We start from the raw sequence: 54,149 nt of genomic DNA, 5'->3' as shown, positions 1-54,149 counted from the left end.
CGAGCTCGCCCACGGAGCGCTCACCCCCGCGAACGAGGTCGAGTATCCGGCGGCGGCGCGGCTCGGCGAGTACTTCGAATACGGACGTCACCCTTCCGAGTATGCCGTCATGGTTATATGCCGGTCAAGGCATACACCGCGCCCGCAGCCGCCGCAGGCCGCTGACCTGCGCGTCAATCAGACATTGATTCGACTCTGATGGGCTGTCACCACCCTGGAGACCCGGGCCGGAGCGCTGCCACTGCGGCGCCGGAAGCCGGCCCAGTCTCAGCGATTCGTGAAGAGAGTGCGATGCCCAGCCACCTGCTGCCCGTCGAGTCCCCGAAGGTTCCGGCCCAGGCGGGCGTGGAGCGGGACGTACGGCCTGCCGTCGAGCCGATCCCGTTCGCTGGCCTGCGGCTGGTGCACGCCGCCCTCCGCCGCGACCTGACCCGGCTGCCCAACGCGCTGCGCCTGCTCCAGCCGGGGGACACCGCGGCCGGCGAGGCGCTGCAGCGGCACTGGGACTTCATCACCGCGATGCTCACCTGCCACCACGAGCAGCAGGACACCCGGCTCTGGCCGCTGCTGCGCCGCTTCGCACCCGAGCTGCGGCTGCTGCTCAACTGGCTGGAGTCCGACCACCACAACCTCGACCACTCCTTCACCAGGGTCACCACCCTGGTCCGGATCGCCACCCGGGACCCGGCGAGCAGCTGGCCGGTCGCGTACGCCGTCGAGGAGCTCGGCGCCCGGCTGGAGACCCACCTGCGGATCGAGGAGCGCCAGCTGCTGCCCCGGATGGCCGGGGTCTTCCCGGCGGGCTCGCGGATCGGCACCCTGCCCGAGCTGCTCGACCTGCTCCGGGCCGCCGAGGGCCCCAGTACCTCCGACGCCCTGGTCTGGCTGCTGGAGGGTGTCGACGAGCAGCAGGTCGACCGGCTGCTCGCGGACTGCGACGACGCGACGGCCCGTCAGTGGCCGCACTGGCGCGACACCTACGCGCGCTGCACCGACGAGCTGTGGGGCACGCAGGTCTGACCTTCCCGGCCCGGGCGATCCCGAGCCTTTCCTGGTCCTCGGTCTACGCGCGGAGCGCACCGCTCCGGATACCCATCGCGGCGAGGTGGTCCACCAGGTCGGCCGGGTCGTCGGTGGCCAGCCCGACGTAACCGTCCGGCCTGATCAGGAACAGCCCCGCGCCGTACGCGTCCACCCGCGCGGTCCGTAGGCCCGCAGGGACGGCCGGAGGCTCGCAGCCCGCCGCGACCAGCGTGAAGTGCGGCCCGCGCAGCATGTCGAAGAGCCTCTGCGACGTGCCGTCGGCCGCGATGCACTCGGCGTCGGGCGCACGGTCACCGGCCTGGAGGGCGTCCTCCGGTACGTTCCCGCGGACCTCGGTGCTGAGCGGGCCGCCGCGGTAGCCCACGTCCAACTGGTCGGTGGAGGTGCCGCGTTGTGCGCCCCGGCCGCCGCCGGCCGAGGTGGTCCGGCCCGCCCGGTGCAGGTGGGTGCTGATCTGGAGCACCTCCGCGGCGATCGGCATGCGCTCCTGTTCGTAGCTGTCCAGCAGCTGTGGCGGTGCACCGTGCCGGAGCACCTGGCCGAGCTTCCATCCCAGGTTGTAGGCGTCCTGCACGCTGGTGTTCAGCCCCTGCCCGCCCGCCGGGGAGTGGATGTGCGCGGCATCGCCGGCCAGGAAGACCCGCCCGGCCCGGAAGCGCTCGGCCAGCGCGGCGCGTGGGCGGAAGTCGGAGGCCCAGCGCACCTCCCGCACGGCGCTCGCCGGAAGATGGGTGCGGGCCGCGAGGGCCGTCCGGACGCCGTCGGGGGAGGTGTCCGGCTCGCCCTCCTCGAACTGCGCGAAGAGCTGGAAGTCGTCGGTGCCCGGCAGCGGGCAGAGCAGCAGCGCGCCGCCCGGGGCCTTCGGCCAGATGTGCCAGTTGTCGCGGTCCAGCCCGTCGAGCCGGACGTCGGCCACCAGTGCCGGGCGCGGGTCGACGCTCTCGCCGGCCATCGGGATCCCGACCGCCCGCCGTACCGCGCTGCGCCCGCCGTCGGCGGCGACCAGGTAGTCGGCGGTGACGGCGCGCGTGGTGCCGTCCGGGTGCTCCAGGACGGCCTCGACGCGTTCGGCGTTCTGGCTCAGGCCGGTCAGCGCCGTCCCGAACTCGATGCTGCCGCCCAGCTCCTGCAGCCGGGCGAGCAGGATCTGCTGGGTCCGCCACTGCGGGATCATCCAGACGTCCGGGCACGGCACGCCGGGCGTGACCGGCCGCCGCTCGATCAGGTCCCACTCGCCGCGCCGCTCGCCGTCCTCCCAGGTCATCATCAGCGGGTAGCGGGCACCCGAGGCCTGGATCGCGTCGATCACCCCGAGGTCGTCGAAGACCTCCTGGGTGCGGGGCTGCAGCCCCTTGCCGCGCGATCCGGGGAAGAGGCGGTCGGCCTTCTCGACCAGCAGGGTGCGTACGCCGCGCCGGGCGAGGTCGCAGGCGAGGGTGAGGCCGGTCGGGCCGGCGCCGACGATCAGGACGTCCGTGTGCATGGAGGCTCTCCTTAACGCTGTTAAGTGGCTGCCTTCCGAGAATCGCCTTAACGGTGTTAAATTGTCAAGGGGGTCGGACCGAACGCAGGAGAATCTCCGACGTGGCACAGAAACTGGACCGCACACAGGTGGTCGACACCGCCCTGCGGCTGCTCAACGAGACCGGCCTCGACGGGCTGACGCTGCGTCGCATCGCCGCCGAGCTCGACTGCAAGGCGCCCGCCCTGTACTGGCACTTCGCCAACAAGCAGGCCCTGCTCGACGAGCTGGCCACCGAGATGCTCCGCCGTATGCTGGCCGCCGACGAGCCGCCCGCCGCCGACGCGCCCTGGCAGGAGTGGGCCACCACCACCTGCCGGGTCCTGCGCCGCACCCTGCTCAGCTATCGCGACGGCGCCAAGGTCTTCAGCGGCACGCGCCTCACCGAGACCGTCCACGCCGAGCGTCTCGACGCCCAGCTGCGCTCCTTCGTCCGGGCCGGCTTCACACCGGCGGACGCCGTCCAGGCCTACTTCACCGCGTACGCCTTCACCATCGGCTTCGTGATCGAGGAGCAGGCCGTCCACCCGCTCCCGGGCGAGCACGCCGACGGGTACGACACGGCCGAGCGGGCCGAACGCATCGGCCCGGACCACCCGCTGGCGGCCGATGCGGGGGCCGGGCTCTTCTCCGACTACGAGCGGCGCTTCGAACGCGGCCTGGCCATCGTGGTGGCGGGCATCGAGGCGACGCGTGGCTGATGGCCGGCGTTCCCCGTCAGGGGTCAGCTCATCCGCTCGTGAGCTGGACCGTGACGAGGAACCGGCCGGGAGGGGCTACCGGTTCACTCGGGGAGGCGGTTCTGCCAGTTCAGCGGGGTGACCGCGATCGCCTCGTCCGTCGAGCCGTTCCACTCGGTACGCAGCCCGGCCTCGGCCAGCGCCGCCAGCACCTCCTGGGCGATCTCCTCGGTCTCCTCGCCGGAGCCCTGGAAGGCGCCGTAACGGAGCATCAGACCATGGCCGGCCGCCGCCCGCTCGGTGTCCTGCTCGTGAAAGAAGACGAAGCCGCGCGAGTCCTCGTCCGCCTCGGCGCCGATCTCGGCGAAACCGCAGCGGCTGCAGCAGGTGAAGTCCATCTCCGCGACGATGCCCTGCGCCTCCAGGGCGTCGAAGGCGTCGGCCAACCGGTCCACATCGGTGACCTTGGGCCAGCTCTCCTGCTCCGCGAGCCGTGCCTCCCACAGCGGAGTGACTATCTCGTCGGCGTGTCCGAAGTCCAGCCCCTCGTCGTCGAACGAGTCCACCAGCGCCTCGGCCAGCTCGTCCCGCTCCAGGAACCCACAGCGGATCAACTCCCGTGCCCGCTCCTCGGCATCGCGCAGCAGATCGGGGTCGAGGTCGAGCACGCTCTCAGTCATGGGCTGATCATCCCACCCACCGCCGACACGCCGTGCCACCGGTACGTACCCCGGAAGCCCTCGCCCTTCGCGCCGTTGACGTACAGGCGTGACTTGCATCGATAAATCCCTGAACCGCCGCCATCCCTGAAGCGGCGTTCACATAGGGTGCAACGCGGTTCGGTGCCGGCTCGTTCCGCACCTCGCCGGTGATCAACCTGATTGGATGAGCGACATGAATGGCACTCAGTACATAGACGCCCCATGGGGTGTCTCGGTGTTCGGCGCGGCAAGCGTGGATGCCGCACCGGACGTGGCCCGACTTCGTGTGGCGATCAAGCAGACGAGGCAGAAGCCGGGCGAGGCGTTCGAGGTCACCCGAGGCGCCGTCAACCAGATCCGGGAGGTCGTGCGCGGTCATGGGATCCCTGACACCGCCGTGTCGACTTCACGACTGAACCTGGAATCCTCGTGGAGCTATGGCGGTGAGCGCAAGTTCCTCGGCTATGAGTGCACCGCGTCGTTCGTGATCGAGCTGCGTGAGCTCGACATCCTGGAGACCGTACTGGTGGACGTCGTCGAGGCCGGCGCGAACCAGGTCGACGGCGTCGAGTTCGATGTGAGTACGAAGAAGGAATTGCGAGCCCAGGCACGTACGGCGGCCGTGGCCGCTGCACGCGAGAAGGCGGCGCTCTACGCAGAGGCCGCCGGTGTCCGGCTCGGCCCCGTCATCCACATCAAGGACGTGGACTCCGATCAGCTGCAGAACTCCTACCGCGGGCACGCCCGGGGCGGTGGGTCCGGCGGCGAGGGCGACCTGGCCCCGGGCAAGATCAGTGTCACGGCGGGCGTGGTCCTCGGGTTCTCGCTCATCAGCGGTTGACAACCCGCGACAGGCGCCCGGTGCCCGGCCGGGCACCGGGCCCCTGTCGCGCAGCGAGTACCGGAGCCGACTCCGTGGACACCTCCCTCGGCATCAGCCCTTCTTCGCCGCCGCGAGGATCTTCACGGTGGTGTGGAAGAAGCGGGACGTTCCCTGGCCGCCGTAGGACTTGGGGAAGGCGGTGGCCGGGTTGGATCCGAGCCGGCCGTTCTGGAGGTGCATCACCACGAAGGCGGCGCCCGGGGTCGCCCCGAGGATGTCCCAGTCGCCCTTGGGGGAGTGGACCGGGAACTGGTAGTCGTCCGGCAGCGGCTCGGAGAGGAAGACCAGGCAGAGGCGGACCTCGGGCGTCACCTCGACGTCCGCGAACGGGTCGGCCTCGACGATCTCCTCGACCTCCTCCACCGTGCGCAGCATGACGGGCACCGGGTAGCCGAGGGCCGCCTCCAGGTGCTTCTCGATCCGACGGGTCAGAGCGGCTCGGTCGGTCGGGTCGGCGGTGAAGAAGACGTTGCCGCTCTGGATGTACGAGCGGACGTTCCCCAGCCCCAGCTCGGCGAAGAGCGCTCGCAACTGCTCCATCTTCACGGTGCGCCCGCCGACGTTGATCGCACGCAGGAAGGCGATGTAGGTGGTCTCTGCCATCGGGCCAGTCTGGCGTACCGACCGCCGGGCCGCCCAGGATTGTCGGTGCCCGCTGCGACACTGGCGCCATGGCTACCTGGCAGGACTTCGAGCACGAGGCCCCCGACCTGGCCCCCGCAGTGCGGGCCCGTTTCGAGGCCAACCGGCACCATGTGCTGGCCACCCTGCGCAAGAGCGGCGCGCCCAGGGTGAGCGGCACGGAGGTGCAGTTCGTCGGCGCCGATCTGACCATCGGGTCGATGTACGGCGCGGTCAAGGCCCTCGATCTGCGGCGGGACGGGCGCTTCGCGCTGCACAGCAATCCGGGCGACGAGACCATGGCGGGCGGCGATGCCAAGATCTCCGGCACCGCCGCCGAGATCACCGACGAGGTCGAGCTCTCCGCGTACCTGTCGGACCTCCCGCAGCCGCCGCCCGGCCCGTTCCACGCCTTCCGGCTGGAGCTCGCCGAGGTGGTGCTGACCACCGTGGAGGGAGATCACCTGCTGATCCGCTCCTGGCGTCCGGGCGAACCCGAGAGGTCCGTCACCCGCAGCTGACGGCGGCGCAGCGGGCTGCTTCAGCCCGGCAGGACGGAGCGCAGCGCCTCCGGTGTCCGCGCCACGACCGCGTGCCCGTCGTCCGCCGTGATGATCGGGCGCTGGATCAGGATCGGGTGCTCGGCCAGCGCGGCGATCCAGCGTGCCCGGTCGGCGGGCTGCCGCGTCCACTTCTTGAGCCCGAGGTCCTTGGCGACCTGCTCGTCCACCCGGGCGATGTCCCAGGGCTCCAGCGAGAGGCGCTTCAGCACCTGCTCGATCTCGTCGGCGGTCGGCGGGTCCTCCAGGTAACGGCGAACGGTGTACTCGGCCCCGACGGCGTCGAGCTCGCTGAGGGCGCTGCGGCACTTCCCGCAGCGCGGGTTGATCCAGATCTCCATGCGGTCAGGGTACGCATGGCCTGCCCGGGCGGCGTACGCGAACTGCGGGCGTACGCAGAAGGGCCGAAGGTCTTCCCGTACGGGAACTCGGGGGTGGGCCCCGGAGGTTGACCGGTCAGTAACCGAGTCGAGGGGAGTGGTCATGGACGGCGCGGCGATTGTCGAGCAGCTGATGACGGAGGACGGGCGGAACGACCCCTACCCGCTCTACGAGCTCGCCCGCGGGCTCGGCCCCGTCTCACGCTGCGGGGAGGACATGATCATGGCCGTCGGCCACCGGGAGGTGAACCAGGCGCTCCGCAACGCCGCCTTCGTGGTCGCCGACTCCGACCTGCGCGAGCGCTGGGAGCCCGGGTTCGCCGACCACTCCTCGAAGTTGATGCTCAGTCGCTCGATCCTGGAGAGCAACGCCCCGCACCACGCCCGGATGCGCTCGCTGATCGCCTCCGTCTTCACGGCCCGCCGGGTCGCCGCGCTGGAGCCGGCCGTCGTCGCCGCCGTGCACCGCCTGCTCGACGAGATGGCCGAGCAGGGCGCGGACGGCTCGCCGGTCGACTTCATGGACTCCTTCGCCTTCCGGCTGCCCGTCGGCGTGATCTGCGAGCTGCTCGGCGTGCCCGAGGCCGACCGCTACCGCTTCCGCTCGCTCGCCTCCGACCTGACCGCCGCGCTGGAGATCATCGCCGACGACTCCGAGCTGGTCGCCGCGGACGAAGCCGCCGACGAGCTCAGCAGCTACTTCGCCGAGCTCGCCGCCCAGCGCCGTGCCCACCCCCAGGACGACCTGGTCAGCGCCCTCGTCCAGGTCGCCGCCACGGACGAGGCCCGCCTCTCCGAGCCGGAACTGCTGGCCAACCTCGTACTGCTGCTGGTGGCCGGCTTCGAGACCACCACCAACCTGCTCGGCAACGGCCTCGCCCTGCTCTTCGACCACCCCGAGGCGCTGGCCGGCCTGCGCGGCGGCACCCTCACCCCGGCCGGCTTCACCGAGGAGGTGCTGCGCTTCGACTCACCCGTCCAGCTCACCTCCCGCATCTCGCTCACCGACGGACTGCGCATCGGCGAGGTCGAGGCCCCCTACGGCACCGGCGCCTTCCTGCTGATCGGCGCGGCCAACCGCGACCCGGTCCGCTACGAGCACCCCGAACGCTTCGACCCCTCCCGCCGGGACAGCCAGCCGCTGAGCTTCGGCGGCGGCCCGCACTACTGCCTGGGCGCACAGCTCGCCCGGCTGGAGTCCAATGTCGCGATGCCCGCCCTGCTGGCCCGCTTCCCCGCGCTGGCCCCGGGCGGCGAGCCCGTCCGGCGGGACAGGCTCGTGCTGCGCGGGTACCAGACCCTGCCGGTGGTCGTGCAGCCGTGAACCCGTGACGGGGCTTGATCTGGCTCGGATTCAACTGTCGTCGGTTCTCGGTGGGGTCCAGCCGGCTGGTGACCGTAGGTGATCCCCTGCGACGTACCGACCCCGGTGCCCCCGCTCACCGGTAAAGGGCGAGGTGGTGGCGCAGCCCCTTGCAGCCGTGGCGCATCGCCAGGGCATGGTTGAGACGGAACGCGGGCTTGGCGGGGATGGCGAGTCGGCGGAGCAGGGGCGTACGGGTTTCGACGTGCTCGACGAATTGGGCTGTCACCGTGCCGTCGCCGTGACTGGTGACGGTCCAGCGGGTGATACCCGCAAGATCGCCCTCGAGGCGGGCTTCCAGGGCTCCATCGACTGGGTCATTTCGGGTTTCGTGGGCCACGACGGTCAGTTCGTAGGGCAGTAGCGAGCGGATCGTCATCACTGCGGTGTGGTCGTCGCTCAGCTGTACCTCACGGATCTGGGGCCACCACGTGGGGTACGAGCGCAGGTCCGCCAGTGCCTCGTACACGCGTTCTGCAGGCGCGGACAGATGCCAGGCACTGCGGAAACGGTAGTGGTGAAGGCCGGACGCCTCGGACAGGGAATCCTGGAAGGGCATGCGCCAAGCCTGGTGGCTACCTGGACTCCTTGGTGCCTCCAGCAGAGCGTTCACTCCCATTCCATTGCAACGAGTCTGGTGGCTGACGTTGCGTTACTTCATCAACCATTGCAACAATTTCCCGCCTCTCACCTGCGGTGATGGCAATTTCGCGCAACGAAGCCGTTGAAGGATTCTTGAACGCAACGTAGCGTTTCCTGCATCGCAAACGACGAGTCGCAGGAGAGCACGATGCAGAAGTTCGACACCCCCGCCCCGATCACCGCCGTCCTGGACATCCCCGCCGGACGCATCCGGTTCATCGCCGCCGACCGGACCGACACCACCGTCGAGGTCCTGCCCGCCGACGCCTCCAAGGGCCGCGACGTGAAAACCGCCGAGCAGACCACCGTCGAATACGCCGACGGCGTCCTGCGGATCGGGACCGCACCGGCCAAGAACCGGATCCTCGGCCACTGGGGATCCATCGAGGTGACCGTCCAGCTGCCCGCCGGCTCCCGCCTCGAGGGCAAGGCGGCCAGCGCCGAACTCCGGGCCGTCGGACGGCTCGGCGACGTCACCTTCGAGGGCGCGCAGGGCGTGGTCAAGCTCGACGAGACCGCGAGCGCCCGCCTCACCGTCCACGCCGGCGACGTCACGGTCGGCCGCCTGGGCGGCCCCGCCGAGATCACCACCCACAAGGGCGACATCAACATCGCCGAGGCCCAGCGCGGCACGGTCGTGCTGCGCACCGAGTCCGGCGACATCTCGGTCGGCGCCGCCCCCGCAGTCTCCGCCTCCCTGGACGCCGGCACCGGCTACGGCCGGATCCACAACACGCTCCTGAACACCGACGGCGCCGCCGCCGGCCTCAACATCCGCGCGACCACCTCCCACGGCGACATCACCGCCCGCAGCCTCTAAAAGGAGCACCCCTCATGACCAACCTGGCCATCGCGGCGAACGGGCTGCGCAAGTCCTACGGCGACAAGACCGTCCTCGACGGCGTCGACCTGACCGTCTCCACCGGCACCATCTTCGCCCTGCTCGGCCCGAACGGCGCCGGCAAGACCACCGCCGTCAAGATCCTCTCCACCCTCATCACCGCCGACTCCGGCTCCGGCGAGATCCGCGTCGGCGGCCACGACCTCGCCGCCGACCCCCAGGCGGTCCGCGCCACGATCGGCGTCACCGGGCAGTTCTCCGCCGTCGACGGCCTGATCACCGGCGAGGAGAACATGCTCCTCATGGCGGACCTGCACCACCTCTCGCGCGGCGAGGGCCGGCGCACCGCCGCCGAACTGCTGGAGCGCTTCGACCTCACCGAGGCCGCGAAGAAGCCCGCCTCCACCTACTCCGGCGGCATGAAACGCCGCCTGGACATCGCCATGACCCTGGTCGGCAACCCGCGGATCATCTTCCTCGACGAGCCCACCACCGGCCTCGACCCGCGCTCCCGCCACACCATGTGGCAGATCATCCGCGAACTCGTCACGGGCGGCGTCACCGTCTTCCTCACCACCCAGTACCTGGAGGAGGCCGACCAGCTCGCCGACCGCATCGCCGTACTCAACGACGGCAGGATCGCCGCCCAGGGCACCGCCGAGGAGCTCAAGCGGCTCATCCCCGGCGGCCACGTCCGGCTCCGCTTCACCGACCCGTCCGCGTACCACAGCGCCGCCTCCGTGCTGCGCGAGGTCACCCGCGACGACGAAGCCCTCGCGCTGCAGATCCCCTCGGGCGGCAGCCAACGCGAGCTGCGCTCCATCCTCGACCGCCTGGACTCCGCCGGCATCGAGGCCGACGAGCTGACCGTGCACACCCCCGACCTCGACGACGTGTTCTTCGCCCTGACCGGCACCGACCCGCAGCCCACCCAGGCCAACCTGCCCACCCAGCCCAGCCAGCCCAAGGAGACCGTCCGATGAGCTCCCTCTCCCTCGCCCTGCGCGACTCGTCCACGATGCTGCGCCGCAACCTCCTGCACGCCCGGCGCTACCCCTCCCTCACCCTGAACCTGCTGCTCACCCCGGTCATGCTCCTGCTGCTCTTCGTCTACATCTTCGGAGACGTGATGAGCGCGGGCATCGGCGGCGGTGGCGCCGACCGCTCCGACTACATCGCCTACCTCGTCCCGGGCATCCTGATGATGACCGTCGGCGGCACTGTGATCGGCACCGCCGTGTCGGTCGCCACCGACATGACCGAGGGCATCATCGCCCGCTTCCGCACAATGGCGATCCACCGCGGCTCCGTGCTCATCGGACACGTCGTCGGCAGCGTGCTGCAGTGCATCACCAGCGTGGTCCTCGTCGGCGCCGTCGCCGTGGCCATCGGCTTCCGCTCCACCGACGCCACGCCCCTGGAGTGGATCGCGGCGTTCGGGCTGCTCACACTGTTCGCCCTGGCGCTCACCTGGATCGCGGTCGGCATGGGCATGGCCAGCCCGAACGCCGAGGCCGCCGGCAACAGCGCGCAGCCGCTGATCCTGCTGCCGCTCATCTCCAGCGCCTTCATCCCGGCCGACACGATGCCGGGCTGGTTCCAGCCCATCGCCGAGTACCAGCCGTTCACGCCCGCCATCGAGACCCTGCGCGGCCTGCTGCTCGGCACCGAGATCGGCCACAACGGGTGGCTCGCCATCGCCTGGTGCCTGGCACTGACCGTCCTCGGCTACTTCTGGTCGAAGTCGGTGTTCAACCGCGACCCGAAGTAACCGCCATGACAGCGCGGGCCGCCTCCCGCAACTCGTCCCACCCCAGGGCGGCGTACACCGACACCGCGTCGGCGCACGCCGCCCTGTCGGCGTTCTCGGCTCCAGGCGCCCGGCCCGGGCGTGCGCGGCCACCGCAATTCTGAGGACTGCAGTGCCCAGGGATCCCTGCACGGATCGGGACCGTGCAGCGACCGGTCCTCGCGCAGCCGCGCGTACGCCGTGGCGACGTCGAAGCGCCGCTCGAGGGGCCGCAGTTCTTCGTGCTCAACCAGACACCCGACTTCCGCTTCGACGGGCCGTCCCTGGACAAGTACGGACCGACCGGACACCCCGGTGGCCCGACCTCTGGAATTCGCCCGAACGGGGGCCGGGCCGCCGGTCGTTGGTCCTGGCCGCTGAGCGGTCTCGAGGAAGTGGCCGGTGCGGTTCCCCGTGCTCCAAGGGGCGCGGGGCCGTGACATGGTGCGGCTTCGCCACGTGGGCGCGACAAGTCACGGCACACCCGCAGGCGGGCTGGTGGTCCATGACGAGGAGAGCGGTGTGCGCGGGTCGAGCGCGGGGGCAGCGCTCACGCGAGTGTTCTCCTTGCCGGTGGTGTCCAGTCGGCGCGGAAGCGCATCGGCGGACCAGCTGCGACCTGTGGGCCTCAGTGGCGAGTTGCGGTGTGTCATGTGTGGCTACGGGCCAGTTCCGGCTCGTGCTGTGGCGTGTGGTCGAGTCGGGGGTCCTGAGCCCGTGAGCCGGTCGTGGAAAACCGGGCCTTTGGTCCCGACCAGGCGGGACGAAGGTCGGCGTACCTCGGCCAGGCATCTCGGCGACCATGGAGAGGAGGTACGCGCTGTCTCGACCGACCGGCAGGCGAGGCGGCTTCCCGGCCGGAGGAGGTCCAGCTTGTCCGCGCCCGTCCAGACGCGGCCCACCGCCGACAATCGCAGCCACGGCCGAACCCAGAGCCACAGCCGAACCCAGAGCCACAACCACAGCGCGCCCACCGTCGCCGCCCGCTGGAACCTCGCCGTGGCCGAGGCCGTCAGGGCGCCGCGATGGGTGCTCGCGCTGCCCCTTCTGCTGATCGCGGTCGACCTCCTCCTGGAGTTCGCGCTGCCCGACACCGTGGCCGCGGGCTTCCTGCTCACGGTGCTTCCGGTGATCGTCGCCTTCGGCCTGCGACCGGCCGTCGTCGGACTCTCCACCGTGGGCGCGATCGCCCTGCAGGCCGCTCTGGCCGAGCGGGCCGGACACCTCACCGAGCAGCACCACATCTGGGTCTACGTCTCCACCGCGCTGGCCGGCGTGCTGGGCGCGGCCCTGTCCTGGCAGCGCACCCGGCAGGAGAGCGACCTGGTCAGGATCCGCACGGTCGCCGAGACACTGCAGCGCACCGTACTGCGACCCGTCCCCGCCCGGCCCGGCGGCCTGAGGGCGGCCGGGCTGTACCGCCCGGCCCAGGCCGACGTGGCGATCGGCGGTGACCTCTACGAGGTCTGCGAGACCCGCTTCGGCACCCGCATCCTGCTCGGCGACGTCCGGGGCAAGGGCCTGGACGCGGTCCGTACGGTCGCCGACGTCCTCGGCGCCTTCCGGGCCACCGCACACGAGACGGCGAGCCTGGCGGAGCTGGCCGAACTCCTCGACCGCCAGGTCGACCGCGAGGCCGCCGAACGCGGCGACGAGGAGCTCTTCGTCACCGCCGTCCTGCTCCAGCACGGCCCCGACTCCGACCGGTGCGATCTGGTCAACCGCGGCCATCTCGCCCCGATGCTGCTCACCCCCACCGCCGTACACGCCGTCAGCTGCCCCGAGTACCTGCCCCTCGGCCTCGGCCACCTCGCGGCCGACCGCCCGACCCTGGTCACCAGCGTCCTGCTGCCGCCCGGCCACACCCTCCTGCTGCACACCGACGGCGTCAGCGAGGCCCGCGACACCACGGGCGCCTTCTACCCCCTCGCCGACCGCCTCACCGCCCTGGGCAGCACCGACCCCGAAGCCGTCGTCACCTTCCTCGACGAGGACGTCCGCCGCCACTCCGGCCCGCTCACCGACGACCTCGCCGTGCTGGCCCTCACCCCCGAAACCCGCTAGCCGGGCGGGCGTCTCGTCCGTCAGGCTGTGCGGATGCTGCTGCCTGCCACTGCCGACGAGATCGTGCTGCTCGAAGCCGTCCGGATCACCGACTCGCGTGACCGCCACCTGTGGACGGACACCGTCCCGGGCGAGAGGGTCGGGCTCTGGGACGACGCCCAGGAGGTGCTCGCCCTCATCCGCGACATCCCGGCGAGCGAGCCGATGCGGTGCTTCAGTCCGGGCTACGCCATCCGGGCTCACGCCGCGGACGGAAAGCGGTTGTTCGACATCGCGTTCTGCTTCCGTTGCCACCGGGCGGTGTTCTACGGTCCGGACGCTCCTGCGGAGGCGAGCCAGACCATGGACCCCACCAGCGCCCCGGCCCTCGAACTCCTGCGGCGCTTCCGCGAGAGTGCGGCCTAACCCGCCCGCCACTCCATCAGATTGGCGAACAGCACCGCCTGCTCGCGGGCGTCGTCCAGCCCATGGTGGGTGTGCGGCAGGTCGGGCAGCAGCTCGGCGGGCATCGAGCGCTTGCCGATCCCCGCGAACGGGACTCCGGCGCGGGCGGCGTACAGCGTCTTGACGTCCAGGCAGCCGGAGTGCCCGAACGGACTCGTGCCGGTGAAGTTGACCAGGTACCAGTAGAGGAACAGCCAGTCGTACGGGGCGGGGTAGCCGACCATCACCGGCCGGTACCGCCGACCGGCCTCGTCGACGCGGATCTCCTCCAGCCAGTCGCAGAACTCCCGCATGGCGACGGCCGGTTCGGCGCCGTCACGCAACAGCGCGGCCCGGTCCAGCCCGGACACGGCCAGCGCCTCGGGGTCGTACCGCTCGCTGATCGGCCGCAACTCCTGGTAGAAGCCGAGTGGTTCGGCCCGCCGGAAGCCCGCCGAGTCGTGCCGGCCCGCAACGGCCGCACCGAAGCTGACCATGGAGTACGGCCCCGGAATCGGCCCGTCGGCCTCGATGTCGACCGAGACGTAGACGGTCGGTGTGATGCGGCTCCTGGAGGACATGCCGGAATTCTCCCGCCCGGCCCGCGCTCGCGGCGAGCGGGATATCCCAAGGGGCGCGGGGAACGTCGTCCAGCGGGGCGCCTTGAAGGCGCGGCGCTGCTTGTGGGGAAAGGTCCGCATTGGCTCCGGGAACCAGTCGTTGCCGCTGGCCGGAGTCTACAATCCTGCCGCGGAGCCATCGCAGGTCGCGCACCAGGAGACGCCGTGGCCGGAGAGCTTGTCCTCTTTCGGCAGGCCGAGCTTGCGGTACTGCGAGGCGGTGATGATGATCACGGCGCGGGCGCGGTGCCCGCCGCCTTCGGAGTCGGTGACGGCCTTCACGTCACCGGTCAGGTCGACAGCTACGATGTCGTCCGGCACTAGCTCGGCGCCGAAGCGTTCGGCCTGGGCGCGCATGTTGTCCATCAACTCAAGGCTCACGATGCCGTCTAGGAGCCCGGGAAGTTCTCGCCCTGGAGACTAGTTCTCCTGCTCAGCGGCGGCCTTGGCGCCGATCTTGGCGATCAGACGTTCGATGAGGGTCTTGATCTCGTCGCGGATCGGGCGCACGGCCTCAACACCCTGCCCAGCCGGGTCCTCCAGCTTCCAGCCACGAACGTCGTGTCGTGCTCAGGGTCGTCCGGGACCCGATCCTTGCCGGGCGTGGGGGCCCGCGCGAGGGCTACTCCAAACGGTTGTCATCTTGGTTGTTGTTTGAGTTTTTTAGCGCTAGGTTGCTGGCATGGGGAACCGCGAAATCTACACCAACCCACCGTTGGCGCTGACCGTCGTCGAACTACGCCACCCGGCGTCCGCGCCGCTCCAGGACGCCGACCAAGCCGCGCTAAAGACCCTCCTGAACAGCGACTTTCCGCTCTTCAAGCCCGTCCGCCAGTTGACCTTGACCGTGAACATGCCCTCGCAGGGCCAGGAGCAGAGCCAGACGATCATCCCGCGGTACATGAATCGCGACCGCACGGCCGCCATCACCTTCCGGCCCGACGCAATCGCGATCGAGACCACCGCCTACAAGCGGCGCAGCGCACTGCGAGAGATTCTGCAGCAGGCCGTCCAGGCTCGCCAGAAGGTCGCCGCCGTGGACGGCGTCGAACGCCTGGGTATCCGCTACATCAACGAGGTGCGCGCCCCGGTCGACAGCCCGGCCGACTGGGCCCAGTGGATCACCCCGGCGCTGGCCGGAATGACCAGCCTCGGCGACAGCCGCGGAGGCCTGCAGAGCTGGCAGGGCATGGCCACCTTTGGCACACCCCTGACCGGCATCGTAGTGCGGTACGGCAACTTCGAGGGCCACGCGGTCGACCCCTCTGGCGACCTACGCCGCGCCGTCACTCCGCCGCCCGGCCCGTTCTTCCTCGCGGACCTCGACACCTACTGGACGCCGGAGGACAACACTCCGCCTCTGGAATGGGACCTCATCGAACCTCGCTTCGACGAGGCGGCACTCTCCGCCTACGACCTGTTCCAAGACCTGATCACCGACCGGTACCGACAGGAGGTCCTGGACCGTGCCCAGTGACATTCGGCCCATCCCCTACTCGCCGACCGCACCCACGGCCCTTCTGATCGAGCAGCCCGAGCCGATCGCCACCACCGCCTCGCAGATGTCCGACCTCGCTGAAGCCGCCGGCTCGCTCCGCACCCGGGTCAAGTACATGCAGGAGGATATCGGCGAGCTCCACCAGCGGACCCTGTTCATCGCATGGGAGAAGCGCACCACGCGTCGTGGGAAGGAAGCCCCCGCGAACCTGCTGGAAGCACTCGGCGACCTCGGCTTCGCCTGGCGCGACATCGCCCGCATGCTCCACGTCAGCGTGCCAGCCGTCCAGAAGTGGCGGCGCGCCGGCGGCGTCACCGGCGAGAACCGCCGCAGGATCGCCGCCCTGCTCGCGCTGTGCGACGAAATCGCCGACCGCTACCACATCCAGGAGATCGCCTCCTGGTTCGAGATGCCCATCACCTCGACCGCCCCCATCACCCCGATCGACTTGTACAGCGTGGGCAAGACCGACCTCGTCTTCGACCACGCCAGCGGCCACGTCGACAGCGAACAGATCCTCACCGCTTACGATCCGCAGTGGCGCGAGCACTTCCGCTCGGACTTCGAGGTCTACCTCGAAGTCGACGGGCAAATGTCCATCCGCCCGAAGGGCGCGTGACGCGTGGCCCACGAGATGGAGAAGCCCAGCCGCCCGAGTGAGCTCTACCGTGCACTCGGCGAAGACATCCCCTCGGTACGTCCTATCATCACCGGCGACGTCTTCGCCGACGCCGAGATCACCGAGCCGGACGGAACCTGCACTAAGCGGATGGTCATAATCCTCGACCACCCATGCTCACTGCGCACGGACGGCGTCACCCTGGCACCCCGACTGACGGTGGCAGAGGTGATCAGTGGGGCTCCCAACGCCTGGCGCGGCAACTACAGCAAGATGTTCCTGCCGAAACTCCAGCCCGAGGCACAGGAGGAGGCGCAGAACTTCATTGCCCTCCTTGACCAGTGCTACCACGTCAGCCCCGCCCAGATCACCGCCGCCCACCGTATCGCCTGCCTGAGCACGGTCGGCATCAACCTCTTGCTCCAGCGACGTGTCCACCACTTCAGCCGCGTCGTCGTGCCCACCTTCGAGTTCCAGAAGGCCAACGCCGGCGTCTACGACGAGGTCGACCTCGTAGAGGACTGGTGCTTGGAGCGCGAGGACCACGGCATAAAGCCCGAGGAAGCCGCAGCGGAATGCATGGCCTGGCTCCGCGACGAGAGTGACGGCGTCCGCAAACAAGAACTCCTGAAGGACGAGCAAAGGCGTAGCACCGTCCGACAGCAGATGCGTGAGCACCTCAAGACGCTACGGACATCAGCCTGAACCACCTCCCGCACCGCTGCGGCGGACCACTAGCGCGGAGATCGCGAGCGGAGCGTCGAGGCGTCGGCCGACTCGCGTGGACGTCTGGCTGTGCGAGGATGATGCCGGGCGCGAGGATCGGCGCTCCCGGGGTCGAATGTGCGAGGCCCGTTGGACCTTTTGGGTCCAACGGGCCTCTCGGCTGTTCGATGACCGGTGGTGTGGGCCAGAAGTTGGAAACGAGGTTGAGCCGGATCCTCGAACTCCACCACCGCGCCCACCTGGCGCACCGGCAAATCCGTCGCCGCCAGTAGCCGCTTCACCGCCCGCCAACGCCGCCCGCCCGGACATGCCACCAACCGCTGCTGCACAATGAGTGCAAATGAACCTAATTCCGCGTAGCCCCTGCCGAGTCGTAAGTTACGGGCGAGGTGAGCCGATCCAATTGGACCCTCTCCTCCCGATCCCGGCTCCTTAGTGTGACGGAATGATGTCTGGTGTTCGGAGATGGCTGCGGCTCGGGTTGCTCGCTGGAGTGGAAGTTGGGAGTTCGATCAGCGTGCACTCCCATTTCACATCGCGATCGGGAGGGGCGCTGAATGCTGCAGCAGATTCGACGTTCCCTCAGGTCAGCGGTTTGCTGACCTGAGGGAACGAGAAGAGATCGAACCGTTTCTCCGCAGGTCAGAGGCGCCTTTACAGGTCGAAGTTCTGATCGAACATACCTCTGGCCTGCGGAAACATGGGTCTCACGGAAGATCATTTCACAACCAGTGCACACGCGGGGCCCTTGACGATGAGACGCAGCGAGAAGCGCTGAACGGTGCTGAGTAGGCCGCCTGCGCCGTCCAGGTCGGTTGCTACACAGCGCCACCGACCTGGGCAGCGCGAGGACAGCGCTGGGCCCCGGATCGGAGGCTAGGCGGCCAGGCGGTAGCGCCGACCGAGTGCCTTACGGGCCTTCTCGAAGACCGGGCCACGCGGTGGACTTACCTGCGGAGGGTGAAGGCCGGGTCTTCGTGGCCGAGGAGATCGGCGAGCGTGTAGATGTCGACTCCCTCGTTCAGCGCCTCAGACGCAAACAGGTGCCTGAGTGAATGCATCATCTTGTCCCGGCATCTTTCCCGCAGTCGGCCACGGCCAGGGTGATGTCCCGCCTCGTGGTGTATCCGATCAATCGGCGGGCGCGTTGGTGGTGTTGGGTAGCGCGGGGGCGCTTTTGCGTGTCAGCGCCGTAGATCTTCTGCGCTGACCGGGGCCGTACTGGCGAGGTTGGTTCGGTCACGGCGGTCAGAACTCGTTCACCCACTCCGGTGACGGCGGTGGCAGCAGGGCGGGCGAGTCGTCGATGGCATGCCGAGAGACGTTGAATTCGTCGACCGGACAGTCCAGACGGACGCCGAAATGCGTCAGATGCTCGCTGCACGGTCAAGTGAGGCAGACAACGACTTCGCCGCATCTCGACCGCAGAGTGGCAGCCGCGGCGACCGCACCTGACGGGCTCGCCGCACAGCAACGGGCCTTTCGCGAGCGCATCCGGATGCAGGTCGCCGAGCTGTTCGCCCTGAGAACAACATGCAGCGGCCGCGAACCCCTTGACGGCATCTGGTCACTGCTTGATGCGGCATCACGCCGGCAAGTTCGTTCGACGAGGGTTAGTCGAACAGGTTCTCCAGGGTGCCGTCCCTGTCCGAAAGGTTCTGCTCCGCCCAGATGATTTTGCCGGTCGTTGTGTAACGGGTGCCCCAGCGGCGGGTGAACTGAGCGACGAGGAACAGACCACGGCCGCCTTCGTCGGTGGTGCGGGCGTGCCGCAGGCGGGGTGAGGTGCTGCTGCCGTCCGAGACCTCGCAGATCACGACGTCCTGCCGGATCAGGCGGAGGCGGATGGGCTCCGCCCCGTAGCGGATGGCGTTGGTGACCAGCTCGCTCACGATGAGTTCAGTGGTGAATGCCAGGTCGTCGAGTCCCCACGCCGCGAGTTGTGTGGTGGCCAGCTTGCGCGCGTTCGCGACCGCTGACGGTTCGGGGGGCAGGTCCCAGGAGGCCACCTGGTCCTGGCCGAGAGCGTGGGTGCGGGCGAGGAGCAGAACGACGTCGTCGGACACGGGCCCGTTGAGCAAGGTCTCGATCGCGGCACCGCAGACCGCGTCCAGCGTCGGACCGGGACGGGTGAGGGCGGTGCGCAGCCGGGAGACTTCCTCGTCGATGTCCCGGTCGCCGCATTCGACGAGACCGTCGGTGTACAGGGCGATCACCGTGCCTTCGGGCAGTTCCAGCTCGGCGGATTCGAACGGCAGCGTCCCGAGTCCTAGGGGAGGTCCCGGCGGCAACTCAGGCAGGGTGGCGGTGCCGTCCGGCCGGACGAGGACCGGCGGGAGGTGACCTGCGCGGGCCAGCGTGCACCGGCGGCTCACCGGGTCGTAGACGGCGTACAGGCACCTGGCTCCCATGGCAGCGGCGGCCTCCTCCTCCTCGTCCCGGCTGTCCTGTTCCACGAGGCTGATGACGAGGTCGTCCAGATGGGCCAGGAGTTCGTCGGGCGGCAGGTCGAGGTCGGCGAGTGTGCGCACGGCCGTACGCAGCCGTCCCATGGTGGCGGCCGCGTGGATGCCATGACCGACTACGTCTCCGACGACCAGGGCGACCCGGGCGCCGGACAACGGGATGATGTCGAACCAGTCACCACCCGCACCGAGTGAGGCGCCCGCCGGAACGTAGCGTGCCGCCACGTCCACTGCGGTTCCTCCGGTCAGCCCGTGGGGCAGCAGGCTGCGCTGCAACGCGAGGGAGGCCGTGCGCTGCGCCAGTTCCATGGACAGGACGGTGGCGCCGTGCTCCAGCGCGATCTGCGCCCGGTCCCCGGCCGTCCCGGCGGGATCCATCAGTACCAGTACGCCGAGTACGTCGGCGCCCGGGCTGGCGACGGCTATGAGTCTGTCGCCCTCTCTGACCGGTCGGCCCTCCTGTAGGGCCCGGCGGAGAATCCGGTCGCGCCGACTGCGGGGATCCCTCCGGTAGGGCTCTGGGCGGTCCGGTCCCGCCCAGGCCCGCAGATTTCCGTGACGGTCCTCGACCGCGACCGGGTGGCCGGTGAGCTCGTGTACGGCGCGGGCGATCCCTTCCTGGCCCTCACCGGCCACGGCGACCTGGGTCAGCCGTTCATGAATGCCGATAGTCCGTTCCAGCGCTTCGACCGCGTCGGCCAGTGCGGCGTTCACGCCCCGCAACTCCTCGGCCGCAGCCCGCTCCCTGGCATGCAGCCGGACGTTCGCCAGGGCCACCCCGATGTGCTGGACGAGAACACGAAGCAGGAACTGAACGGCCTCCGACGGCGCCTCCTGTGCGTCCACAACGCAGTAGCCCATGTGCTCCCGAAGACAACGCAGCGGCAGTCCCCAGCCCCACGCCCGGCCCGGAACGTCGACCGCCCCGCCGACAGGCCCGAGTCCGCGCAGCTGCTCCTCGACGCGGAGCCGTGCCTGTTTCGAGGGAAGGCGTGTGAAGCGATCCTGCCACCTCCCGTCCAGGTACACGCCCACCATCCGGCAGGAGCTGATCGAGGGAACCGATGTCGTCGCGAGGTCGAGGATCTTCTTCTCGCTGTCACTCTCGGTCATCACCATCGAGAGCATGAGCAGCCCGCGCAGGTTCGACAGCTGATCGCGCAGCTGCACGTCCCGGGCCGCTGCATCAGCGGGGCCGCCCACGGTCACTGCCTGAGGGTGTGCAACTCGTCGGGCTGGAGGTAGTAGGGGTTGTCCAACACCGTGCCCCCGATGAGCATCTTGGGATGGGTCTTAAGTACGTCCACGAGGACATCGCCGCCGAACTGGTCAAGTTCGTACAGGCATAGACCCACCATCGGGCTGCGCTGCACCACCTGGTTCAAGGCGGCCTCGTATCCCACCAACGCCTCGACGCCGGGCATCTGGCGCAGGGCCCACTCCATCTCTCCGACCATGCGGGTGAAGCCGAAGCCTGCCTGCTGGGCCTTGTCGATGTTGCGCTCCCAGAAGTCCAGCACGGTCTGCGCGGAGAACGGGGCGCCGCGCAGGATGCTCTCCGCCGACGTGTACATCTCCAGTTGGTGCCGGTCCAGTGCCGAGGGGACGTCGACCTGGCTCCGCAACGTGTCGAGAAGTCCTTCGGCGTCGGCGCTGTCCATCGTGCCGACGCACATGTGGCCGGCGTCGAGCCCCTGCCGCAGGTACGGGAGCACGACCGCGTCGCGATCCGCCCGGGTCGGGTAGAACACGCATATGTGGTCGCCTGGGAAGATCCGAAGGCCGGAGAGGCCGAGGGCTATGGATTCGGAAGCCATCTGCATCGTCCCTTCACTGGTCAGCATAATCGCCGGGTCCTGCTACCGCTCGTGCCGGAGAGCGGCACCGGCGGAGGGGCTCGGATACCGGCGATCCTGCCAAGGTGCGGGTGACGGACGCGGACGCAGAGCAGGGTGGCCTTCCTCGACACCCTCCTCGTCTCCGCCGACCCGGACGCCGCTGAACCCCACGAGGTCGAGATCTCGAACCGCAGCGGCCGTGCCGGCGTCCGCACCTCGAACGCCACCGAGCTCGTGGCGCGCGGCCGCTGATGGGCTGGGCCCCCGAGAGGGATTGCGCGACCTCGCAAAGGCCCGGCGGGTCGGCATCCACGCCGCGCTCGGTGGCGCCCAAGGCTGTCGCGTGCGGCTCAGTCTCTATGCTGCGATTGGTGGCATCCGGCCGCAGTCTGTACGACCACCCACCCCTCCGGCTGAGAGCTGGACAGGCTGGCTCTGTGCATGGTGACTATTGGTGACGGTAAGAAAACGACATGACAGCCCGCGCGAGATCGCGGACGTCGCCTTTGCCCCGCCGGTCGGCATACCGACCGGCGTCGAGGTAATGTCCCTGGCGGAACTGCGTGAGCGGGCCGCCGTCCGCATGGCCAGGGTGGGGCTGCGGACACCGCAGCGGCCGACGTTCCACCACCTGATCACTATCTCCAGCGGCTCCTTGTGGCACATGGTGGATTTCACCAGCTACGCCCTCAAACCGGGCTCCTGGCTGTGGGTCCGGCCCGGTCAGGTGCAGCAGTGGGGTGATCTGCACGAGGCCGAGGGCACTCTGGTTCTCTTCGAGCGCGATGTCCTTGATCCGGGCACCGTGGCAGCCGCGCGTGTGGACGATCCGCACGCACCCGTGCTCCTGGTTCCCGACCCGGAGGACGGCCACGCCTTGGAGATGGCCGTGCATCATCTGGCACTCGAGTTCCAGGCGCTGCGCGGCATTGCGCTGGAAGCTCATGTGGCGGTGCTGCGCCACCTGCTGGCGGTTCTGGTGCTGCGCCTTTCGCAGGGCACGGCGGCGGTCGGCAGCCCGGCCCCGGAGCCGGGGGAGACCTTCGTCCACTTTCGTGACGCGGTCGAACGCGACTTCGCCCGGACGCGCCGCCTGGAGGACTACGCCCGGGCGCTGGGCTACTCGCCCCGTACCCTCTCCCGGGCCACACTCGCCGGCGCAGGGGTGGGAGCCAAGGAATTCATCGACCGACGGGTGGTCCTGGAAGCCAAACGCCTCCTCGCGCACGGCGACCAGTCGGCCTCCCGTATCGCGGCACAGCTCGGCTTCACCAGCGCCACCAACTTCAGCAAGTACTTCCATCAGCGCACAGGTCAGTCTCCGATCGCCTTCCGCGCAACCGTGCGGGGTCACTCCTCGGAGAGTGGGGAGAGCGGCGGGGGCGATGGGATCGGTACCGGATGACCAGGGCGGGGAGGGCCGCTCCTGCGAGCGGTGCCACCAGGTAGATCCACAGATGTGACCAGTAGACGGGCTGGTGGGCCCAGACGGCGGGGCCGAACTGGCGGGCGGGGTTGGCGGACCCGCCGGTGAGGGTGCCGAGGATGACGATGACCACGGCCGTGGCGAAGGGCAGGGCGGCCGGGATCCAGCGTGTCCACGCGGGGCGGGACATCGCCAGCAGGGCGACAGTGAGGATCGCCGCGGTGGCGGCGGCTTCGGCGGTGAACAAGGCGGCGGCCGACAGGGAGGGAGCGGGCCGGACCGCAGTGTAGGCCATACGATCGCCGACAACCGGGCCCCAGACGAGGCGGGCCAGGCCGGTGCCGGCCAGGGAACCTGTGAGCTGGGCGGTCATGTACGGCAGGACGCGGCGGCCGGGGAAGGCGCCGGCCACCCACAGGGCGAGGGTGGCGGCCGGGTTGAGGTGGCCGCCGGACCGACGGCCCCACGGTGAGGACAGCGCCCATGCGAGCGCCGCCCCGACGATCACGGCCACGGCCGCGAGCTGGAGGTGCGGGCCGGGCAGGGCCAGGCCGGGCGGGGAGGCCATCACCCATCGGACGGCGGTGACCAGGACGAACAGCACGCCGCCGGTGAGGGCGAACTCAACGGTGGCCGCGGCCCGGGCGGTCGTGCCGCCCGAGGGCGCGGGGCGTCCGGCGGCCCCGGCTCTGCCGGTGCCGCCGGACGTCGTCCCGGTGGCCCGCCGCGCGGGCACACGGGCGGAGGTGAGCATCGCTCAGCCCCACGTCATCTCGCCGGTGGCGACCTTGGCGCCCAGGTCCAGGGCCACCAGCAGGCCCAGGTCCGGGTGGCGCTCCAAGAGCGCGGCCTTCAGCGCCTCGGAGTCGTTGCCGCTCGCGGCCAGCTCCTTCTCGAACTCGGCGAGGTAGTTGCGCGTGTACGCGATCACGGAGGCGTCGGTGGCGGAGTCGGCGGAGCGGTGGCCGGCCACAACGAAGCGCGGGGCGAGCCGCTCCATCTCGTCAAGCGTCTCCGCCCAGGCGGACCGCTCGCGCGGCTTGGCAGTGTCAGCGGTCCACACGTGGAGGCCGGCGAAGAGCAATACCCCGCCCACCACCGCGCGGTCCTCGGGCTGCCACAGGTACTCCGTGCGCCAGACCAGGTCCGGGTGGCCGCCGCGGAGCTCGAAGTCGTGGCCCTCGATGCTGACGCGGTCCCCGTCCAGCACCTCCGGAACGATCACCTCCGTGGGCAGATTCCGGCCCAGGTGCGCCCAGGTCTTGAGCTTGCCTTCCCAGCTGGCCTTGATCCTCTCCACGGTGGTGACTGTGGCGACGATCCGGACGTCCGGGAACGCCTGGCGGATCACTTCCAGGCCGAAGTAGTAGTCGGGGTCGGAGGTGGTGACCACCACGGTGGTCAGCTGCTTGCCGCTGTCGATGATGTCCGCCAGCACCCGGTGCTGCTCGGCCAGTGTGAACTGGCCGTCGACGAGTAGGGCTTCGCGCTCGCCGGTGATCAGGACGGACGACTTGTGCAGGCCGGTGTCGTCGGCGGTGTGGACGGTGTACGTCAGGGTGGTCGACATGGGGGTACTGCCTTTCCGGGTGTTGTGGTCGAAGTGTTGTAAGGGTGGGTTCAGGCGCCTGTGGCGACGGCCAGGTGCTGGTCCAGGGCACAGGTGAGCGCGTCGGCCGAGGAGACGGGACCGCCCAGACGGTCGGTGCCGTGGGCGGTGTGCAGCAGCAGCGTCGGGTAGCCGTCAACGCCCAGACGGCGCACCTTCAGGAAGTCGGCCGCGGCCTCTGCACGGGTGGCGGGCGAGGCGTATGCGGCCGTCACCGCGTCGGCGTTCAGGCCCAGTTCGGCGGCTATGTCCCGGTAGACCTCGGCGTCGGAGAGGCTACGGCCGTCGACGTACCAGGCGCGCTGCATGGCGGCGGCGGCATCCAGGGCGTTCGCGCCCGGCTGGCTGCGCAGGGCGACCAGGCCCGTGGCGGCGTCGGCGGAGTCCATGACCACCGTGCCGTCCACCAGCGCGGCACCGTAGCCGTCGCCGAACGTGACACCCGTCAGCTGGGCGATGCGCTCGTTGGCCCCGGGGATGTGCGGGTAGGCGGACACCGGCAACGCGCGCGTGCCGGTGAACAGGCCGCCGGACAGCACCCTCAGCTCGATCCGGTCCGCGTTGGCGGCGGCGAACTCGTGGAGGGCCGGGCCGAAGCTGTAGCACCACCCGCAGTAGGCGTCGAAGGCGTAGGTCAGTGGAATGCGCCCCGCGGAGGTCATCATGTGTCGTCCTTTCCGAATTCCGTCAGCCAGCTCCCTGTCTCTGCCGGGCTGACACCCTCAAAGCTAGGGTCGGAACACGCGCACCCTCGGATACGAGGACGACAAGCCATGGTAGAAAACTGACACTCTCGTGATTCTCCTCAGCGGCGGACCGGTCTCGACGACGTCGTCGCAAATGAATGAGTGGCTGATCGGGCCGGGTGGCGTCGATCCGACGAAGATCGTCGTCGCGGGTGACTCCGCGGGTGGCGGCCTGAGCGCCGCGCTGCTTCTCAGGCTCAGGGACGCCGGTCGGCCGGAGCGTTCCTGATCTCGCCGCACCTGTCGGGGAGACGTTGACGTCACGAGTGGCTGTCGACCCGTTCTTCGGGAACAGCGACGTGCTCGCCGCGATCACGCGTCACTATCTGCCCGAGGGAAACGTTCACGATCCTTACGCGAGTCCCAACCGCGGGGATCTGAGCGGCCTGCCGCCGGTCCTGGTTCACGTCGGTGATTTCGAAGTCCTGTTGTCGTATTCGACCGAATTCGGTGAGTCTGCGGTAGCCGCCGGGGCGGTCGTGTGGCCGGAGGCGTTCCATGTCTTCCATTTCTACGTCGGGATCATCCGGAGGCCGATGAGGCGTTGGCACAGGCCGGGGCGTGGATCTCCCGACGAACGGGTGAGCCGGCCAGGTGAAAGAACTGGAGCGCCAAGCACTGACAGACCTGTTCCCTACGCCCTGGGGCGCGGGTCGTCCAGCCGGGTCGGGCTTCGCGTCGGGGCGCGGCGCGGGTGCCAGCGACAGAGCCGGAGCCGGAGCCCCTGTGGCACAGAGAGCAGGGACCATTCGGTTCCATTGAGGGCAGAGCGGGATCACGCCTTCCTCGCGTCGCGTATGAGGGTGACGAGCACCTTCTTGCCGGTGGGCGTCGTTTGGGCGCTGAGGCGCCCGTTGGAGAGATGGCTGAGCATGGCGAGTCCGCGGCCACGCTCTCCCAGCTGCGTCAGTAGCGCGTCGGCGTCGGGTTCGCTGAGGGGCGAGTCGTGAGTCGGCGGTGCCGGACGGGGGTCGACGGGCGGGAGCGTGCTGCTGTGGTCGTGACACTCCAAGAGGTAGGTGGGCCCAGCGTTGTGGAGAAGGAGGCGGTAGGGGCCTTCGGCGTGTTCGGTGGCGTTGGCCGCGAGCTCGGAGGCGGCCAGGACGACGTCATCGATGCGGTCCTGCGCGAAGCCGAGCGCGTGCAGGGCTTCGGCGACGTGGTGGCGGATGTGGACGGTCGGGTGATCCGTCGCCGCCGTCCACTCGCAGGAGAGCACGGCGCCCGCAATCGGTTGGCATGTGGACCTCGTGCGGTCCTCCTGACGAGGGGGACGGCGGTCGACGGCGGAGGCGAGCGCCTCATGCTCAGGTGCCTGTGTGATCCGACCACCGCGATGGTGCGGGGTTGCGGTAAGCATCTGAAGCTCGCGGTTCGGTATCAGTAGGTGTGGGCGGGTCGTCGCACCTGCCGAGCCCAGTCGAGGACGTCGTCCGCGACGGTCTCCCAGCCCTCGTGCAGGGCCGTGCCGTGGTCCCGGCCGGCGTACTCCTTGTACTCAGTGAGCGCCTTGGCCCGTCGGTAGCGGCGGTGGGTCTCGCGGACGACCGCGGCCGGCACGATGTGGTCGGCCGTGCCGCCCACGAGCAGCAGCGGTGCGCGGTCGGAGTTGTCGAACCGGATGGCGGTGGCGGCGCTGCGCGCGGGGGTGAAGTTGGCGAAGCCGGCCTGGAACAGGGGACGGCCCACGCCGGGCACGGACCAGCGGGCGCGCTCGGTGGCGGCCTGCTCCTTGGTGACCGTGTTGGCGAAGGCGTAGCGGAACTGGCGGTCGGTGAGCTTGACGGTACGGCGCAGGTTGGCGGGGTTGCCGAGAACGGGCCGGGTGGCGAGCAGGGTGGACAGCGGCAGGCGCAGGACGCCCTTGGCCTGCGCGGGGTGCAGGGCGACGCCGGCGGCGCCGAGACCGCGGTCCAGCAGGATCTGGGTGACCAGGCCGCCGAAGGAGTGGCCGATGATGACGGGCTGCTCGTCCAGGGTGCGCAGGAAACGCTCGTAGTGGTCGGCGATCTCTCGCACACCCAGGCCGGCGGGCGCCCGGTCGTGGTCGAGCGGCTCGTGCAGCTCGGAGACGCCGGGCCAGGCCGGGGCGTGGACGGTGTAGCCCTGGGCCTCGTACCGGTCGATCCAGGGCCGCCAGCTGTGCGGGCTCAGCCACAGACCGTGGATCAGGACGATGGACTTCGTGGACATGCTCACCACTCCTTCGATTGAGACAGACAGTTCTGTCTTGCCTCAAGCAGAGCATCCATGCAGGCCAGTGTCAAGACAGACCTGTCTGTTACTCTGGGGGCATGGATGCTGTGACCGACCGTGCCGCCCCGAAGTCGCAGCCGCGTGAGCGGCTGCTGGAGACCGCGTCCAAGCTCTTCTACGCCGAGGGGATCCAGGCCGTCGGGGTGGACCGGCTGATCGCCGAGGGCAGGGTCCCCAAGGCGACGTTCTACCGGCACTTCCGCAGCAAGGACGATCTGGTGCTGGCGTACCTGCGCGGTCGCGACGCCGCCATCCGGGCCCAGTTCACCGCCGGCGCCGCCGAGGTCGCCTCTCCCGAGCAGGTGCTCGACCTGCTCGTCGCCGGGATCGCTGAGGAGACCTGCGGCGCCGGCTTCCGGGGCTGCCCGTTCATCAACGCCGCCGCGGAATACCCCGACCCCGAGCACCCCGTCCGCCGGGCCATCGACGAGCACCGGGCTTGGTTCCGCGACGCCCTCACCTCCCTGGCGGCCGCCTGCGGACACCCCGATCCGTCCGCCGCCGCAGCCATGCTGGTCCTGCTGCGTGACGGCGCCATGGTCGGCGGCTACCTCGACGGTCCGGCCGTCTCCGGCGCGCTGGCACAGGGCGCACACGCCGTCCTGGGCCAGTCGTCGTCTGCTGCCTGAGTTCCCAGGTCGGCGGGCATCCAGGCGTGCCGGAAGGCTTGGGCCGCACCGATGGCCGCAGGCGGGGTCCGCCGGACGCCCAGGATCGAATGGCCGGAACGGCGTGATCTCCTGGAGGCCACACCTTCATGGCAAGGCGCGAGGAGCCCCGGGCCGCAGCGCGGCTCGAGGCTCCTCGCCTTGTTCTACTTCGTCTCAGTTGGCGTGCAGGGCCTTGCGCAGGACGTCGACGGCCTGGTTGATGGCTGCCTCGGCGGCGGAAGTTTCACGCAGGGCATTGAGCATCACGAAGTCGTGGATGATCCCCTGGTAGCGGACCGCGGTGACGGACACGCCGGCTTCGCGGAGCTTGTTGGCATACGCCTCGCCCTCGTCGCGCAGGACGTCGGCCTCGGCGGTGATGACCAGCGCCGACGGCAGATCCCCGAGCTGCTCGGTCGTGGCCCGAAGGGGCGACGCGGTGATCTGGGCCCTCTCGGTCTCATCCGTCGTGTACTGGTCCCAGAACCACTGCATGCCGTCGCGGCGCAGGAAGTAGCCCTCGGCGAACTGGTGGTAGGAGGGCGTGTTGCAGCTCGCGTCGGTCACCGGGTAGAACAGGACCTGCTGGACCAGCGGGACATCGCCGCGCTCCTTGGCCATCAAGGTGAGCGCGGCGGCCATGTTGCCGCCGACCGAGTCCCCGGCGACCGCGATTCGGGTGGCGTCCAGGCCCTTGGCCGCACCGACGCGGACCACCCACTGCGCGACCGCGTAGTTCTGCTCGATGGCGACCGGATAGCGGGCCTCGGGCGACAGGTCGTACTCGGGGAAGACCACGGCGGCGTTCGCGCCCACGGCCAGCTCACGGACCAGGCGGTCGTGGGTGTGGGCATTGCCGAACACCCAGCCCGCACCGTGAATGTAGATGATCACCGGGAGAGGGCTCTGGCTCCCGACCGGCTTGACGACGCGGGCCCGGACGGAGCCGGTGGGGCCGCCGTCGACGGTGATCCATTCCTCGTCGACGGCGGGCTTGGCGATGTCGCCGGACTGCACCTCGTCGACGGCCTTGCGGCCCTCGGCCGTGGCGAGGTTGAACAGGTACGGCGGGTTCGCGGTGGCCTCGGCGAAGGCCTGTGCGGCGGGTTCGAGGACAGGACGGGGCACGGTGTTCTCGGTCATGACGACCTTCCATGGATCTTGTGCAGCGGGGTGAGAGGTGCCGGCGGGCTCCGCAGGGCGCGGTCACAGGGATGCCCTCGGCGGGGATTTGGACCCGGGCGGGGTGGGCCTCCGCCGCCCCGTGGAAGCGGCGGAGGCCGATGGTAGGCCGGTCAGCCCCGGGCGACGACGGCCTTTTCGATGAGGCTCGTCACGGCGCCCGGGTCGGTCAGCGCGACCGCGTGCGGCGCGTCGACCTCGACGGTGTGGGCGTGGGCGCGCGCGGCCATGAACTTCTCGGCAGCCGGCGGGATGGTGTGGTCGTCGCTCGCGACGAGGTACCAAGACGGGATCGTCTTCCAGGCCGGGGTGCCGGAGGGCTCGACCAGCCCCTGCGCGGTCAGGGGGCGCTGGGTGGCCGCGAGCTCGGCGGCGGTCGCGTTGTTGAATCGGCCGCTGAGGAACACGTCGCGGTACTTGTCCGCCTTGAGGTACAGGTCGATACCGGTGCCGCCGACGCCCTGCGTGAACGGGACGGCGTTCAGCGCGGTGGGGACCGGCGCCTTCGGGTCGTCGCTGAGGTGGCTGCCGGGGAACTCCGCGCTGATGACCGCGGCGCTCTCGCCCTGGTCCGGAGCCAGGGCGGCGATGTAGACGAGCGCCTTGACGTTCGGGTTGCCCGTGGCGGCGTTGGTAATGACCTCGCCGCCGTAGGAGTGGCCGACCAGGACGATCGGGCCCTGGATTGTCTCGAGGTAGTCGGCCAGGTAGGCGGAGTCGCTCTTCAGGCCGCGCAGCGGGTTGGCCGGGGCGTCGACCTGGTAGCCGGCCGCCTGGAGGCGCTTGACGACGCCGCTCCAGCTGGACGAGTCGGACCAGGCGCCGTGCACCAGCACGATCGTCGGCTTGACGGCGCGGAGCTGCTTCGCCTGAGCGACGGAGGCACTGACGGTGGTGCCGCCCGTGGCGGCGGAGGCGCTCACGGCCACTCCGGCGGCGAGGGCGAAGCCCGCCACTCCGGCGACGGCAACGCTGACCCGGCGGCGCTTGGCGCTGCGGTTCTTGGACATCGGCTTTCTCCCTACAAGTTGGCGGACGGCAAGAGCTGCCCTCCGCAGGAAAGGGCGCAGGACGGCGCCGACAGGGCGGCGGCGGCACTTCGCAGAGCACGGCAACGGCCGACATGCGATCCCGAGAGACAGACAGTTCTGTCTCCTATAATAGGCAGATCGGTGTCCTGGACAACCGAGAGCTCCGTGTCATGGCTCACAGACGAGGGCAGTTCACGAGCCTCTTCCTTTTCCGGCTAATCGTCCGCGCCTTCGCCGGCGGTGTCCTTCTCCGCGTGCCGGTCGCGCAGCGGGCGTCGCCCCTGGGCCGGGCCAGTGGACGAGAAGGCGTAGCGGCCGTGGAAGTTGATGTGGCTGGTAAGTAGCGGCGACAGCCGCTTCACGTCCTCCTCCGCCACCGGCTCGCCCGTCGCGCGCGCAGGGCGGTGACCGCGGCGTCGAGGTTTCCACAGCACCGCGGCGTTCAGGACCAGCCCCAGCACCGCGAGCTGGCCTTCTCGGCCGTCTCGGTAGGCCTGCCGGATCTGCCCGTTGCCGCCGTGCGCGATGGCTCGGGCGAGACGGAGGCGAGACTCCTGCACGGTCAACTGCCGGTTCAGCGAATGCCGGTAGGTGTCGTCGACCGGGTTCGCCCACGCGAGCAGGTGCAGGGTCTTGTCGATGCGCCCGTACTCGGCGAACGCCGCCCCGAGCGGGCTGGGATGGCATGGCCCTCGCGGCCGAGCATCCGCGCCGAGTCCGACCACGATCGATCCTGGCGCCAGATGCCGCACCGGTCGACGCTCAAGACAGCCGCGGCCCGTGTTATGGGCCCCTGCTCACCCCGCCGCAGGTCGGCGGCGGAGAGAAGGACCAGCACGCGACCTGGACCGAGCTGTTCTTCGACCTGGTCGTCGTCGCCGGCGGAGGGCAGATCGCCCAGGTACTGCACGACGCCCCGTCACTGGCCGACCTGGCCCTCTACACCGTGCTGTACTGCGCCTTCTGGATCGCCTGGACCGGCTTCACCGTCTACGGCAACATCCGGGCCGAGCAGGCCCGAACCTCCACCATCCTGCTCGGATTGCTCGGCATGGCCGTCCTCGCCGCATCGGTGCCCGGCATCCGCGGCACCCACGCCACGGCCTTCATCATCACCTACGTCCTGCTGTGCTGGCTCGCCGGCCGCATCTGGCAACGCGGCACCGTCGTTATGGACTGGCCCCTCGCCCAGCTCGGCGGCAGCACCGTGCTCTGGATCGCCTCCCTGTGGACCGACCCGCCCCTGCGGTACTGGCTCTGGGCCCTGAGCATCGTCCTCGACTTCACCGCCCTGTTCGCGGTCTCCGGCCAACGCCTCATCACTCGGACCCCGGAGCGCGTCGACAAGATCACGAAGCACCGCGGCACACCTCCCGAGGCACCCGCGCGACCAGACCGCCTATGCCCAGGCTCGCACCTCACCGAACGCCTCGGCCTCTCCGCCATCATCGTGGTCGGCGAAGGCATCATCCAGGCCATCTCCGCCACCGCAGAAATGACCTGGAAACCCGCCGTGATCGCCACCGCGCTAGGCTCCTTCACCCGCCTCATGCCGAGATCGAACTCAGTGCACTCTCATTTCACATCGCGAGCCCCAGAGCAATCGACACGACTCGGCCAGCCGATGTTTCCGCAGGTCAGAGACGTGCTGACCTGCGGAAACGATGAGAGATCAAACTGCGTTTCCGCAGGTCAGAGGCACCCCTACAGGTCGAAGTACAGCTCGAACTCGTGCGGGTGCGGCCGCAGCGCGATCGGGGCGATCTCGTTGGTGCGCTTGAAGTCGATCCAGGTCTCGATCAGGTCGGGGGTGAAAACCCCGCCCGCGAGCAGGTACTCGTGGTCGGCCTCCAGCGCCTCCAGCACGGCCGACAGCGAGGCCGGCACCTGCGGGACGGAGGCGTGCTCGTCGGGAGCCAGCTCGTACAGGTCCTTGTCGACCGGCTCGAGCGGCTCGATCTTGTTCTTGATGCCGTCCAGGCCGGCCATCAGCATCGCCGAGAAGGCCAGGTACGGGTTGGAGGACGGGTCCGGCGCGCGGAACTCGATGCGCTTGGCCTTGGCGTTCGAGCCGGTGATCGGGATGCGGATCGCGGCCGAGCGGTTGCGCTGCGAGTAGACCAGGTTGACCGGTGCCTCGAAGCCCGGGACCAGTCGGTGGTACGAGTTCACCGAGGGGTTGGTGAAGGCCAGCAGCGACGGCGCGTGCTTGAGCAGACCGCCGATGTAGTAGCGGGCGGTGTCGGAGAGGCCCGCGTAGCCCTGCTCGTCGTAGAAGAGCGGCGTGCCGTCGCTCCACAGCGACTGGTGGACGTGCATGCCCGAGCCGTTGTCGCCGAAGATCGGCTTCGGCATGAAGGTGGCGGTCTTGCCGTTCCGCCAGGCGACGTTCTTGATGATGTACTTGAACAGCATCAGGTCGTCGGCGGCGTGCAGCAGGCTGTTGAACTTGTAGTTGATCTCCGCCTGCCCGGCGGTGCCCACCTCGTGGTGCTGGCGCTCGACCTCGAGGCCGGCCGCCGAGAGCTCCAGCGACATCTCCGCGCGCAGGTCGGCGAAGTGGTCGACCGGCGGGATCGGGAAGTACCCGCCCTTGTACTTGACCTTGTAGCCGCGGACGTCGCCCTCGGCCGAGCCGGTGTTCCAGGCTCCCGCCTCGGAGTCGATGTGGTAGTACGAGGCGTTGGCGCTGGTCTCGAAGCGCACCGAGTCGAAGACGTAGAACTCGGCCTCGGGCCCGAAGTACGCGGCGTCCGCGATGCCGGAGGAGGCCAGGAACGCCTCGGCCTTCTTGGCCACGTTGCGCGGGTCGCGGCTGTAGGCCTCGCCCGTGATCGGGTCCTGGATGAAGAAGTTGATGTTGAGGTGCTTGTCCTTGCGGAACGGGTCCAGCCGGGCCGTGGCCAGGTCGGGGACGAGTGCCATGTCGGACTCGTGGATCGCCTGGAAGCCGCGGATCGACGAGCCGTCGAACATGAGTGTCTCGGACGGGTCGAAGGTCGACGCAGGCACTGAGAAGTGCTGCATGACGCCCGGCAGGTCGCAGAAGCGGACATCGATGAACTTGATGTCGTTGTCCGCGATGTACTGCTTGACCTCGGCGGCGTTGTTGAACATCCATCCTCCTCAGCGAGCGGTCTGGTGGCTCACGATAGGAATCGGCCGTTTCCGGCCGGTGACTCCACCGTTTCCTGAATGTTAACCGGCCTGGCTGAATGGGTGGCAAAGGCGTACGGTTCCGGGCAAAACGCTTCGCCGGATGGGGGAGTGCGTCGACAGTGGTCCAGACCACTGCCGGCAAGCGGTGCGACACGATTCACCCCCACGGGGGGAGGGGGCCGAAGATCGACCGTACTGCCCGGATAGTGTGGATTCGTGGACACCAGAGAAGCGTTGGGATCGTGGATCGACGGCCCGAAGGCCGCCGCCGAGAAGATGGGCGCCGACTTCGGGTACCGCGGCGAGCGCCTCGGCCTGCCCGAGGAGGGCCCCGGCTCGATCGCCGGACCCGGCCGCCGGATCGGCGCGCTGTTCGTCGACGGCTGGCTCTGCAGCCTGGTCGCGTACGGGCTGCTCGCCCGCGGTGAGCAGGCGACGGCCAACCTGTGGACGACGCCGCTGTTCTACACGATGACGGGCCTGCTGATCGCCACCACCGGGACGACCATCGGCAAGCGGCTCTTCGGCCTGCGGGTGGTCCGGCTGGACGGCGGCCGGGCCTCCATTCCGCAGGTCCTGCTGCGGACCCTGCTGCTCTGCCTGGTGGTGCCCGCCGTGGTCTGGGACCGCGACACCCGGGGCCTGCACGACAAGGCGGTCGGCACCGTCGAGGTCCGAATCTGACCCCGAGGTCCGCATCCGGACTCCGGGGTCCGCATCCGGACCGGAGCCGGACAGACGTCAAACGGCCCCGCTGCGAGAGATCGCAGCGGGGCCGTGGTGTCGAGTGGGGGCGGTGCTCAGCGGGCCTGGCCGCCCTTGGGCATCCGGGCGCCCTTGGGCATCGGGCCCTTGGGGATCGGCGCCTTGGAGAGCAGGTCGCCCAGCGCGCGCAGGCGGTCGTTGGTCTCGGTGACCTGAGCCGGCGTGATGGCGCGCGGCAGTCGCATCAGGTGGATCTGCAGCTTCTTGAGCTGCACCTCGCCCTCGCCGTCGCCCACCATGATGTCGTGCACCGGGACGTCGCCGACGACCCGGGCCATCTTCTTCTTCTCGGACGCGAGCAGCGGACGCACCCGGTTCGGGTTGCCCTCGCCGATCAGCGCGATGCCGGCTCGCCCGACCGCGCGGTAGACCGCGTCCTGGTTACGAGTCACCGCCACCGGCGTCGGGTTGGCGTTCCAGCCGCGCCGGATGTTGTTCAGCACGGCTGCCACCGCACCCGGCTGGCCCTCCATCTGCCCGAAGGCCGCCCGCTCCGCGCGCCGCCCGAAGACGATCGCCATGGCCAGGAAGGCCACGACGAAGCCCAGGATGCCCAGGTAGATGGGGTGGTCGATCGCAAAGCCGATGGCGAGGAACACGCCGAAGACGATGAGGCCGATGCCTGCGATGATCAGGCCGATCTTGGTGTCGACCTTCTTGGTCATTTGATACGCCAGGCGGATCTGCTTGAGTCGCCCGGGGTTCTCGGATGTTTCCCTCGCCATAACGCTCATGGTACGTGGCATGGCCACGGGATATCCAAGGGCGCCCCCAAACCGCAACCTGGATCACTCAGGCCTTGCGGCGCGAGCCCTCCGGGGCGAGCCCGAGCAGCGCCGCACCGTGCTCGCGGTCCGCCGCATGGCGCCGGTTCTCGCAGACTGCCGTCCACGCGTTCCGCCGCCCGCCCGCGAGCAGGGCGCTCTCGGCGAGCCGCAGCGCACCGCCGACCGACCGCACACGGCTGAGCGTTCCGATACGTACCTGCATGCCGAGCAACTCCCCTCGCCGTCTGCCGGTCTGCGACCGTTCCATCGTCACCGCGCGGTGTTACCGGAGGGTGACCTGTCGGTCAAAGCCTCTTGACTTCTTGCGCTGCAGTAGCCACCGCACATCAAGAAAACTACTAGCAGTATCAGATGAACAACAAATCGTGACGCTCGCATCCTGCTCGACGGAGGCCTACCGCGCCCTCCGAGAAGCCCGGCGGAACGACGAACGGGGTGAGCCGAAGGGCTCACCCCGTTGTGGTCGCAACGCTCAGACCGCAGCCTTCGCGCGGTGCTCCAGCGCCTGCCGGTACAGGCGGCCGGCGCGGTACGAGGAGCGCACCAGCGGGCCGGACATGACGCCGGCGAAGCCGAGCTCCTCGGCCTCCTCCTGCAGCTCCACGAACTCCTGCGGCTTCACCCAGCGCTCGACGGGGTGGTGGCGCACGGAAGGACGCAGGTACTGGGTGATGGTGATCAGCTCGCAGCCGGCCCCGACCAGGTCGGCCAGCGCCTGGCTGACCTCCTCGCGGGTCTCGCCCATACCCAGGATCAGGTTGGACTTGGTCACCAGCCCGGCGGCGCGCGCCTGGGTGATGACGTCCAGCGAACGCTCGTACCGGAAGGCCGGGCGGATCCGCTTGAAGATCCGGGGGACGGTCTCGACGTTGTGCGCGAGCACCTCGGGGCGGGAGGAGAAGACCTCGGCCAGCTGCTCGGGCACCGCGTTGAAGTCCGGGATCAGGAGCTCGACGCCGGTCCGGCCGGCCTCACGGGCCGCCGTCATCGCGTGCACCTGGCGCACGGTCTCGGCGTACAGCCAGGCGCCGCCGTCCTCCAGGTCGTCGCGGGCGACACCGGTGATGGTGGCGTAGTTGAGGTCCATCGTCACGATGGACTCGGCGACGCGGCGCGGCTCGTCCCGGTCGAACTCGGCGGGCTTGCCGGTGTCGATCTGGCAGAAGTCGCAGCGGCGGGTGCACTGGTCACCGCCGATGAGGAAGGTCGCCTCGCGGTCCTCCCAGCACTCGAAGATGTTGGGGCAGCCGGCCTCCTGGCAGACCGTGTGCAGCCCTTCCTTCTTCACGAGCGAGTGCAGGGCGTTGTACTCCGGCCCCATCTTCGCCCGGGTCTTGATCCACTCAGGCTTCCGCTCGATGGGGGTCTCGCTGTTGCGGACCTCCAGGCGGAGCAGCTTCCTGCCGTCTGGTGCGACAGCGGACACGTGCGACTCCTAGAACTAGACGGGGTACCCCCAGGGTACGCCTGTGCTTGTACGGCTCTCACCGGGCCTTGGCCCCGCATTCGCAGGGCAACGACGGAAGCCGTCTCGGGATTCCCGCGATCAGCGGGCGAGCGCGGGTTCCGGCAGCTCCGCGAACACCTCGGCGAGGTGCCGCTCGACCACCGGCAGTGCCTCGCCGACCGGGAAGTCCCGGCGAAGCTCGGAGCTGACCGAACCGACCCCGGCATCGCGGATCCCGCACGGCACGATCCGGTCGAACCAGGTCATGTCCGGATTGCAGTTGAGCGCGAAGCCGTGCATCGTCACGCCCCGCGCGACCCGGACGCCGATCGCCGCGAGCTTGCGGTCGTCGCCGCGCTGCCCGGCGTTGGACGCCGCGTACTCGGGGCCCGCGAGCCGCGGGTCGATGCCCAGCGGCAGACCCATCCGCAGCGTCAGCTTGCCGATCTCGACCACCTGCGACGGGTCCACCACCGCGTCCGGGATCTCCTCGCCCAGCACCCACACCCCGCTGCGGCCCTCGACCCGGGTGGTGGCGACGCCGAACTCGGCGCAGGCGCGGATCAGCGCCTCCTCCAGGCGCCGGACGTACGCGACGACGTCCATCGGGTCCGGCAGCTTGACGATCGGGTACCCGATCAGCTGGCCGGGGCCGTGCCAGGTGATCTCGCCGCCCCGGTTGACCTCGACCACCGGGGTGCCGTCCAGCGGGTAGTCCTCGGGGTTGGTGCGCTTGCCCGCGGTGTAGACGGGCGGGTGCTCCAGCAGCAGCACGGTGTCCGGTATCTCGTCCGCGACGCGCAGCGCGTGCAGTCGCTGCTGCTCCGCCCACGCGTCCTCGTACGGGACCGACCCCTCGCCGATGCCCATGCGTACGAACCGTACGTGCTCGCTCACCGCTGCTCCTTGCCAGGCGTTCGAGACCAACCTCGCCACTGTACGCCCGTACGGGTGCAAGCCGACTTGGTGGGCACCTGGCGCTCATGGGCACCCCAGGGGCGCGGGGAACTGCGCGAATCGGAAGCCCTGGAGCAGCATCTGTCCAACGGTGAGCACGTTGCACTGTCCGCTCTGACCTCGGCTGACCCACGTGCCCTGCCGTTTCGCGCAGGCATTTGATCATGCAGAGCCCCGCGCCCCTGAAGGGCTCACCCGTCAGTCAGGAGTTGGAGGCGGAGGGCGAGCTGGAGTTCGAGGGAGCGTTCGGGGTGGTTCCAGTCGTGGCCGAGGAGGACCTCGACCCGGTCCAGGCGCTGGACGACGGTGTTCACGTGGACGTGCAGGTCGTCCTTGGCGCGGGTCAGGCTGCCGCCGCAGTCGAAGTACGCCCGCAGGGTGCGGACCAGCTCGGTGCCGCGCCGGGCGTCGTACTCCAGCAACGGGCCGAGGGCCGCCCCGACGAACGCGTCCACGTCGTGCCCGTCGCCGAGCAGCACGCCCAGGAAGCCCAGGTCGGCGGCCGAGGCACCGTCGCCCTCCCGGCCCAGCACCCGCAGGGCCCGTACGCAGCGCAGCCCCTCCGCGTGCGCGGCGGCCAGCGCGGCCGGCCCGGCGGCGACCCGCCCCGCGCCCACCGTGACGGGCGTCCCGGCCAGCCGGGCCAGGCGGTCGGCGGCCTCGGCGGCGGCCCGGCCGGGGGCGGTGCCGTCGTCGGGGAGCAGCAGCACCACGGCCTCGGCGTGCTCGGCGCTGATGCCGCGCGTTCCGAAGAGGTAGCGGGAGGCTGCTCCGGCCAGTCTGGCCCGGTCCTCGGGGAGCGTCTCGGCGACCAGGACGAGGTGCGGGCGGCCGAGGTCCACGCCCAGCCGTCGCCCGCGCGCGGTCAGGCCGGCCGGGTCGCGTCCAGGGGCGGTGAGCAGGTCGGCGAGCAGCTCGCCGCGTACCCGGTTCTCGGTCTCGGCGACCGAGCGCCGCAGCAGCAGGAGCAGCGCGGTCACCACGCTCGCCCGCTCGAAGAGGCGGCGGTCGGCGTCGTCCAGGTCGGGGCGGCCGTGCAGCACCAGGCTGCCGAGCGGTTCCTGCCCGGCCAGCACCACGCAGACCCAGCCGTCGCCGTGCCGTACCGCCCGGCCCTCGGCGCGGGAGGCCGCCACCGCCTCGGCCAGGCCCTCGCTCGGCGCGGGCCGCCCGGCCAGCACCACGCCCTCGGCGTCGTGCACGGCGACCTCGCAGCCCAGCAGCGCGGCCACCTCGGCGGCCACGTCCGGTACCTCGGCGCCGCGCAGGACCAGGTCGGTGAGCCGGTCGTGGGCCTGCTCGGCGCGCTGGACGGCGGCGGAGTGCGCCTGGATGACGGCGTTGGCGGCGTTGAGCTCGGTGAGCGCGGCCCTGGTCCCGGCCAGTGAGTTCGCGGTGTCCAGGGCGATCGCGGCGTGCGCGGCGAGGGTGCAGAGCAGGGCGACCTCGTCGGGGGAGAAGGCGCGTGGCGAGCGGTCGGCGGCGAACAGCACGCCGATCACCTGCCCGCCGAGCAGCAGCGGCACCCCGATGATCGCCACCAGGCCCTCGTCCAGCACCCCGGCGTCGATCTGCCCGGTGTGGCGGAAGCGCTCGTCGGTGCGGTAGTCCGGTGTCGCGTACGGGCGGGCGGTCTGCGCCACCAGGCCGCCGAGGCCGTCGCCGAGGCTGAGCCGCAGCGTCTGGAAGAGGACGGACACCGAGCCGTCGGTGACCCGCATGTAGGTGTCCCCGGCGGCCGGGTCGGGGAGGGTGAGGTACGCGGTGTCGGTACCGAGCAGCATGCGGGCCCGGCGGACGATCGCCTGCAGCACGGAGTCCAGATCCCGCGAGGCGGCGAGGTCCCCGGCGGTGTCGAAGAGCGCCGTCAGCTCGGCCTCGCGGCGGCGGTGCTGACGCATCGTCCGGTGCACCCGCAGTGCCAGCCAGGTGGCGTCGTCGATCTCGGCGAGTACGTCGGCCGGCGCGCCCTGGCGCCGGGCCTCGGCGAGCACGTCGGCGAAGTCCTCGGTCGCGGCGCCGGAGGCGAGCAGGTCGAGCAGCTTACGGAGGGCGGGTACGGCGTCCATGGTGCGGGTCATCGTGCCACTTCTGGCGGAATGGGGGAACGGTCGGCGACCACTCCCGTGGTCGCCGACCGTGTCGGATCAGGCGGTGGCGGCCACCGGCTCGGCGTCCGCCGTGGACGGCGCGACCTCGGCGAGGTCGCGCCCGCGGGTCTCCTTGGCGCAGAGGACCGCGAGGATGGTGATCACGGCCGCGATCGCGACGTACACCGAGATCGGGGTCGAGCTGCCGTAGTCCTTGAGCAGTGCGGTGGCGATCAGCGGGGCGGGGGCGCCCGCCGCCACCGAGGCGAACTGGGCGCCGATCGAAGCGCCGGAGTACCGCATCCGGGTCGCGAACAGCTCGGAGAAGAACGCCGCCTGCGGCGCGTACATCGCACTGTGGAAGACCAGACCGATGGTCACCGCGAGCAGCAGCGAGCCGAAGCTCTTGGTGTCCACCAGCCCGAAGAAGACGAAGGCCCAGATCCCGACGCCCGCCGCGCCCACCAGGTAGACCGGTTTGCGGCCGACCCGGTCGGAGAGTGCGCCGAACACCGGGATCAGCGCGAACTGGATCGCCGAGGCGATGAGCACGGCGTTGAGCGCGGTCTGCTTGGGCAGGTGGACGTGCCCGACGGCGTACGCGAGGACGAAGGTGGTCATCACGTAGTACGAGATGTTCTCCGCCATCCGCGCGCCCATCGCGGTCAGCACCTCACGCCAGTGGTTGCGCAGTACGGCCACCAGCGGGGGCTGCTCCGCCGTCTGCCGGGCCTCGGCCGCCGCCAGTGCCTGCTTGAACAGCGGCGACTCGTCGACCGAGAGCCGGATCCACATGCCGACCATCACCAGCAGCGCCGAGAGCAGGAACGGCACCCGCCAGCCCCAGGCGATGAAGGTCGCATCCGACTGAATGCCCGTCAGCAGCGAGAGCACGCCGGCCGCCAGCAGGTTCCCGGCCGGGGCGCCGCCCTGCGGCCAGGAGGCCCAGAAGCCGCGCCGCTTGGCATCCCCGTGCTCGGAGACCAGCAGCACCGCCCCGCCCCACTCGCCACCGAGCGCGAAGCCCTGCACCAGCCGCAGCCCGGTGAGCATGATCGGTGCGGCCACACCGACCTGGTTGTACGTCGGCAGGCAGCCGATCAGCGTGGTCGCCCCGCCCATCAGCAAGAGGCTCAGCACCAGCAGCCTCTTGCGGCCTATCCGGTCGCCGAAGTGCCCGAAGACCAGCGCGCCCAGCGGCCGGGCGGCGAAGCCGATCGCATAGGTGAGGAAGGAGAGCAGAGTGCCCGTCAGCGGGTCGCTGTTGGGGAAGAACACCTTGCCGAAGACGAGCGCGGCGGCGGTGCCGTACAAGAAGTAGTCGTACCACTCGATGGTGGTGCCGATCAGGCTGGCGCCGACCACCTTCCAGAGGGGGGAGCTGGTTCTCGCGGCGTCGGGAGAACTGGCCATGGGTCACCTGTCTTCTTCGAAGGGTCGATCAGTGCGCGGTCCAGCCGCCGTCCACGGGCAGGCTGGCACCGGTGATGTACGAGGCGTGGGGGGAGCACAGCCAGACGGCGAGCTGTGCCACCTCGTCGGGTTCGATCAGGCGCTTGACGGCGGTGCGGTCGAGCATGATCTGCTCGACCACCTCGTCCTCGTGGATGCCGTGCGCGACCGCCTGGGCGGCGATCTGCTGCTCCACCAGCGCGGTGCGGACATAGGCGGGGTTGATGCAGTTGCTGGTCACCCCGTACGGGGCGCCCTCCAGGGCCACCGTCTTGCTGAGGCCCTCCAGGGCGTGCTTCGCCGTCACGTACGCGGACTTGAAGGCGCTGGCCCGCAGGCCGTGCACGGAGGAGATGTTGACGACCCGTCCCCAGTCCTGCTCGTACATATGGGGCAGGGTGCGGCGCAGGATGCGGAACGGGGCCTCCACCATCACCCGCTGGATCAGCGTGAACCGCTCCGGCGGGAACTCGTGCAGCGGCGCGACATGCTGGAGGCCCGCGTTGTTGACGACGATGTCGGCGTCGTCCGGCAGGGCGTCCACCGCGGCCGGGTCGGAGAGGTCCGCGACGTACGCCACCCCGCCGATCCGCTCGGCGAGCTCCTTGGCAGGCCCGGCCGCGACGTCGACGACGTAGACCCGCGCGCCGGCTGCGGCGAAGGCCTCGGCACAGGCCCGGCCGATGCCCGAGGCGGCGCCGGTGACCAGCGCCGTACGGTCGCCGAGCGGGCGGGCTGAAGTGGTGTCCATGGCCGAGAACGGTAGAAAACCGGCGCCCGCTCTCCTATGTGCCCGGCCGCCACAGCATCGGCCGGCTTCATGGCGGGTCCATCCATGGGGCGCCGAACGGCACGGCAGCTCCTACACCCAAACACGCGCCGCCCCACCTTCCCCACAACGGACGCCGTTGCGTCACCCGTTCGGAGGATTGCCCGCCCAGATCCACCCATAGCGGCAAAATGCTCGCTACATTCACGCCGATTCCCGACAGGGGGCGCTGCTCCGGGCACCGGGGGGCCTGGTGCGGCGCTCGAGAGGTGTTGACTGATATGCCCCAACGGCCTGCAACCGACAGCCCGGCGTACGGACCGCTCGACCCGCTCGACCCGCTCGACGCGCACGAAGGGCGGGCCGGGGCCCCTCCGCACGCCTCCGACCAGCGGCTGGCCGACGCCTCCCCGGTCGACGCCAGGACGCAGAACCCCCGGCTGGCCGCGCTGATCGAGGAAGCCGGCTTCTCGCACGCCGGTCTGGCCCGCCGGGTCGACCAACTCGGCCTGGAACATGGCCTCGACCTGCGCTACGACAAGACCTCGGTCACCCGCTGGCTGCGCGGCCAGCAGCCACGCGGCGCCACGCCCGCCCTGATCGCGGAGGTCTTCACCCGCCGCCTGGGCCGCCGCTTCACCGCCCAGGACATCGGCCTGGACGCCTGCGCCCCCGTCTACGCCGGCCTGGAGTTCGCCGAGACCCCGCAGGAGGCCGTGGACATCGTCGCCAGCATGTGGCGCAAGGACATCGGCCCGGCCTCCGAGCTGCGCCGGATCGCCTTCACCCCGGCCGGCCTGGTCGTCCCCAGCCGGGACTGGCTGATCGGCCGGACCGACGAACGCGTCGCCCGGGACGGCTCCGTCCCGGGCCTCGCCGACGCCGCCTCGGCCCGCCCCGCCATCCCCGGCGCCCGGGCACCGCAGCCGGCCCTCGGCCGGGTGCCCGCCCAGAGCCGGGGCACCGCCCCGGGCGGGCCGGGGTCCGGCGAGCCGGCCGATCCGTCCGGGCGCGAGCAGCGCCCGCCCCTGCGCGTCGGCCGGGGCGACATCGCCGCCATCCGGGCCGTCGGCGACCTCTTCCGCGCCCTCGACCAGGCGTACGGCGGCGGCCATGCCCGCCAGGCCCTGGTCCGGTACCTGGAGAGCGAGGCCGAGCCGATGCTGCGCGGCCGGTACGGCGAGCAGATCGGCCGTGCCCTGTTCGGCGCGGTCGCCGACCTGACCAGGCTGGCAGGCTGGACGTCCTTCGACATCGCGGCGCACGGCCTGGCCCAGCGGTACTTCGTCCAGGCGCTGCGGCTCTCCCAGGCGGCGGGGGACAGAGTGCTCGGCGGCTACGTCCTCACCACCATGAGCCAGCAGGCCGTCCACCTCGGCCACGGGAGGGAGGCGATCCAGCTCGCCCGGGTCGCTCAGCAGGGCGTCGGTACGGTCGCCGCACCGGTGGTCCAGTCGCTGATGCACGCCGCCGAGGCGCGCGGGCACGCCCTGATGGGCGACGTACGCTCCTGCACCACCGCCCTGGTGCGCTGCGAGCGCTCGCTGGCCGCGGCCCGGCCTGGCGACGACCTCCCCTCCTGGGCCCGCCACTTCGACGAGGCCCAGCTGGCCGACGAGTTCGCGCACTGCTACCGCGACCTCCAGCAGTGGAGACCGGCGGCCCAGCACGCCGAGAAGTCCCTCCGGCTGCGCGCACCCGCCTATGCCCGCAGCCGGATCTTCTGCCGGATGGTGCTGGCCACCTCCCGCCTCGGTATGGGTGATGTCGACGAGGCCTGCACCATGGCCACCGAGGCGCTACGGGCGGCCGGCGAGATGCGCTCCGCCCGTACGGTCGAGTACCTCCGCGACTTCCACCGCCGCCTCACCCCGTACCGCGTCAGCCAGTCCGCCCGCGCCTTCGACGAGGCCGCCCGCCAGGCGGGGGTGATCTGATGCCCGCTCAGCCGGAGCGCCGGCGGCGCGCCGACCAGGGCTGAGGATCCGGGCCACGGAGGCCTGGGCGCGTCGCTAGAATCCTCCCAACGCTCAACAGGCCGAGGGGGGTTGCTTGGTATGCGTGTCGTCCAGGCCGACCCGGTGCGATCGGCTGCGGTCTTCATCGGCCAGGGGCACTACCGGTCGGACGAGCTTCGGAACCTCCCGCAGGCCCCCCGTGGCGCCAAGGACCTGGCGGCGGTGCTGACCACAGGGAGCGATGCGGTCCTGCGTCGCGACCGGTGCGCGGTCGTCACCGGCCGGGCCGACGCGCGGGTGTCCGCGCAGCTGGCCGAGGCCGCCAGGTCGGCGACGGATCTGCTGCTCGTGTACTACGCGGGGCACGGACTGCTCGACGGCCTCGGGCGGCTCCACCTGGCCCTGAGCGGTACTGACCCCGGGTTCCTGGCCGGCACGGCGTTACCGGCCGACCTGCTCGCCGAGATCGTGCGGGACAGCCCCGCGCGGCACCGGGTGGTGATTCTGGACTGCAGCTTCGCCGCGTCGGCGATCGACGCCATCGCCGAGCAGTCCGCCAAGGACGGCACCCACTGCAGCGTGATCGCCCCGTACGGCAAGAACCAGGCGGCACCCGAGCCCGCACCGGCCGAGCGGCACACCGCCTTCACCGACCGGCTGCTGACGGTGCTCAACGCGTCGGAGGAGTCCGACCGGCCGGGGCTGACCCTGCCCGAGCTCGACCGGCGGCTACGGGAGGCGTCCGGACCGGCCGAGCAGGCGGAGTTCCTGTGGCAGTCCGGCCCGGCGGAGCAGCTCGACCTCCGCCGGTCGGTCCCACCCGGCCCGTGGAACCTGTGGTCGTGGCTCAGGCGGCGAGCGCGGCTCGTGCTCCTGATCCTGGCCGGCGTGATCGCGCTCGTCCTGCCGAGCATCATGGTGAACGTGGTGGACCACCCGGTGATGCTCGACCGGCTCCCGGCGAAAGGCGACCAGTTCACCCAGGTGGATGACGACCAGCGCTTCGCCGTCGGGCCCGACGGCAAGTCCGTGGCGACCTGGGTGATCCACCGTCAGGGCTGGGCACTGTCCGGCGGGCAGCGGAAGAAGATCACCCTGAAACTGCCGCCCGGCCGCGACCACCACCTCGCCGCCCAGGTCGGACTCACCCAGGTCGGCTCCTGCCCGGGCGGGGTGACGGCTCACCACGAACTCGCGGCCGACGGACTGGCGGTCGCCACCGGCGATCTCGTCCCGGACGCCTTCCCGCTGGAGTACTACGCCCCGCTCGGCCGCGCCGGCACCGTCTCCTGGACGGTGTCGGTGTCCGGAGATCCGTCCTGCCACGCCCGGGTGGAGCTCATCGACTCGAAGCTCCACACCGTGCCGCCATGGCTCCGGACGATCGCGGTGTTCCACACCTGACGCCCGCCTGACGCCCGTCTGCTGAACGCCTGCTACCCGCCGCACGATCACCGAGGAAGTGCATGACCATTCAGATCACGCTCACCGGCCCGGACTGCCTGCGCCAGACCCACCTCCTGGCCGGCCGGCTCGGCGCCGAGTCCGCCATCGAGGACGTCACCACGGCGACCAGGCCGCCCGAGCCCGGCACCATGGGGGCCGCCGAAGCCTCCGTGCTGGTCACCCTCGGACTGGCCGCCATCCCGGCGCTGGCCGCCGTACTGAACGCGTACCTGACGACCCGGGCCTCGCACAGCGTGCGGATCAGGAGCGAACGGGCGGACGGCGAGGTACGGGAGGTGGAGGTGGTGGGCGTCGCCCCCGCGAAGATGGAGGAGCTGCTGCTGCGGGTGTTCCCCCTTCCGGAGACACCGGCCGTGGAGCCGGCAGCAGCGGAGCCGGCAGTCGTGGAGCCGGTAGCACTGGAGCCGACCCGGGAATGACCACCAGCGCCGTCGACGCCGAGGCCGTCCACCACGGGCCGGCCGGGGTGCTGCCCCCGGGTTCCAGAGTGCTGCTCATCGGTACGGCGACGTACACCGACGAGCGGCTGCCCCCGCTGCCCGCCGTGGCCGGCAACCTGGCGGACCTGGCGGAGCTGGTCACCACCCTCGGCGGCCTGCCGCAGGACCGGGTCCACACCCTCCTCGACCGCGGCGCCGAGCTGACCCAGGAGGTGAAGAGCCTCGCCGACGGTACGTCAGGCGTACTGCTCTGCTACTTCGCGGGCCACGGCTTCTACGTGGACGACGGCGAGCTCTACCTCGGGCTCCCCAACACCAGGCAGGACAGCCCGAAGTACTCCGGGCTGAGCTACGCGCTGATCCGCGACGCCCTGACCTCGCAGCGCAAGGCCGACGTGGTCATCTTCGTGGACTGCTGCTACTCCGGTCTGGCGCACGCCGTCCCGTACGCCACCCCCGGCTCGCGGGCACGCCTCCAGGGCGCCCGGAGCCCGTGGGTCTTCACGGCCGGCGGGGGGACGGAGGCCGCGTACGCCCTGCCGGGGGAGCGGAACACGGAGTTCACCAGGCGGCTGATCGCCACGATCCGCTCCGGGGTCCCGGGTGCAGGCGAGCTGCTCACGGCGAACCTGATCCGCGATCATCTGCAGGATTCGCCCGACACGGCGACACCCGAACCCCGGCACTCGGGCACAGCCGTCGCGGGCGACATCCCGCTCTTCCGGAACCCGGCTCCGGACGCGGCCGACGAGGTAGCGACTGCCGACGCACCGACAGCCGACGACGCACCGACTGCCGGCGGGGTGACCGGCCCGGCAGTCACCCCGTCCGAGCCGGAGGCCGACCCCGACCCGGGCGTCGGGGGACCACTGGTCGCCGTGCTGGTGCTGGCGATCGTGCTGGGCGTGGTCGCGCTGCTGCTCCCGTTCGACGACATGCACGAGCTGTCCGGCTACGAACAGGACAGCGACAGGTCGACATTGGCGAACAACACCTTGGACGACCAGCACGTCCGCCACACCTCGTTCGGCTGGGAGACGGTTCCGGGCACGCCGCACCGGCCCGCCTTCCAGCTGCCCGGCCTCGGCCCGTTGAAGGTGAGCGGCCGCCTCCGTGCCGATTTCGAGGGTGCCGGCTGCCCGGGTGCGGCCATGCTCTCGGTGACGTTCGGCGCCGGAGCCGAGCAGCTCGCCGAGGAGCGGCTGACTCCCGCAGACGCCGCCCGGACGATCAGCCTGAGTACGGCCACCGCCGCCCGCCTGGGGCTCCGGATCGAGCTGGAGGCCCCGGCCGACTGCCGAGCGAAACTCTGGCTGGACGACGCGCGGGTCGCCGGCCCGCCCACCTCGATGTTCGAGCGCATCACGCGAGGTTGAGCCGGGCGAGCGCGTCGGCCCCGGCGCGCCCACGCCCGCCCGGCTCATCTCATCCGGCCGTCGGAGCGCTACGCCGCCGCCTCGGCCGCCTCCTGCGTGGCGGGCACGCCCAGGTCCCGCAGCACCGCCTCCGCCGCCCGCCGCCCGGACACCAGCGCGCCCTGCACGGTGCTGGTGTCCCGGTGGTCCCCGCAGACGTACAGCCCGGCCAGCACCCGCACCGACCGCCGGAAGTTGTGGGGCGGAGGCATCGCGGGCACGGCGTCCGGCACATGGCGCACGCTCAGGAACTCCCAGCCCGAGGTCGCCGTCCCGTACAGCTCCGCCAGCCGCCGCCGCACCAGGGGCTCGTAGCCGGCCGGCCCGCCCGGCTCGAAGCTGCGCCGCCCGAGCACCGTGGTGGCGACCAGCGCCCGCCCTGGCGGGGCGTACGAGGCGTCCACCTCGCTCAGCACCAGCGAGTGCGAGACCACCGCGTGCCCGCCCGGCCGGTCGGCGTCGAGCAGCAGGACGGGCTCGCCGAGCGGCGAGCGGCCGGCCGCGTGGTAGTACGTGGTGACGGGGTGGAAGTCCGGCTGCCGAAGCCCGGGCAGCAGCGTGGCGGCCGACTGGGCGTCGGTGGCCAGCACCACGGCGCGCGCGGCGACCCGGCCGTGCGCGCTGGTGTCGACCCCGTCCGCGGAGATGGCGGAGACCTGGACGCCGAGCCGTACCGTCCCCGGCGGCAGGCCCTCGGCCAACTGCGCGGGCACGGCGGCGATCCCGGTGGCGGGCAGACAGAGCCGCCCCCGCGCGTACGAGCGCAGCACCAGGTCGGAGACCCGGCTGCTGGTGCCGAGCGCGGGGTCGCTGAGCAGGGCGCCGAGCAGCGGGCGCAGGAAGCCGTCCACCGTCCGGGGCGCCAGGCCGCGGTCGGCCAGGGCGCGGGCGGTGGTGGTCTCCGGCCGGGCCAGCAGGCGGGGGACGGGCGTCGCGGCGAGCCTGCTGAGGGTGCTGCTGAGCCGGGCCCTGTCCAGCGGGCTGCCCAGCGGGCCGCGGGTGGCGGCCTGACGGGCGGTCTTCTGCTGCGGGTCCCCGACCCGGTAGCGGCGGCCCGCGCTGTGCACCAGGACGCCGGGGGCGAGCGGGCGCAGCTCCAGGCGGTCCAGGTCGAGCCGGCGGGCGGGCTCGGGGAAGTCGGTGTTCAGCAGGTGGCTGCCGTTGTCCAGCCGGAAGCCGTCGAGTTCGCGGGTGGCCAGCCGGCCACCGATGCGCTCCGTCGCCTCCAGGACCTGGACGGTGAGGCCGCGGCCGGTCAGCGCGCGGGCGGCGGCCAGGCCCGCGAGTCCGGCGCCCACCACGACGACGTCCGGGTCGGACTGCCGGCGGGTGCGGCTGGTGAAGTCATATGCGGGCACGAGCGTGCTCCCTCCCTGGTCCCGGGGCTCCGGCCGACGCAGGCCGCAGTGTGCCGGGACACGGTCCGACCATGTGATGCCCCGTCAATGCGGGGATCAGGCAGAGACTGCCGGTCGGATTGTCAGGCCGGGACGGATTCCGCGGCACGGACCGGGGGCATGGTGACGGACTGTGCGCCGAAACGGCCGGTTCGTGGAGCAGTGGGCGCGCACGGTCACCACGGGCGCGAAACGCGCCGTACACGTGCCACCGTGCGCCCCCATGCCCGCCCCACCGCCGGGCCGGGCCTACAGCGCCGACCGTACCGCCGAGTCGACGTCGGGGTGCTGGAAGCGGAAGCCGGCCTCCAACAGGCGCTTCGGCACCACCCGGTGGCTGCCGACCACCTCGACGGCCATCTCGCCGAGGACCACCTTGAGCACCGCCTCAGGCACCGGGAACGGCGTCGGGCGGCCGAGCACCCGGCCCATCGCGGCGGTCAGCTCCCGGTTGGTCACCGGCTCGGGGCCGGTGAGGTTGAAGGGGCCGCTGAGTTCGGGGGTGTCGATCAGGAAGCGCAGCGCCGCGACCTCGTCGGCCAGCGAGATCACGCTCCAGTACTGCTCGCCCGAGCCCAGCCGCCCGCCGAGCCCGAGCTTGAAGAGCGGGAAGAGCCGTCCGCCGGCCCCGCCCGCCCTGGACAGCACCATGCCGGAGCGGACGTTCACCACCCGGATCCCGGCGTCGGCGGCGGGCCGGGTGGCGTCCTCCCAGTCGATGCAGATCCGGGCCAGGAAGTCGTCCCCGGCCGGGGCCTGCTCGTCGATCACCCGGCTGCCGGTCTGCCCGTAGTAGCCGACCGCCGAGCCGCTCACCAGCACCCGGGGCGGCTCCTTCGCCTCGGCCAGCGCTCCCGCGATGGTCTCGGTGCCGAGCACCCGGCTGTCCCGGATCTCCCGCTTGTGGGCTTCCGTCCAGCGCCGGTCGGCGATCCCCGCGCCGGCCAGGTGCACCACGGCCTCGACGCCGCTGAGGCCCGCCCGGTCCACCTGCATCATGTGCGGGTTCCAGCCCACCCCGATGGTGCCGTCCGGCTGCACGCCGGTCTTCCCCCGGTGGCGGACCAGCCGCACCACCTCGTGCCCGTCCGCCAGCAGGGAGCGGACGAGCGCTGAACCGATCAGACCCGTGGAACCTGTCACCGCGATGCGCATCCGCCCATCCTCGCAGGTCGATCTACCTGGTGACGGAGCCGACGCCTCGTTAGCATGGCGGCCATGCGAGCTGACGGTGTGACGATACGTGCGGCGCGGGCGAAGGACGAACGGTCGCTCGTCGCGCTCGACCGGGCCGCCTGGTCCTGGCTGAGCGACGTGATCCCACAGCCGGCCGAGGACGCGACGATCTTCGACGAGCGGTGCACACCGGACCAGTACCTGCTCGCCGAGCTCGACGGCCGGATCGTCGGCTACATCCGCCACGTCCCGCCCACCCCGCTCCCCAGCAACCAGCACATCCGGCAGATCCGCGGCCTCGCGGTCTCACCCGCGGCGCGCGGCCGCGGCATCGGCCGGGCCCTGGTCGAGGCGGCCTGCGACGCGGCCCGCGCCGAGGGCATCCGCCGGATGACCCTGCGGGTGCTCGCCCACAACGCCCCCGCCCGGCGGCTCTACGAGCGCTGCGGCTTCCAGGTGGACGGAGTGTCCCCGGAGGAGTTCTGGATCGACGGGGCGTACGTCGACGACATCGCGATGGGCCGCAGGCTGAACGGCTGACGGTGCGCCGGCGTGACGGGCCGACAGGCCAAGTCGTGACCTGAGCGCCCCTGCCCGCGCCCCTGGGCCGACCGGTACCGTACCGGCGTGAGCAACTCGACCCCTCCCGGCTGGTACCCGGTGCCGGAGGCCGGACCGGCCGGTGGCGCGCAGGAGCGCTGGTGGGACGGCAGCGCGTGGACCGGCGAGCTGCGGCCGGCCGCAGGCGCCTCCGCCCCGCAGATCGCCGACGCCCCGACACAGGCCTGGGACGGCGCAGGCCTCTCATCGCCGCCACCCGGCCCCGGGTACGGCTACCCGCAGCAGGCGCCCGCGTACGGGTATCCGCAGCAGCCGCCGGCCTACGGCTACCCCCAGCAGCCGTACGCGCCGCAGCCCGCCCCGAGGAAGAACAACACCGGACTGATCGTCGGCCTCGCCATCGCGGTCATCGCAGCCGCCGTGATCGGCGCGGCCGTCTGGCTCGGCATGGAGTCCGACGGCCCGAGCCTCTCCGCGCCGCCGCCGCAGTCCGCCACGAGCAGCGCCGAGCCGAGCCCGGACCGGTCGCAGCGGCCCGGCACCGCACCCTCGGCCACCACCAAGGCCCCGGTCCGCCCCGACGGCACGGTCAAGGACACCCGGCACGGCTGGAGCGTCCCGCTGCCCTCCGGCTGGACCTCCGACGACCACGACGGGAGCACCACCCTCTACCTCGCCACCACCCCGTACTCCTGCACCTCCGAGGGCGGCTGCGTCCGCGGCAACTTCGCGATCGACTCACAGGCGAGCGACGGCGCCGACGCCAAGTCGGTGGCCCAGGAGGCCATGGCGGACTTCGCCCCCGCACTCTTCGGTGACCTGGTCTCGCACCAGGAGCTGGTCTCGGGGACGACCACCGTCGCCGGTGTGAGCGGCTATGCGGAGCGTTGGTACGTGACGCCCAAGGAGGGCGCCAAGGGCTACGTGCTGGTGGTGGCCGTGCCGGCCCAGGGAGGTGGATTCACCGTGCTGGTCGGCTCGGTGGACGACCACCCGGACGCGCCGAAGCCGACCGTGCTCGACCGGATCGTCCAGGGCATTAGGGCCACGGGCAACGGCGCCGGCGTCTGACCGCCGGTCCGCCCGCTGCGGAGGTCAATCCCCGTAGCGGGCCCACAACTTGGGGAATCGTTTCGCCATCACGGCGGCGTCCTCGAAGTCGAAGGGCTCGCCTTCGGGCCGGCGCGGCTGCTCGACCCCCAGGTCGGGCAGCGGCAGCCCGGTGAGCTGCTCGTGCGCCTCGTCGGCGGCATAGCCGAGGTCCTCGGCGTCGCCGTCCTCCTCCTCGTCGAAGTCGGGCAGCAGCTCGGCCAGCTCGTCCGGGTCGTGCAGTGCGCCCTCGAAGATCTCCCGGCCCTGTGCGATCAGCCAGCACCGGAAGAAGTCGAAGGCGTCCTCCGAGGCCCCGTCCAGGAGCAGGTACGCCGCTCCCCACAGGTCCGTCCGGTACGCCCGCTGGAACCTCGCCTCGAAGAGCCGGGCGAAGTCGATGACATCGTCCGGCGTCAACTGGGCGAGCCGCTCCACCAGCGCCTCGGCCTGGTCGTCGGGATCGCCGTCGGCGGCGTCCCTGGTCTCGTCGATCAGCTGCCAGAAGTCCGTCTCGTACATCACCGCTCCAGCATCGCCGCTCGGTGGGGCAAACGCATGCGATGGGCGCGCGAAACGCGGAACCCCCGCACCCGTCCGGGGACAGGTGCGGGGGTTCCGGTCGTACCGGTGGCCTTACAGGCCGAGGTCGCCCTCGAAGGCGCCCTCTTCCAGGCGGGCCTTGATGGTGCCCAGGAAGCGGGCGGCGTCGGCGCCGTCCACGATCCGGTGGTCGTACGACAGGGCCAGGTAGACCATGTCGCGGATCGCGATGGTCTGGCCGAGCTCCGGCGTGGTCACGACGACCGGGCGCTTGACGGTGGCGCCGATGCCGAGGATGGCCGACTGCGGCATGTTGATGATCGGGGTGTCGAAGAGCGCACCGCGCGAGCCGGTGTTGGTGATGGTGAAGGTGCCACCACCCAGCTCGTCCGGCTTGACCTTGCCCTCACGGGTTCGGGCGGCCAGGTCGGCGGTCTTCTTCGCGATGCCGGCGATGTTGAGGTCGCCCGCGCCGTGGATGACCGGGACCATCAGGCCCTTCTCGGTGTCCACCGCGATGCCCACGTGCTCGGCGTCGAAGTAGGTGATGGTGTCGTCGTCGTTCAGGCGCGAGTTGACGACCGGGTGGACCTTGAGGGCCTCGGTCGCGGCCTTGACGAAGAACGGCATCGGCGAGAGCTTGACGCCCTCGCGGGCGAGGAAGCCGGCCTTGGCCTTCTCGCGCAGACGCATCACGTTGGTGACGTCCACCTCGACCACGGTGGTCAGCTGCGCCGAGGTCTGGATCGACTTCAGCATGTTGTCAGCGATGACCTTGCGCATGCGGGTCAGCTTGACGGTCTGGCCGCGCAGCGGGGACGGCGCCGCAGCAGCCTTCGGCGCAGCCGCGGCGGCCGGAGCGGCAGCAGCGGCCTTGGCCGCCTCGGCGGCGGCGATGACGTCCTGCTTGCGGATGCGGCCGCCGACACCGGTGCCGGTGACGGAGGCGAGCGACACACCCTGCTCGGCGGCGAGCTTACGGACCAGCGGGGTCACGTAGGCGTCGCCCGCGTCCACCGCCGGAGCGGCGGCAACCGGAGCAGCCGGGGCAACCGGAGCCGGGGCCGGAGCGGCCACGGGAGCCGGGGCGGCGGCAACGGGAGCCGGAGCAGCGACCGGAGCCGGAGCCGGGGCAACCGGAGCCGGGGCAGCCACGGGGGCCGGAGCCGGAGCGGCAACCGGAGCCGGAGCGGCAACCGGGGCCGGAGCGGCGGCAACCGCACCCGCAGCGCCGATCAGCGCGAGCTGGGCGCCGACCTCGGCGACCTCGTCCTCGCCGACCAGGATCTTCACCAGGACACCGGCGACCGGCGACGGGATCTCGGTGTCGACCTTGTCCGTGGAGACCTCGAGCAGCGGCTCGTCGACCTCGACGGTGTCACCCTCGGCCTTGAGCCAGCGGGTGACGGTGCCCTCGGTGACCGACTCGCCCAGCGCGGGGAGCAGGATCGGGGTGGCGTCAGTGGCAGGAGCGGCAGCCGGCGCGGCGGCGACCGGAGCCGGGGCGGCCGGAGCAGCCGGGGCCTCGGCGACCGGGGCCGGAGCGGCCTCCGCCACCGGAGCGGCAGCGGCGGCGACCGGGGCACCCGAGCCGTCGTCGATGATGGCCAGCTCGGCGCCGACCTCGACGGTCTCGTCCTCGGCGACCTTGATCGCGGCCAGGATGCCGGAGACCGGCGCGGGGATCTCGGTGTCGACCTTGTCGGTCGACACCTCGAGCAGCGGCTCGTCGGCCTCCACCCGCTCACCCTCGGCCTTCAGCCAACGGGTGACAGTGCCCTCGGAAACGCTCTCGCCCAGCGCGGGCAGTGTTACTGAGACCGCCATGGTTTCAGCGACTCCTATCAAGTCTTGCGTGCAGGATGGGTGAACTTGGGGGCGCGATCAGTCGTGCGCGTGCAGGGGCTTGCCGGCCAGCGCCAGGTGCGCCTCGCCGAGGGCCTCGGACTGCGACGGGTGCGCGTGGATGAGCTGCGCGACCTCGGCGGGCAGCGCCTCCCAGTTGTAGATCAGCTGAGCCTCGCCCACCTGCTCACCCATGCGGGCGCCGACCATGTGGACACCCACCACGGCGCCGTCCTTGACCTGGACGAGCTTGATCTCGCCTGCGGTCTTCAGGATCTTGCTCTTGCCGTTGCCGGCCAGGTTGTACTTGAGCGTGACGACCTTGTCCTTGCCGTAGATCTCCACGGCCTTGGCCTCGGTGATGCCCACGGACGCGACCTCGGGGTTGCAGTAGGTCACGCGCGGCACGCCGTCGTAGTCGATCGGCACGGCCTTGAGGCCGGCCAGGCGCTCGGCGACGAGGATGCCCTCGGCGAAGCCGACGTGGGCCAGCTGCAGGGTCGGGACGAGGTCGCCGACGGCCGAGATGGTCGGCACGTTGGTACGCATGTACTCGTCGACGAGGACGTAGCCGCGGTCCATCGCGACGCCGTTCTCCTCGTAGCCGAGGCCGGCCGAGACCGGGCCGCGGCCGATGGCGACGAGCAGCAGG

At 70.8% G+C, this 54,149-nt stretch carries 55 protein-coding genes and 4 pseudogenes (2 of these 59 only partly in view); 26 read left to right on the top strand and 33 right to left on the bottom strand.

The window, feature by feature from the left end; genetic code table 11:
- A protein-coding gene (locus FB465_RS08515; protein WP_145789119.1) for an ArsR/SmtB family transcription factor crosses the window boundary here: on the bottom strand, nt 1-91 show its 5' end (the start). It extends 278 nt beyond the left edge of the window; 91 of the gene's 369 nt are visible here — the first part of the coding sequence; the start codon lies at nt 89-91; the stop codon falls past the left edge of the window.
- Nucleotides 92-291: 200 nt separating this feature from the next.
- Between FB465_RS08515 and FB465_RS08510 the strand changes: the two genes are divergently transcribed.
- Nucleotides 292-1,020 (top strand): hemerythrin domain-containing protein, encoded by a 729-nt coding sequence (locus FB465_RS08510; RefSeq protein WP_170290528.1) that lies wholly within the window; start codon nt 292-294, stop codon nt 1,018-1,020.
- Nucleotides 1,021-1,063: 43 nt separating this feature from the next.
- On the opposite strand, the gene FB465_RS08505 is transcribed toward FB465_RS08510, so the two are convergent.
- Complete coding sequence (locus tag FB465_RS08505) at nt 1,064-2,635, bottom strand: FAD-dependent oxidoreductase (RefSeq protein ID WP_281292331.1); 1,572 nt, start codon at nt 2,633-2,635, stop codon at nt 1,064-1,066.
- On the opposite strand from FB465_RS08505, the gene FB465_RS08500 reads away from it, so the two are divergent.
- Nucleotides 2,629-3,267 (top strand): TetR/AcrR family transcriptional regulator C-terminal domain-containing protein, encoded by a 639-nt coding sequence (locus FB465_RS08500; protein ID WP_145789114.1) that lies wholly within the window; start codon nt 2,629-2,631, stop codon nt 3,265-3,267. The genes FB465_RS08505 and FB465_RS08500 overlap by 7 nt on opposite strands.
- Before the next feature lie 83 nt (nt 3,268-3,350).
- Here FB465_RS08500 and FB465_RS08495 read toward each other — a convergent pair whose 3' ends face one another.
- Nucleotides 3,351-3,926, bottom strand: coding sequence for a DUF6891 domain-containing protein (locus FB465_RS08495; RefSeq protein WP_145789112.1), 576 nt, complete (start codon nt 3,924-3,926; stop codon nt 3,351-3,353).
- 214 nt (nt 3,927-4,140) lie between these two features.
- Here FB465_RS08495 and FB465_RS08490 point away from each other — a divergent pair, with 214 nt between their 5' ends.
- Nucleotides 4,141-4,788 (top strand): SIMPL domain-containing protein, encoded by a 648-nt coding sequence (locus tag FB465_RS08490; RefSeq protein ID WP_170290792.1) that lies wholly within the window; start codon nt 4,141-4,143, stop codon nt 4,786-4,788.
- A gap of 93 nt (nt 4,789-4,881) precedes the next feature.
- Here FB465_RS08490 and FB465_RS08485 read toward each other — a convergent pair whose 3' ends face one another.
- Nucleotides 4,882-5,433 (bottom strand): DUF1697 domain-containing protein, encoded by a 552-nt coding sequence (locus FB465_RS08485; protein ID WP_145789108.1) that lies wholly within the window; start codon nt 5,431-5,433, stop codon nt 4,882-4,884.
- Between the two features lie 68 nt (nt 5,434-5,501).
- Between FB465_RS08485 and FB465_RS08480 the strand changes: the two genes are divergently transcribed.
- On the top strand, nt 5,502-5,972 hold the full coding sequence (locus FB465_RS08480; protein ID WP_145789106.1) for a pyridoxamine 5'-phosphate oxidase family protein: 471 nt from the start codon (nt 5,502-5,504) through the stop codon (nt 5,970-5,972).
- 20 nt (nt 5,973-5,992) lie between these two features.
- Here the strand turns inward: FB465_RS08480 and FB465_RS08475 are convergent, their stop codons facing one another.
- Nucleotides 5,993-6,352, bottom strand: coding sequence for an arsenate reductase family protein (locus FB465_RS08475; RefSeq protein WP_145789104.1), 360 nt, complete (start codon nt 6,350-6,352; stop codon nt 5,993-5,995).
- 142 nt (nt 6,353-6,494) lie between these two features.
- Here FB465_RS08475 and FB465_RS08470 point away from each other — a divergent pair, with 142 nt between their 5' ends.
- On the top strand, nt 6,495-7,715 hold the full coding sequence (locus tag FB465_RS08470) for a cytochrome P450 (protein WP_145789102.1): 1,221 nt from the start codon (nt 6,495-6,497) through the stop codon (nt 7,713-7,715).
- A 115-nt stretch (nt 7,716-7,830) separates the two neighbouring features.
- Here the strand turns inward: FB465_RS08470 and FB465_RS08465 are convergent, their stop codons facing one another.
- Nucleotides 7,831-8,313 carry an SRPBCC family protein gene (locus tag FB465_RS08465; protein ID WP_145789100.1) on the bottom strand — a complete coding sequence of 161 codons (483 nt, stop codon included), beginning with the start codon at nt 8,311-8,313 and terminating at the stop codon, nt 7,831-7,833.
- A 231-nt stretch (nt 8,314-8,544) separates the two neighbouring features.
- Here FB465_RS08465 and FB465_RS08460 point away from each other — a divergent pair, with 231 nt between their 5' ends.
- From FB465_RS08460 to FB465_RS08435, 5 genes are all read left to right on the top strand, one after another.
- A complete protein-coding gene (locus tag FB465_RS08460; protein WP_145789099.1) occupies nt 8,545-9,216 on the top strand; it encodes a DUF4097 family beta strand repeat-containing protein in 672 nt (223 codons plus the stop codon).
- A 14-nt stretch (nt 9,217-9,230) separates the two neighbouring features.
- A complete protein-coding gene (locus tag FB465_RS08455) occupies nt 9,231-10,220 on the top strand; it encodes an ATP-binding cassette domain-containing protein (protein WP_145789097.1) in 990 nt (329 codons plus the stop codon).
- Nucleotides 10,217-11,008 carry an ABC transporter permease gene (locus FB465_RS08450; RefSeq protein WP_145789095.1) on the top strand — a complete coding sequence of 264 codons (792 nt, stop codon included), beginning with the start codon at nt 10,217-10,219 and terminating at the stop codon, nt 11,006-11,008. The genes FB465_RS08455 and FB465_RS08450 overlap by 4 nt, the downstream gene beginning before the upstream one ends.
- Before the next feature lie 891 nt (nt 11,009-11,899).
- Nucleotides 11,900-13,090 carry a PP2C family protein-serine/threonine phosphatase gene (locus FB465_RS08440; RefSeq protein WP_170290527.1) on the top strand — a complete coding sequence of 397 codons (1,191 nt, stop codon included), beginning with the start codon at nt 11,900-11,902 and terminating at the stop codon, nt 13,088-13,090.
- 33 nt (nt 13,091-13,123) lie between these two features.
- Nucleotides 13,124-13,495 carry a hypothetical protein gene (locus tag FB465_RS08435; RefSeq protein WP_145789089.1) on the top strand — a complete coding sequence of 124 codons (372 nt, stop codon included), beginning with the start codon at nt 13,124-13,126 and terminating at the stop codon, nt 13,493-13,495.
- Here FB465_RS08435 and FB465_RS08430 read toward each other — a convergent pair.
- The 3 genes and pseudogenes from FB465_RS08430 to FB465_RS08420 form a co-directional block, all read right to left on the bottom strand.
- Nucleotides 13,492-14,094, bottom strand: coding sequence for a 3'-5' exonuclease family protein (locus FB465_RS08430; protein ID WP_145789087.1), 603 nt, complete (start codon nt 14,092-14,094; stop codon nt 13,492-13,494). The two genes, FB465_RS08435 and FB465_RS08430, sit on opposite strands and share 4 nt — an antisense overlap.
- A 174-nt stretch (nt 14,095-14,268) precedes the next feature.
- Nucleotides 14,269-14,535 (bottom strand): annotated as a pseudogene (locus tag FB465_RS08425) (NAD(P)/FAD-dependent oxidoreductase); the annotation flags it as partial.
- A gap of 18 nt (nt 14,536-14,553) precedes the next feature.
- Nucleotides 14,554-14,682 (bottom strand): annotated as a pseudogene (locus FB465_RS08420) (phosphotyrosine protein phosphatase); the annotation flags it as partial.
- 133 nt (nt 14,683-14,815) lie between these two features.
- On the opposite strand from FB465_RS08420, the gene FB465_RS08415 reads away from it, so the two are divergent.
- The 3 genes from FB465_RS08415 to FB465_RS08405 are packed head-to-tail and all read left to right on the top strand — an operon-like array spanning nt 14,816 to nt 16,955.
- Nucleotides 14,816-15,610 (top strand): TIGR04255 family protein, encoded by a 795-nt coding sequence (locus FB465_RS08415; RefSeq protein WP_145789085.1) that lies wholly within the window; start codon nt 14,816-14,818, stop codon nt 15,608-15,610.
- Nucleotides 15,600-16,250: a hypothetical protein gene (locus FB465_RS08410; protein ID WP_246192578.1), complete on the top strand. Its 651-nt coding sequence runs from the start codon at nt 15,600-15,602 to the stop codon at nt 16,248-16,250. Before FB465_RS08415 ends, FB465_RS08410 begins: the two co-directional genes overlap by 11 nt.
- 3 nt (nt 16,251-16,253) lie before the next feature.
- Nucleotides 16,254-16,955: a hypothetical protein gene (locus FB465_RS08405; RefSeq protein WP_145789083.1), complete on the top strand. Its 702-nt coding sequence runs from the start codon at nt 16,254-16,256 to the stop codon at nt 16,953-16,955.
- Between the two features lie 968 nt (nt 16,956-17,923).
- On the opposite strand, the gene FB465_RS08400 is transcribed toward FB465_RS08405, so the two are convergent.
- The 3 genes from FB465_RS08400 to FB465_RS08390 all read right to left on the bottom strand — a co-directional run bounded on the left by FB465_RS08400 (nt 17,924) and on the right by FB465_RS08390 (nt 21,258).
- The gene (locus FB465_RS08400; protein ID WP_246193172.1) at nt 17,924-18,037 is read right to left on the bottom strand and encodes a tyrosine-type recombinase/integrase; all 114 of its coding nucleotides are present in this window, start codon (nt 18,035-18,037) and stop codon (nt 17,924-17,926) included.
- A gap of 552 nt (nt 18,038-18,589) precedes the next feature.
- Entirely contained in the window at nt 18,590-20,650 is a 2,061-nt protein-coding gene (locus FB465_RS08395; RefSeq protein ID WP_246192577.1) for an ATP-binding SpoIIE family protein phosphatase, read from the bottom strand.
- Complete coding sequence (locus FB465_RS08390) at nt 20,647-21,258, bottom strand: MEDS domain-containing protein (RefSeq protein ID WP_035854458.1); 612 nt, start codon at nt 21,256-21,258, stop codon at nt 20,647-20,649. The genes FB465_RS08395 and FB465_RS08390 overlap by 4 nt, the downstream gene beginning before the upstream one ends.
- A 135-nt stretch (nt 21,259-21,393) precedes the next feature.
- Here FB465_RS08390 and FB465_RS35650 point away from each other — a divergent pair, with 135 nt between their 5' ends.
- Both FB465_RS35650 and FB465_RS08385 read left to right on the top strand, forming a co-directional pair.
- Nucleotides 21,394-21,531 (top strand): hypothetical protein, encoded by a 138-nt coding sequence (locus FB465_RS35650; RefSeq protein WP_170290526.1) that lies wholly within the window; start codon nt 21,394-21,396, stop codon nt 21,529-21,531.
- 202 nt (nt 21,532-21,733) lie between these two features.
- Nucleotides 21,734-22,684 carry a helix-turn-helix domain-containing protein gene (locus FB465_RS08385; RefSeq protein WP_145789079.1) on the top strand — a complete coding sequence of 317 codons (951 nt, stop codon included), beginning with the start codon at nt 21,734-21,736 and terminating at the stop codon, nt 22,682-22,684.
- On the opposite strand, the gene FB465_RS08380 is transcribed toward FB465_RS08385, so the two are convergent.
- Genes FB465_RS08380 through FB465_RS08370 form a run of 3 tightly spaced genes read right to left on the bottom strand, consistent with a single transcriptional unit; the run spans nt 22,566 to nt 24,979 of the window.
- On the bottom strand, nt 22,566-23,459 hold the full coding sequence (locus tag FB465_RS08380; protein WP_145789077.1) for an aquaporin: 894 nt from the start codon (nt 23,457-23,459) through the stop codon (nt 22,566-22,568). The two genes, FB465_RS08385 and FB465_RS08380, sit on opposite strands and share 119 nt — an antisense overlap.
- 3 nt (nt 23,460-23,462) lie before the next feature.
- Nucleotides 23,463-24,275: an MBL fold metallo-hydrolase gene (locus FB465_RS08375; RefSeq protein WP_145789075.1), complete on the bottom strand. Its 813-nt coding sequence runs from the start codon at nt 24,273-24,275 to the stop codon at nt 23,463-23,465.
- A 50-nt stretch (nt 24,276-24,325) separates the two neighbouring features.
- A complete protein-coding gene (locus FB465_RS08370; protein ID WP_170290525.1) occupies nt 24,326-24,979 on the bottom strand; it encodes a DsbA family protein in 654 nt (217 codons plus the stop codon).
- Between the two features lie 130 nt (nt 24,980-25,109).
- Here FB465_RS08370 and FB465_RS37460 point away from each other — a divergent pair, with 130 nt between their 5' ends.
- Together FB465_RS37460 and FB465_RS37885 are read left to right on the top strand one after the other, a co-directional pair.
- Complete coding sequence (locus FB465_RS37460; protein WP_281292330.1) at nt 25,110-25,289, top strand: alpha/beta hydrolase fold domain-containing protein; 180 nt, start codon at nt 25,110-25,112, stop codon at nt 25,287-25,289.
- 37 nt (nt 25,290-25,326) lie between these two features.
- A pseudogene (locus FB465_RS37885) lies at nt 25,327-25,557 on the top strand (alpha/beta hydrolase fold domain-containing protein); the annotation flags it as partial.
- A 278-nt stretch (nt 25,558-25,835) separates the two neighbouring features.
- On the opposite strand, the gene FB465_RS36805 reads toward FB465_RS37885, so the two are convergent.
- Together FB465_RS36805 and FB465_RS08350 are read right to left on the bottom strand one after the other, a co-directional pair.
- A complete protein-coding gene (locus FB465_RS36805) occupies nt 25,836-26,279 on the bottom strand; it encodes an ATP-binding protein (protein WP_246192576.1) in 444 nt (147 codons plus the stop codon).
- A 161-nt stretch (nt 26,280-26,440) separates the two neighbouring features.
- Nucleotides 26,441-27,253: an alpha/beta hydrolase gene (locus tag FB465_RS08350; RefSeq protein ID WP_145789069.1), complete on the bottom strand. Its 813-nt coding sequence runs from the start codon at nt 27,251-27,253 to the stop codon at nt 26,441-26,443.
- Between the two features lie 101 nt (nt 27,254-27,354).
- Between FB465_RS08350 and FB465_RS08345 the strand changes: the two genes are divergently transcribed.
- Nucleotides 27,355-27,945, top strand: coding sequence for a TetR/AcrR family transcriptional regulator (locus FB465_RS08345; RefSeq protein ID WP_035850057.1), 591 nt, complete (start codon nt 27,355-27,357; stop codon nt 27,943-27,945).
- Nucleotides 27,946-28,140: 195 nt separating this feature from the next.
- On the opposite strand, the gene FB465_RS08340 is transcribed toward FB465_RS08345, so the two are convergent.
- From FB465_RS08340 to FB465_RS08330, 3 genes are all read right to left on the bottom strand, one after another.
- Entirely contained in the window at nt 28,141-29,109 is a 969-nt protein-coding gene (locus FB465_RS08340) for an alpha/beta hydrolase (protein ID WP_035850059.1), read from the bottom strand.
- Between the two features lie 152 nt (nt 29,110-29,261).
- Nucleotides 29,262-30,158, bottom strand: coding sequence for an alpha/beta fold hydrolase (locus FB465_RS08335; protein WP_145789067.1), 897 nt, complete (start codon nt 30,156-30,158; stop codon nt 29,262-29,264).
- 236 nt (nt 30,159-30,394) lie between these two features.
- On the bottom strand, nt 30,395-30,904 hold the full coding sequence (locus tag FB465_RS08330) for a Tn3 family transposase (RefSeq protein WP_170290523.1): 510 nt from the start codon (nt 30,902-30,904) through the stop codon (nt 30,395-30,397).
- On the opposite strand from FB465_RS08330, the pseudogene FB465_RS37880 reads away from it, so the two are divergent.
- Nucleotides 30,865-31,710, top strand: a pseudogene (locus FB465_RS37880) (low temperature requirement protein A); the annotation flags it as partial. The gene FB465_RS08330 and the pseudogene FB465_RS37880 overlap by 40 nt on opposite strands.
- Before the next feature lie 173 nt (nt 31,711-31,883).
- Here FB465_RS37880 and glnA read toward each other — a convergent pair.
- A complete protein-coding gene (glnA, locus tag FB465_RS08320) occupies nt 31,884-33,296 on the bottom strand; it encodes a type I glutamate--ammonia ligase (protein ID WP_145789062.1) in 1,413 nt (470 codons plus the stop codon).
- A gap of 258 nt (nt 33,297-33,554) precedes the next feature.
- On the opposite strand from glnA, the gene FB465_RS08315 reads away from it, so the two are divergent.
- On the top strand, nt 33,555-34,022 hold the full coding sequence (locus tag FB465_RS08315; protein ID WP_145789060.1) for an RDD family protein: 468 nt from the start codon (nt 33,555-33,557) through the stop codon (nt 34,020-34,022).
- A gap of 116 nt (nt 34,023-34,138) precedes the next feature.
- Here the strand turns inward: FB465_RS08315 and FB465_RS08310 are convergent, their stop codons facing one another.
- The 7 genes from FB465_RS08310 to FB465_RS08280 form a co-directional block, all read right to left on the bottom strand.
- Entirely contained in the window at nt 34,139-34,828 is a 690-nt protein-coding gene (locus tag FB465_RS08310; protein ID WP_145789058.1) for a DUF4191 domain-containing protein, read from the bottom strand.
- A 67-nt stretch (nt 34,829-34,895) separates the two neighbouring features.
- On the bottom strand, nt 34,896-35,093 hold the full coding sequence (locus FB465_RS08305; protein ID WP_145789056.1) for a hypothetical protein: 198 nt from the start codon (nt 35,091-35,093) through the stop codon (nt 34,896-34,898).
- A 270-nt stretch (nt 35,094-35,363) separates the two neighbouring features.
- Nucleotides 35,364-36,317 (bottom strand): lipoyl synthase, encoded by a 954-nt coding sequence (lipA, locus tag FB465_RS08300; RefSeq protein ID WP_145789054.1) that lies wholly within the window; start codon nt 36,315-36,317, stop codon nt 35,364-35,366.
- Nucleotides 36,318-36,437: 120 nt separating this feature from the next.
- Nucleotides 36,438-37,208: a lipoyl(octanoyl) transferase LipB gene (gene lipB / locus FB465_RS08295; protein WP_145797215.1), complete on the bottom strand. Its 771-nt coding sequence runs from the start codon at nt 37,206-37,208 to the stop codon at nt 36,438-36,440.
- Between the two features lie 278 nt (nt 37,209-37,486).
- Nucleotides 37,487-39,376 (bottom strand): helix-turn-helix domain-containing protein, encoded by a 1,890-nt coding sequence (locus FB465_RS08290; protein WP_145789052.1) that lies wholly within the window; start codon nt 39,374-39,376, stop codon nt 37,487-37,489.
- Nucleotides 39,377-39,442: 66 nt separating this feature from the next.
- The gene (locus FB465_RS08285) at nt 39,443-40,798 is read right to left on the bottom strand and encodes an MFS transporter (protein WP_145789050.1); all 1,356 of its coding nucleotides are present in this window, start codon (nt 40,796-40,798) and stop codon (nt 39,443-39,445) included.
- Nucleotides 40,799-40,826: 28 nt separating this feature from the next.
- Complete coding sequence (locus FB465_RS08280) at nt 40,827-41,588, bottom strand: 3-hydroxybutyrate dehydrogenase (RefSeq protein ID WP_145789048.1); 762 nt, start codon at nt 41,586-41,588, stop codon at nt 40,827-40,829.
- Nucleotides 41,589-41,887: 299 nt separating this feature from the next.
- On the opposite strand from FB465_RS08280, the gene FB465_RS08275 reads away from it, so the two are divergent.
- From FB465_RS08275 to FB465_RS08260, 4 genes are all read left to right on the top strand, one after another.
- Nucleotides 41,888-43,543, top strand: a complete 1,656-nt coding sequence (locus FB465_RS08275; RefSeq protein ID WP_246192575.1) for an NsdA family TPR-like regulatory protein — start codon at nt 41,888-41,890, stop codon at nt 43,541-43,543.
- 120 nt (nt 43,544-43,663) lie between these two features.
- Nucleotides 43,664-44,968, top strand: a complete 1,305-nt coding sequence (locus FB465_RS08270) for a caspase family protein (RefSeq protein WP_145789046.1) — start codon at nt 43,664-43,666, stop codon at nt 44,966-44,968.
- A 62-nt stretch (nt 44,969-45,030) separates the two neighbouring features.
- On the top strand, nt 45,031-45,450 hold the full coding sequence (locus FB465_RS08265; protein ID WP_145789044.1) for an effector-associated constant component EACC1: 420 nt from the start codon (nt 45,031-45,033) through the stop codon (nt 45,448-45,450).
- Entirely contained in the window at nt 45,447-46,847 is a 1,401-nt protein-coding gene (locus tag FB465_RS08260) for a caspase family protein (RefSeq protein ID WP_145789042.1), read from the top strand. Before FB465_RS08265 ends, FB465_RS08260 begins: the two co-directional genes overlap by 4 nt.
- A gap of 68 nt (nt 46,848-46,915) precedes the next feature.
- Here the strand turns inward: FB465_RS08260 and FB465_RS08255 are convergent, their stop codons facing one another.
- Together FB465_RS08255 and FB465_RS08250 are read right to left on the bottom strand one after the other, a co-directional pair.
- Nucleotides 46,916-48,244 (bottom strand): NAD(P)/FAD-dependent oxidoreductase, encoded by a 1,329-nt coding sequence (locus FB465_RS08255; RefSeq protein ID WP_145789039.1) that lies wholly within the window; start codon nt 48,242-48,244, stop codon nt 46,916-46,918.
- Between the two features lie 288 nt (nt 48,245-48,532).
- Nucleotides 48,533-49,438, bottom strand: a complete 906-nt coding sequence (locus FB465_RS08250) for a TIGR01777 family oxidoreductase (RefSeq protein WP_145789037.1) — start codon at nt 49,436-49,438, stop codon at nt 48,533-48,535.
- A gap of 63 nt (nt 49,439-49,501) precedes the next feature.
- Here FB465_RS08250 and FB465_RS08245 point away from each other — a divergent pair, with 63 nt between their 5' ends.
- Nucleotides 49,502-49,999 carry a GNAT family N-acetyltransferase gene (locus FB465_RS08245; protein ID WP_170290522.1) on the top strand — a complete coding sequence of 166 codons (498 nt, stop codon included), beginning with the start codon at nt 49,502-49,504 and terminating at the stop codon, nt 49,997-49,999.
- An 87-nt stretch (nt 50,000-50,086) separates the two neighbouring features.
- Entirely contained in the window at nt 50,087-51,091 is a 1,005-nt protein-coding gene (locus FB465_RS08240; RefSeq protein ID WP_145789033.1) for a DUF2510 domain-containing protein, read from the top strand.
- 24 nt (nt 51,092-51,115) lie between these two features.
- Here the strand turns inward: FB465_RS08240 and FB465_RS08235 are convergent, their stop codons facing one another.
- The 3 genes from FB465_RS08235 to lpdA form a co-directional block, all read right to left on the bottom strand.
- Complete coding sequence (locus FB465_RS08235) at nt 51,116-51,631, bottom strand: DUF4240 domain-containing protein (protein ID WP_145789031.1); 516 nt, start codon at nt 51,629-51,631, stop codon at nt 51,116-51,118.
- Between the two features lie 114 nt (nt 51,632-51,745).
- Nucleotides 51,746-53,479, bottom strand: coding sequence for a 2-oxoglutarate dehydrogenase, E2 component, dihydrolipoamide succinyltransferase (gene sucB / locus FB465_RS08230; protein WP_145789029.1), 1,734 nt, complete (start codon nt 53,477-53,479; stop codon nt 51,746-51,748).
- 57 nt (nt 53,480-53,536) lie between these two features.
- Nucleotides 53,537-54,149, bottom strand: the end of a protein-coding gene (lpdA, locus tag FB465_RS08225) for a dihydrolipoyl dehydrogenase (RefSeq protein WP_145789027.1). It continues 776 nt past the right edge of the window; 613 of the gene's 1,389 nt are visible here — the last part of the coding sequence; its start codon lies beyond the right edge, outside the window; its stop codon occupies nt 53,537-53,539.

The organism is Kitasatospora atroaurantiaca, from assembly GCF_007828955.1.
Taxonomy (GTDB): domain Bacteria; phylum Actinomycetota; class Actinomycetes; order Streptomycetales; family Streptomycetaceae; genus Kitasatospora; species Kitasatospora atroaurantiaca.
Note: the sequence above shows the minus strand (reverse complement) of the source record. Positions and strands in the feature narration are given on the sequence as shown.

What these genes read in the sequence shown, in the direction of transcription:
- FB465_RS08235 (WP_145789031.1), bottom strand. Translation starts at nt 51,631, where the DNA reads ATGTACGAGACGGACTTCTGGCAGCTGATCGACGAGACCAGGGACGCC.
- FB465_RS08490 (WP_170290792.1), top strand. Translation starts at nt 4,141, where the DNA reads ATGAATGGCACTCAGTACATAGACGCCCCATGGGGTGTCTCGGTGTTC.
- FB465_RS08335 (WP_145789067.1), bottom strand. Translation starts at nt 30,158, where the DNA reads ATGTCCAAGAACCGCAGCGCCAAGCGCCGCCGGGTCAGCGTTGCCGTC.
- FB465_RS08345 (WP_035850057.1), top strand. Translation starts at nt 27,355, where the DNA reads ATGGATGCTGTGACCGACCGTGCCGCCCCGAAGTCGCAGCCGCGTGAG.
- FB465_RS08310 (WP_145789058.1), bottom strand. Translation starts at nt 34,828, where the DNA reads ATGGCGAGGGAAACATCCGAGAACCCCGGGCGACTCAAGCAGATCCGC.
- FB465_RS08415 (WP_145789085.1), top strand. Translation starts at nt 14,816, where the DNA reads ATGGGGAACCGCGAAATCTACACCAACCCACCGTTGGCGCTGACCGTC.
- FB465_RS08270 (WP_145789046.1), top strand. Translation starts at nt 43,664, where the DNA reads ATGCGTGTCGTCCAGGCCGACCCGGTGCGATCGGCTGCGGTCTTCATC.
- FB465_RS08305 (WP_145789056.1), bottom strand. Translation starts at nt 35,093, where the DNA reads ATGCAGGTACGTATCGGAACGCTCAGCCGTGTGCGGTCGGTCGGCGGT.
- FB465_RS08495 (WP_145789112.1), bottom strand. Translation starts at nt 3,926, where the DNA reads ATGACTGAGAGCGTGCTCGACCTCGACCCCGATCTGCTGCGCGATGCC.
- FB465_RS08375 (WP_145789075.1), bottom strand. Translation starts at nt 24,275, where the DNA reads ATGTCGACCACCCTGACGTACACCGTCCACACCGCCGACGACACCGGC.
- FB465_RS08265 (WP_145789044.1), top strand. Translation starts at nt 45,031, where the DNA reads ATGACCATTCAGATCACGCTCACCGGCCCGGACTGCCTGCGCCAGACC.
- FB465_RS08380 (WP_145789077.1), bottom strand. Translation starts at nt 23,459, where the DNA reads ATGCTCACCTCCGCCCGTGTGCCCGCGCGGCGGGCCACCGGGACGACG.
- FB465_RS08400 (WP_246193172.1), bottom strand. Translation starts at nt 18,037, where the DNA reads ATGCATTCACTCAGGCACCTGTTTGCGTCTGAGGCGCTGAACGAGGGA.
- FB465_RS08340 (WP_035850059.1), bottom strand. Translation starts at nt 29,109, where the DNA reads ATGACCGAGAACACCGTGCCCCGTCCTGTCCTCGAACCCGCCGCACAG.
- FB465_RS08435 (WP_145789089.1), top strand. Translation starts at nt 13,124, where the DNA reads ATGCTGCTGCCTGCCACTGCCGACGAGATCGTGCTGCTCGAAGCCGTC.
- FB465_RS08475 (WP_145789104.1), bottom strand. Translation starts at nt 6,352, where the DNA reads ATGGAGATCTGGATCAACCCGCGCTGCGGGAAGTGCCGCAGCGCCCTC.
- FB465_RS08450 (WP_145789095.1), top strand. Translation starts at nt 10,217, where the DNA reads ATGAGCTCCCTCTCCCTCGCCCTGCGCGACTCGTCCACGATGCTGCGC.
- FB465_RS08245 (WP_170290522.1), top strand. Translation starts at nt 49,502, where the DNA reads ATGCGAGCTGACGGTGTGACGATACGTGCGGCGCGGGCGAAGGACGAA.
- FB465_RS08280 (WP_145789048.1), bottom strand. Translation starts at nt 41,588, where the DNA reads ATGGACACCACTTCAGCCCGCCCGCTCGGCGACCGTACGGCGCTGGTC.
- FB465_RS08260 (WP_145789042.1), top strand. Translation starts at nt 45,447, where the DNA reads ATGACCACCAGCGCCGTCGACGCCGAGGCCGTCCACCACGGGCCGGCC.
- FB465_RS08480 (WP_145789106.1), top strand. Translation starts at nt 5,502, where the DNA reads ATGGCTACCTGGCAGGACTTCGAGCACGAGGCCCCCGACCTGGCCCCC.
- FB465_RS08285 (WP_145789050.1), bottom strand. Translation starts at nt 40,798, where the DNA reads ATGGCCAGTTCTCCCGACGCCGCGAGAACCAGCTCCCCCCTCTGGAAG.
- FB465_RS08430 (WP_145789087.1), bottom strand. Translation starts at nt 14,094, where the DNA reads ATGTCCTCCAGGAGCCGCATCACACCGACCGTCTACGTCTCGGTCGAC.
- FB465_RS08460 (WP_145789099.1), top strand. Translation starts at nt 8,545, where the DNA reads ATGCAGAAGTTCGACACCCCCGCCCCGATCACCGCCGTCCTGGACATC.
- FB465_RS08275 (WP_246192575.1), top strand. Translation starts at nt 41,888, where the DNA reads ATGCCCCAACGGCCTGCAACCGACAGCCCGGCGTACGGACCGCTCGAC.
- FB465_RS08350 (WP_145789069.1), bottom strand. Translation starts at nt 27,253, where the DNA reads ATGTCCACGAAGTCCATCGTCCTGATCCACGGTCTGTGGCTGAGCCCG.
- FB465_RS08455 (WP_145789097.1), top strand. Translation starts at nt 9,231, where the DNA reads ATGACCAACCTGGCCATCGCGGCGAACGGGCTGCGCAAGTCCTACGGC.
- FB465_RS08370 (WP_170290525.1), bottom strand. Translation starts at nt 24,979, where the DNA reads ATGATGACCTCCGCGGGGCGCATTCCACTGACCTACGCCTTCGACGCC.
- FB465_RS08390 (WP_035854458.1), bottom strand. Translation starts at nt 21,258, where the DNA reads ATGGCTTCCGAATCCATAGCCCTCGGCCTCTCCGGCCTTCGGATCTTC.
- sucB (WP_145789029.1), bottom strand. Translation starts at nt 53,479, where the DNA reads ATGGCGGTCTCAGTAACACTGCCCGCGCTGGGCGAGAGCGTTTCCGAG.
- FB465_RS08250 (WP_145789037.1), bottom strand. Translation starts at nt 49,438, where the DNA reads ATGCGCATCGCGGTGACAGGTTCCACGGGTCTGATCGGTTCAGCGCTC.
- glnA (WP_145789062.1), bottom strand. Translation starts at nt 33,296, where the DNA reads ATGTTCAACAACGCCGCCGAGGTCAAGCAGTACATCGCGGACAACGAC.
- FB465_RS08485 (WP_145789108.1), bottom strand. Translation starts at nt 5,433, where the DNA reads ATGGCAGAGACCACCTACATCGCCTTCCTGCGTGCGATCAACGTCGGC.
- FB465_RS08465 (WP_145789100.1), bottom strand. Translation starts at nt 8,313, where the DNA reads ATGCCCTTCCAGGATTCCCTGTCCGAGGCGTCCGGCCTTCACCACTAC.
- FB465_RS08470 (WP_145789102.1), top strand. Translation starts at nt 6,495, where the DNA reads ATGGACGGCGCGGCGATTGTCGAGCAGCTGATGACGGAGGACGGGCGG.
- FB465_RS08510 (WP_170290528.1), top strand. Translation starts at nt 292, where the DNA reads ATGCCCAGCCACCTGCTGCCCGTCGAGTCCCCGAAGGTTCCGGCCCAG.
- lipB (WP_145797215.1), bottom strand. Translation starts at nt 37,208, where the DNA reads ATGGGCATCGGCGAGGGGTCGGTCCCGTACGAGGACGCGTGGGCGGAG.
- FB465_RS08290 (WP_145789052.1), bottom strand. Translation starts at nt 39,376, where the DNA reads ATGACCCGCACCATGGACGCCGTACCCGCCCTCCGTAAGCTGCTCGAC.